57 protein-coding genes, 2 pseudogenes and 1 other annotated feature (1 of these 60 only partly in view) are annotated in these 57,671 nt (G+C 33.5%); of the genes and pseudogenes, 37 read left to right on the top strand and 22 right to left on the bottom strand.

The window, feature by feature from the left end; translation table 11 throughout:
- A protein-coding gene (gene gloB / locus ACKI3H_RS10085) for a hydroxyacylglutathione hydrolase (protein WP_407372114.1) crosses the window boundary here: on the top strand, window positions 1-601 show its 3' portion. It extends 101 nt beyond the left edge of the window; only the last 601 of its 702 coding nucleotides appear in the window; the start codon falls outside the window, past its left edge; the stop codon is at window positions 599-601.
- A 130-nt stretch (window positions 602-731) separates the two neighbouring features.
- Window positions 732-1,604: an alpha/beta fold hydrolase gene (locus ACKI3H_RS10080; protein WP_407372113.1), complete on the top strand. Its 873-nt coding sequence runs from the start codon at window positions 732-734 to the stop codon at window positions 1,602-1,604.
- 118 nt (window positions 1,605-1,722) lie between these two features.
- On the opposite strand, the gene ACKI3H_RS10075 is transcribed toward ACKI3H_RS10080, so the two are convergent.
- Window positions 1,723-2,319, bottom strand: coding sequence for an acetate uptake transporter (locus ACKI3H_RS10075; protein ID WP_407372112.1), 597 nt, complete (start codon window positions 2,317-2,319; stop codon window positions 1,723-1,725).
- A 426-nt stretch (window positions 2,320-2,745) separates the two neighbouring features.
- Between ACKI3H_RS10075 and ACKI3H_RS10070 the strand changes: the two genes are divergently transcribed.
- Complete coding sequence (locus ACKI3H_RS10070; protein ID WP_407372111.1) at window positions 2,746-4,257, top strand: BCCT family transporter; 1,512 nt, start codon at window positions 2,746-2,748, stop codon at window positions 4,255-4,257.
- Between the two features lie 152 nt (window positions 4,258-4,409).
- The gene (locus ACKI3H_RS10065; protein WP_407372110.1) at window positions 4,410-4,967 is read left to right on the top strand and encodes an NUDIX hydrolase; all 558 of its coding nucleotides are present in this window, start codon (window positions 4,410-4,412) and stop codon (window positions 4,965-4,967) included.
- A gap of 78 nt (window positions 4,968-5,045) precedes the next feature.
- On the opposite strand, the gene uraA is transcribed toward ACKI3H_RS10065, so the two are convergent.
- Window positions 5,046-6,320: a uracil permease gene (gene uraA, locus ACKI3H_RS10060; protein ID WP_407372109.1), complete on the bottom strand. Its 1,275-nt coding sequence runs from the start codon at window positions 6,318-6,320 to the stop codon at window positions 5,046-5,048.
- A 400-nt stretch (window positions 6,321-6,720) separates the two neighbouring features.
- Here uraA and ACKI3H_RS10055 point away from each other — a divergent pair, with 400 nt between their 5' ends.
- From ACKI3H_RS10055 to ACKI3H_RS10030, 6 genes are all read left to right on the top strand, one after another.
- Window positions 6,721-7,245, top strand: a complete 525-nt coding sequence (locus tag ACKI3H_RS10055; protein ID WP_407372108.1) for a DUF1456 family protein — start codon at window positions 6,721-6,723, stop codon at window positions 7,243-7,245.
- Window positions 7,246-7,574: 329 nt separating this feature from the next.
- Complete coding sequence (locus ACKI3H_RS10050) at window positions 7,575-9,083, top strand: DUF1846 domain-containing protein (RefSeq protein ID WP_407372107.1); 1,509 nt, start codon at window positions 7,575-7,577, stop codon at window positions 9,081-9,083.
- 154 nt (window positions 9,084-9,237) lie between these two features.
- On the top strand, window positions 9,238-10,068 hold the full coding sequence (locus tag ACKI3H_RS10045) for an MBL fold metallo-hydrolase (RefSeq protein WP_407372106.1): 831 nt from the start codon (window positions 9,238-9,240) through the stop codon (window positions 10,066-10,068).
- 233 nt (window positions 10,069-10,301) lie between these two features.
- Entirely contained in the window at window positions 10,302-11,093 is a 792-nt protein-coding gene (locus tag ACKI3H_RS10040) for a serine hydrolase (protein WP_407372105.1), read from the top strand.
- Window positions 11,094-11,150: 57 nt separating this feature from the next.
- On the top strand, window positions 11,151-12,038 hold the full coding sequence (locus ACKI3H_RS10035) for an NlpC/P60 family protein (protein WP_407372104.1): 888 nt from the start codon (window positions 11,151-11,153) through the stop codon (window positions 12,036-12,038).
- Between the two features lie 34 nt (window positions 12,039-12,072).
- Window positions 12,073-13,746 carry a peptide ABC transporter substrate-binding protein gene (locus ACKI3H_RS10030; RefSeq protein WP_407372103.1) on the top strand — a complete coding sequence of 558 codons (1,674 nt, stop codon included), beginning with the start codon at window positions 12,073-12,075 and terminating at the stop codon, window positions 13,744-13,746.
- A gap of 213 nt (window positions 13,747-13,959) precedes the next feature.
- On the opposite strand, the gene ACKI3H_RS10025 is transcribed toward ACKI3H_RS10030, so the two are convergent.
- From ACKI3H_RS10025 to ACKI3H_RS10015, 3 genes are all read right to left on the bottom strand, one after another.
- A complete protein-coding gene (locus ACKI3H_RS10025) occupies window positions 13,960-14,142 on the bottom strand; it encodes a hypothetical protein (protein WP_407372102.1) in 183 nt (60 codons plus the stop codon).
- 703 nt (window positions 14,143-14,845) lie between these two features.
- Window positions 14,846-15,130 (bottom strand): hypothetical protein, encoded by a 285-nt coding sequence (locus ACKI3H_RS10020; RefSeq protein WP_407372101.1) that lies wholly within the window; start codon window positions 15,128-15,130, stop codon window positions 14,846-14,848.
- Window positions 15,131-15,290: 160 nt separating this feature from the next.
- Complete coding sequence (locus ACKI3H_RS10015) at window positions 15,291-15,506, bottom strand: hypothetical protein (protein ID WP_407372100.1); 216 nt, start codon at window positions 15,504-15,506, stop codon at window positions 15,291-15,293.
- Window positions 15,507-15,871: 365 nt separating this feature from the next.
- Here ACKI3H_RS10015 and ACKI3H_RS10010 point away from each other — a divergent pair, with 365 nt between their 5' ends.
- Entirely contained in the window at window positions 15,872-16,348 is a 477-nt protein-coding gene (locus ACKI3H_RS10010) for a DUF5626 family protein (protein WP_407372099.1), read from the top strand.
- Between the two features lie 3 nt (window positions 16,349-16,351).
- Here the strand turns inward: ACKI3H_RS10010 and ACKI3H_RS10005 are convergent, their stop codons facing one another.
- From ACKI3H_RS10005 to ACKI3H_RS09990, 4 genes are all read right to left on the bottom strand, one after another.
- Window positions 16,352-16,870: a helix-turn-helix domain-containing protein gene (locus tag ACKI3H_RS10005; RefSeq protein ID WP_407372098.1), complete on the bottom strand. Its 519-nt coding sequence runs from the start codon at window positions 16,868-16,870 to the stop codon at window positions 16,352-16,354.
- A 108-nt stretch (window positions 16,871-16,978) separates the two neighbouring features.
- Complete coding sequence (locus ACKI3H_RS10000; protein ID WP_407372097.1) at window positions 16,979-17,260, bottom strand: hypothetical protein; 282 nt, start codon at window positions 17,258-17,260, stop codon at window positions 16,979-16,981.
- A gap of 29 nt (window positions 17,261-17,289) precedes the next feature.
- Window positions 17,290-17,442 carry a hypothetical protein gene (locus ACKI3H_RS09995; protein WP_407372096.1) on the bottom strand — a complete coding sequence of 51 codons (153 nt, stop codon included), beginning with the start codon at window positions 17,440-17,442 and terminating at the stop codon, window positions 17,290-17,292.
- 60 nt (window positions 17,443-17,502) lie between these two features.
- The gene (locus ACKI3H_RS09990) at window positions 17,503-17,634 is read right to left on the bottom strand and encodes a hypothetical protein (RefSeq protein ID WP_407372095.1); all 132 of its coding nucleotides are present in this window, start codon (window positions 17,632-17,634) and stop codon (window positions 17,503-17,505) included.
- Window positions 17,635-17,770: 136 nt separating this feature from the next.
- Here ACKI3H_RS09990 and ACKI3H_RS09985 point away from each other — a divergent pair, with 136 nt between their 5' ends.
- Entirely contained in the window at window positions 17,771-18,799 is a 1,029-nt protein-coding gene (locus tag ACKI3H_RS09985) for a dihydrodipicolinate reductase (RefSeq protein ID WP_407372094.1), read from the top strand.
- Window positions 18,800-18,863: 64 nt separating this feature from the next.
- Window positions 18,864-19,217: pseudogene (locus ACKI3H_RS09980) on the top strand (heavy metal translocating P-type ATPase); the annotation flags it as partial.
- Between the two features lie 185 nt (window positions 19,218-19,402).
- On the opposite strand, the gene ACKI3H_RS09975 reads toward ACKI3H_RS09980, so the two are convergent.
- Window positions 19,403-19,495 carry a hypothetical protein gene (locus tag ACKI3H_RS09975; RefSeq protein WP_407372177.1) on the bottom strand — a complete coding sequence of 31 codons (93 nt, stop codon included), beginning with the start codon at window positions 19,493-19,495 and terminating at the stop codon, window positions 19,403-19,405.
- 358 nt (window positions 19,496-19,853) lie between these two features.
- On the opposite strand from ACKI3H_RS09975, the gene glpK (ACKI3H_RS09970) reads away from it, so the two are divergent.
- The 3 genes from glpK (ACKI3H_RS09970) (at window position 19,854) to ACKI3H_RS09960 (ending at window position 24,766) form a co-directional block, all read left to right on the top strand.
- Window positions 19,854-21,371, top strand: coding sequence for a glycerol kinase GlpK (gene glpK, locus ACKI3H_RS09970; RefSeq protein WP_407372093.1), 1,518 nt, complete (start codon window positions 19,854-19,856; stop codon window positions 21,369-21,371).
- A 172-nt stretch (window positions 21,372-21,543) separates the two neighbouring features.
- The gene (glpK, locus tag ACKI3H_RS09965) at window positions 21,544-23,058 is read left to right on the top strand and encodes a glycerol kinase GlpK (protein ID WP_407372092.1); all 1,515 of its coding nucleotides are present in this window, start codon (window positions 21,544-21,546) and stop codon (window positions 23,056-23,058) included.
- A 43-nt stretch (window positions 23,059-23,101) separates the two neighbouring features.
- Window positions 23,102-24,766, top strand: a complete 1,665-nt coding sequence (locus tag ACKI3H_RS09960) for a glycerol-3-phosphate dehydrogenase/oxidase (RefSeq protein WP_407372091.1) — start codon at window positions 23,102-23,104, stop codon at window positions 24,764-24,766.
- 276 nt (window positions 24,767-25,042) lie between these two features.
- Here ACKI3H_RS09960 and ACKI3H_RS09955 read toward each other — a convergent pair whose 3' ends face one another.
- From ACKI3H_RS09955 to dhaK, 4 genes are all read right to left on the bottom strand, one after another.
- Window positions 25,043-25,501 carry a DUF2798 domain-containing protein gene (locus ACKI3H_RS09955; RefSeq protein WP_407372090.1) on the bottom strand — a complete coding sequence of 153 codons (459 nt, stop codon included), beginning with the start codon at window positions 25,499-25,501 and terminating at the stop codon, window positions 25,043-25,045.
- 199 nt (window positions 25,502-25,700) lie between these two features.
- Entirely contained in the window at window positions 25,701-26,075 is a 375-nt protein-coding gene (gene dhaM / locus ACKI3H_RS09950) for a dihydroxyacetone kinase phosphoryl donor subunit DhaM (protein WP_407372089.1), read from the bottom strand.
- Window positions 26,068-26,655: a dihydroxyacetone kinase subunit DhaL gene (gene dhaL, locus ACKI3H_RS09945; protein ID WP_407372088.1), complete on the bottom strand. Its 588-nt coding sequence runs from the start codon at window positions 26,653-26,655 to the stop codon at window positions 26,068-26,070. Before dhaL ends, dhaM begins: the two co-directional genes overlap by 8 nt.
- A 19-nt stretch (window positions 26,656-26,674) precedes the next feature.
- On the bottom strand, window positions 26,675-27,664 hold the full coding sequence (dhaK, locus tag ACKI3H_RS09940) for a dihydroxyacetone kinase subunit DhaK (protein ID WP_407372087.1): 990 nt from the start codon (window positions 27,662-27,664) through the stop codon (window positions 26,675-26,677).
- A 90-nt stretch (window positions 27,665-27,754) separates the two neighbouring features.
- Between dhaK and ACKI3H_RS09935 the strand changes: the two genes are divergently transcribed.
- The 3 genes from ACKI3H_RS09935 to ACKI3H_RS09925 are packed head-to-tail and all read left to right on the top strand — an operon-like array spanning window position 27,755 to window position 28,886.
- Entirely contained in the window at window positions 27,755-27,955 is a 201-nt protein-coding gene (locus ACKI3H_RS09935; protein WP_407372086.1) for a hypothetical protein, read from the top strand.
- A gap of 30 nt (window positions 27,956-27,985) precedes the next feature.
- The gene (locus ACKI3H_RS09930; protein ID WP_407372085.1) at window positions 27,986-28,678 is read left to right on the top strand and encodes an NAD(P)H-dependent oxidoreductase; all 693 of its coding nucleotides are present in this window, start codon (window positions 27,986-27,988) and stop codon (window positions 28,676-28,678) included.
- A 25-nt stretch (window positions 28,679-28,703) separates the two neighbouring features.
- Window positions 28,704-28,886: a hypothetical protein gene (locus ACKI3H_RS09925; RefSeq protein ID WP_407372084.1), complete on the top strand. Its 183-nt coding sequence runs from the start codon at window positions 28,704-28,706 to the stop codon at window positions 28,884-28,886.
- A 163-nt stretch (window positions 28,887-29,049) separates the two neighbouring features.
- On the opposite strand, the gene abc-f is transcribed toward ACKI3H_RS09925, so the two are convergent.
- Window positions 29,050-30,669 (bottom strand): ribosomal protection-like ABC-F family protein, encoded by a 1,620-nt coding sequence (gene abc-f / locus ACKI3H_RS09920; protein WP_407372083.1) that lies wholly within the window; start codon window positions 30,667-30,669, stop codon window positions 29,050-29,052.
- Window positions 30,670-31,145: 476 nt separating this feature from the next.
- On the opposite strand from abc-f, the gene ACKI3H_RS09915 reads away from it, so the two are divergent.
- From ACKI3H_RS09915 to ACKI3H_RS09900, 4 genes are all read left to right on the top strand, one after another.
- On the top strand, window positions 31,146-33,494 hold the full coding sequence (locus ACKI3H_RS09915) for a helix-turn-helix domain-containing protein (RefSeq protein WP_407372082.1): 2,349 nt from the start codon (window positions 31,146-31,148) through the stop codon (window positions 33,492-33,494).
- A 65-nt stretch (window positions 33,495-33,559) separates the two neighbouring features.
- Entirely contained in the window at window positions 33,560-33,817 is a 258-nt protein-coding gene (yidD, locus tag ACKI3H_RS09910) for a membrane protein insertion efficiency factor YidD (RefSeq protein WP_350451363.1), read from the top strand.
- Between the two features lie 264 nt (window positions 33,818-34,081).
- Window positions 34,082-35,056: a GMP reductase gene (guaC, locus tag ACKI3H_RS09905; protein ID WP_089977555.1), complete on the top strand. Its 975-nt coding sequence runs from the start codon at window positions 34,082-34,084 to the stop codon at window positions 35,054-35,056.
- Window positions 35,057-35,172: 116 nt separating this feature from the next.
- On the top strand, window positions 35,173-35,820 hold the full coding sequence (locus ACKI3H_RS09900) for an SDR family oxidoreductase (protein ID WP_407372081.1): 648 nt from the start codon (window positions 35,173-35,175) through the stop codon (window positions 35,818-35,820).
- A gap of 309 nt (window positions 35,821-36,129) precedes the next feature.
- Here the strand turns inward: ACKI3H_RS09900 and ACKI3H_RS09895 are convergent, their stop codons facing one another.
- The gene (locus ACKI3H_RS09895; RefSeq protein ID WP_407372080.1) at window positions 36,130-37,278 is read right to left on the bottom strand and encodes a zinc-dependent alcohol dehydrogenase; all 1,149 of its coding nucleotides are present in this window, start codon (window positions 37,276-37,278) and stop codon (window positions 36,130-36,132) included.
- Window positions 37,279-37,425: 147 nt separating this feature from the next.
- Window positions 37,426-38,691 (bottom strand): tyrosine--tRNA ligase, encoded by a 1,266-nt coding sequence (tyrS, locus tag ACKI3H_RS09890; protein WP_407372079.1) that lies wholly within the window; start codon window positions 38,689-38,691, stop codon window positions 37,426-37,428.
- Between the two features lie 67 nt (window positions 38,692-38,758).
- Window positions 38,759-38,974, bottom strand: a binding site (T-box leader).
- 695 nt (window positions 38,975-39,669) lie between these two features.
- Between tyrS and ACKI3H_RS09885 the strand changes: the two genes are divergently transcribed.
- The gene (locus ACKI3H_RS09885; RefSeq protein ID WP_407372078.1) at window positions 39,670-39,882 is read left to right on the top strand and encodes a hypothetical protein; all 213 of its coding nucleotides are present in this window, start codon (window positions 39,670-39,672) and stop codon (window positions 39,880-39,882) included.
- 41 nt (window positions 39,883-39,923) lie between these two features.
- Window positions 39,924-40,100, top strand: a complete 177-nt coding sequence (locus tag ACKI3H_RS09880) for a hypothetical protein (protein WP_407372077.1) — start codon at window positions 39,924-39,926, stop codon at window positions 40,098-40,100.
- A gap of 142 nt (window positions 40,101-40,242) precedes the next feature.
- Here the strand turns inward: ACKI3H_RS09880 and map are convergent, their stop codons facing one another.
- A complete protein-coding gene (map, locus tag ACKI3H_RS09875) occupies window positions 40,243-40,998 on the bottom strand; it encodes a type I methionyl aminopeptidase (protein ID WP_407372076.1) in 756 nt (251 codons plus the stop codon).
- Window positions 40,999-41,388: 390 nt separating this feature from the next.
- On the opposite strand from map, the gene ACKI3H_RS09870 reads away from it, so the two are divergent.
- From ACKI3H_RS09870 to ACKI3H_RS09860, 3 genes are all read left to right on the top strand, one after another.
- The gene (locus ACKI3H_RS09870; RefSeq protein ID WP_407372075.1) at window positions 41,389-43,254 is read left to right on the top strand and encodes a beta-glucoside-specific PTS transporter subunit IIABC; all 1,866 of its coding nucleotides are present in this window, start codon (window positions 41,389-41,391) and stop codon (window positions 43,252-43,254) included.
- A 12-nt stretch (window positions 43,255-43,266) separates the two neighbouring features.
- Window positions 43,267-44,676, top strand: coding sequence for a glycoside hydrolase family 1 protein (locus ACKI3H_RS09865; protein ID WP_407372074.1), 1,410 nt, complete (start codon window positions 43,267-43,269; stop codon window positions 44,674-44,676).
- Window positions 44,677-44,877: 201 nt separating this feature from the next.
- On the top strand, window positions 44,878-45,744 hold the full coding sequence (locus ACKI3H_RS09860) for a MurR/RpiR family transcriptional regulator (protein ID WP_407372176.1): 867 nt from the start codon (window positions 44,878-44,880) through the stop codon (window positions 45,742-45,744).
- A 3-nt stretch (window positions 45,745-45,747) separates the two neighbouring features.
- On the opposite strand, the gene ACKI3H_RS09855 is transcribed toward ACKI3H_RS09860, so the two are convergent.
- Window positions 45,748-46,725, bottom strand: a complete 978-nt coding sequence (locus tag ACKI3H_RS09855) for a Gfo/Idh/MocA family protein (protein WP_407372073.1) — start codon at window positions 46,723-46,725, stop codon at window positions 45,748-45,750.
- Window positions 46,726-46,776: 51 nt separating this feature from the next.
- The gene (locus tag ACKI3H_RS09850; protein ID WP_407372072.1) at window positions 46,777-47,793 is read right to left on the bottom strand and encodes a Gfo/Idh/MocA family oxidoreductase; all 1,017 of its coding nucleotides are present in this window, start codon (window positions 47,791-47,793) and stop codon (window positions 46,777-46,779) included.
- A gap of 373 nt (window positions 47,794-48,166) precedes the next feature.
- Between ACKI3H_RS09850 and ACKI3H_RS09845 the strand changes: the two genes are divergently transcribed.
- The 9 genes and pseudogenes from ACKI3H_RS09845 to ACKI3H_RS09805 all read left to right on the top strand — a co-directional run bounded on the left by ACKI3H_RS09845 (window position 48,167) and on the right by ACKI3H_RS09805 (window position 56,389).
- On the top strand, window positions 48,167-48,670 hold the full coding sequence (locus ACKI3H_RS09845) for a cell division protein (protein ID WP_407372071.1): 504 nt from the start codon (window positions 48,167-48,169) through the stop codon (window positions 48,668-48,670).
- A gap of 1 nt (window position 48,671) precedes the next feature.
- Complete coding sequence (locus ACKI3H_RS09840; protein ID WP_407372070.1) at window positions 48,672-49,988, top strand: glycosyltransferase; 1,317 nt, start codon at window positions 48,672-48,674, stop codon at window positions 49,986-49,988.
- A 155-nt stretch (window positions 49,989-50,143) separates the two neighbouring features.
- A pseudogene (locus ACKI3H_RS09835) lies at window positions 50,144-50,562 on the top strand (MarR family transcriptional regulator).
- Between the two features lie 3 nt (window positions 50,563-50,565).
- Complete coding sequence (locus ACKI3H_RS09830; protein ID WP_407372069.1) at window positions 50,566-51,204, top strand: nitroreductase family protein; 639 nt, start codon at window positions 50,566-50,568, stop codon at window positions 51,202-51,204.
- Between the two features lie 476 nt (window positions 51,205-51,680).
- Window positions 51,681-52,487, top strand: coding sequence for an undecaprenyl-diphosphate phosphatase (locus ACKI3H_RS09825; protein ID WP_407372068.1), 807 nt, complete (start codon window positions 51,681-51,683; stop codon window positions 52,485-52,487).
- Window positions 52,488-52,775: 288 nt separating this feature from the next.
- Window positions 52,776-53,786, top strand: a complete 1,011-nt coding sequence (locus ACKI3H_RS09820) for an LCP family protein (protein WP_407372067.1) — start codon at window positions 52,776-52,778, stop codon at window positions 53,784-53,786.
- A gap of 115 nt (window positions 53,787-53,901) precedes the next feature.
- A complete protein-coding gene (locus tag ACKI3H_RS09815; protein ID WP_407372066.1) occupies window positions 53,902-55,170 on the top strand; it encodes an HlyC/CorC family transporter in 1,269 nt (422 codons plus the stop codon).
- Between the two features lie 144 nt (window positions 55,171-55,314).
- Window positions 55,315-55,761, top strand: a complete 447-nt coding sequence (locus tag ACKI3H_RS09810) for a hypothetical protein (protein WP_407372065.1) — start codon at window positions 55,315-55,317, stop codon at window positions 55,759-55,761.
- Between the two features lie 352 nt (window positions 55,762-56,113).
- Window positions 56,114-56,389 (top strand): hypothetical protein, encoded by a 276-nt coding sequence (locus tag ACKI3H_RS09805; RefSeq protein ID WP_407372064.1) that lies wholly within the window; start codon window positions 56,114-56,116, stop codon window positions 56,387-56,389.
- A gap of 32 nt (window positions 56,390-56,421) precedes the next feature.
- Here the strand turns inward: ACKI3H_RS09805 and ACKI3H_RS09800 are convergent, their stop codons facing one another.
- Window positions 56,422-56,982, bottom strand: coding sequence for a DUF2441 domain-containing protein (locus tag ACKI3H_RS09800; protein WP_407372063.1), 561 nt, complete (start codon window positions 56,980-56,982; stop codon window positions 56,422-56,424).
- A gap of 320 nt (window positions 56,983-57,302) precedes the next feature.
- Complete coding sequence (locus ACKI3H_RS09795) at window positions 57,303-57,593, bottom strand: helix-turn-helix domain-containing protein (RefSeq protein WP_407372062.1); 291 nt, start codon at window positions 57,591-57,593, stop codon at window positions 57,303-57,305.
- Between the last annotated feature and the right edge of the window lie 78 nt (window positions 57,594-57,671).

The following is a 57,671-nucleotide window of genomic DNA, read 5'->3' as shown; positions in this document are numbered from 1 at the left end:
ATTGGACTACTTAGAGGAAAAACAGCTACAGCTAACCTCCATCCTTTTAACGCATAATCATGATGACCATATTGGAGGAGTTCAGCAAATTTCAGAAAAATACCCAACTGCTGCAATTTATGGGCCGAAAGAAACAGAGAACCTAGCAAACCATATCGTAGTGGACGGAGACTCCTTTAATTTATTAGGTCAAAATGTCCAAGTATTAAAAACGGGCGGACACACCCACGGACATATTAGTTACGTAATGGAGAATGTTCTCTTTTGCGGAGATGCCTTATTCTCAGCAGGCTGTGGTCGAGTTTTTACAAAGGATTATCAAGCTCAATATGATGCCTTACAGAAATTCAAACAATTAGACGATGAGGTACAAGTATATGGCGCTCATGAATATACGCAAACCAATTTACTATTTGCGCATTCTATGCAACCATCGAACAAAGCTATTTCTGATGCGTTAGACCAAGTCAATGAAATGCGTGCCAAAGGAAAACCAACTTTACCCACAACAATTGGTAGAGAGAAAAAAATCAATTTATTTCTGCAAGCAGAGAAAATGGAGGACTTTAAAGAGTTGCGTAATGCTCGTGATGAGTTTTAGGTTATTTATTCGATTCCTGATATTAAGTTTTCACTAAATTAAGTAAGGAAACAATGGAAGTAGGTAAAGTACAAGCTAATCGTAGATGTGCAAGGTCTTAAAAATAACTTCACATAGGAGGTTTAGAGCTATGGAGATAAAAGAGCATAAGTATATTGAAACGAATGGGATTAAGCTGCATGTTGTTCAACAAGGACCTGGAAATGGTCAGTTAGTGATCTTACTACATGGATTTCCCGAATTTTGGTATGGTTGGAGTAATCAGATGTCTGAATTGGCAAACAAAGGGTTTAGAGTATGGGCTCCAGATCAAAGAGGCTATAATCTTAGCGATAAACCTAAAAAAATAAGTGATTACCGAATGGATCATTTAGCTGCAGATGTTGCTGGTTTAATTAAAGCTTCCGGTAAAGAAAAAGTAATTTTAGTAGGTCATGACTGGGGTGGAATCGTGGCTTGGAGAGTAGCGAGAGAATATCCTGAGTTACTGCAGAAGTTGATTATTCTTAACGCTCCACACGAATTGGCTATGAGTAGCCAACTTTTAACACACCCGTTCCAAATTCTGAAAAGTTCATATATTGCTTTCTTCCAATTGCGCAAAATACCGGAAAAATTATTTGGACTATCCAATTGGAGAATTGCAGAAAAAGCCTTAATCAGCAGCAGCCGAGAAGGTACGTTTAGTGAAGAGGATTTGCAAAAATATCGTGCTGCTTGGTCTCAACCAGGTGCTATGCGTTCAATGATCAATTGGTACCGTGCTTTAGTATCCAACTATACTAGTTCAGATATTCCATCTCGAGTGATTGTACCAACTTTCTTGATTTGGGGAGCTAAAGATCAATTTTTAGGCCCTGAATTGGCCAACAAAAGTCTTGAATTCTGTGAAAATGGCCGAGGAGTATTGCTTGGGGAAGCTACTCACTGGGTACACCACGAAGAACCGGAACGTGTCAATAAGCTGATTCTTGATTTTATTAGTGAAGAGCCCCCTTTGTAGTTCTTTTTGTTTTACCTGATCGTATTTAACTGCAACTAATGGTAACCTGAATAAGAAACTCATATAAAAAGGCACAACATCCATTTATTACTAGATGTTGTGCCTTTTCTAATTTTTATTATTTTACTTCGCCAAGTGGCATGATTGTTTTTCCATAAAGTTCATTTAAAATTTGTGCCATTGCAGCATAAATTGCTGAAAATCCACAAATGATTCCTTCATAACCAGCAATAGTTAAAATAAGTGCAGATCCTGTAAAATGACCTAAAGATAATAAAAGGAATAAAAGTGCCAAAGACCCAAAAACAACTTGTAGTGCTTTGCTGATTCTAAGTGTTCCAATAAACATAGCAAACGTAAAAATAGCCCACATGAATAAGTAAGCTGCCATAGATTGACTAGAAGGAGTTTCACCTAAACCCATCATAGGTAAAATATTTATTGCAATCAATGATAGCCAAAAGAATCCATATGATGTAAATGCTGTAGCACCAAAAGTGTTATCCTTTTTCCATTCCATAATTCCTGCAATAACTTGTGCAAATCCGCCATAAAAAATACCCATTGCAAAAATCATTGAATCCATTGGGAAAAATCCAGCGTTATGAAGATTTAACAATACAGTAGTCATTCCGAAACCCAAAAGTCCAAGTGGAGCAGGGTTTGAAGTTATTTCCTTGAAGGTAACTGTTTTACCTAATTTATCTTTATCCATTTTGTGAATCTCCTCTAAATATAATAGTCGCAAAAAATTCGCGCGATTCTTATTATACAGAAGGCGGTCTATACAAGTCAAACAAAATTCCGGATTAAATATTCAGAAGCTATTAATCGTATTTTTATGCACAAAATGTAAAAAGTGAACAGAAATATACAAAATAATAGTCCAATGTAATTCAAAAAAGAATAGTATGTGGTAAAAATTATCAATAATGGCTTTAGAATTGAAGTCTTTAATAAATGATAAATGGGTTCATAGTAGTTAACTTATAGGACTACAAGGTATTCTATAAAAAGAGAAGAGCTTATTACTCTATATTTCTCAATATCTAAAAAATATAAAGTCAATTAATTTGGGTTATCACTTTTCTCTTCGTATAATATATGGTAAGAATAGGATTATACGAAATGGGGAAAGAATATGAATCAAGGGAAAAGGAATTACACACCTTATATATCATCTGTCATTATCTGTGTACTCTTTACCATATGGGGAGCCATACCTAGTAGCTTACTTGGGCAGTACTCTATGAAACGTGTTGCAGAAGTATTGCAAAACGTTATTTCGAAAGAGTTTGGGTGGCTATATGTTCTGTTAATGGTAGTGATTCTGGTAGCTGTTATATATTTGCTATTTTCTAAATATGGCGAAATCAAGCTTGGTCGCAAAGATGATGAACCGGAATTTAGTTATTTTTCTTGGGTAGCGATGCTGTTTAGTGCGGGAATGGGAATTGGATTGATATTCTGGGGAGTAGCAGAACCCGTCATGCATTTGTATGATCCAGCACTTCCTTCTTCTGATATGTTAGAAAATGCTAGGGAAGCTATGACGTATACTTTTTTTCATTGGGGATTGCAGCCTTGGGCTTTATACGCATTTATTGGACTTATTATTGCCTATACAACTTTCAGAAAAGACAAACCTGCTGTCATTAGTGAGAGTGTCACACCGTTGTTTGCAAAAAAGTATAGAGGGACTGTCAGTACAATCGTGGATACGATTGCTATTATTGCAACCGTATTTGGAGTGGCAACTTCGCTAGGCTTAGGAGCTCAGCAAATTACAGGAGGACTCAGTTTTTCAATCAGCTGGATACCGAATACATTTATTACTCAGTTGGTTGTTATAATAATGGTAACAGTTCTTTACTTGATTAGTGCTACTACCGGTTTAGATAAAGGGGTAAAAATTTTAAGTAATATAAACATTTTATTAGCAGTCCTATTGATGTTTGCAGTTCTATTTATTGGACCTACAGCTTATCTTTTAGATTTATTCGTGCAAAGTATTGGTAACTATTTTCAAAAACTTCCTGAAATGAGTTTCCGCTTGGGAGCCTTTAGTTCAGAAAATAGGGAATGGATCGATGAATGGACAATCTTTTACTGGTCCTGGTGGATTTCATGGGCACCTTATGTGTCATCTTTTATTGCTCGAATTTCAAAAGGAAGAACGATTCGCGAGTTTGTCGGAGGAGTGCTCATCGTTCCAACAGCCTTTACGTTTCTCTGGTTTTCTGTATTTGGCGGGAGTGGTATTTGGCAAGAATTGTTTAGTAACAACAACCTCATACAAACTATTACAGAAAAAGGAACAGAAACAGGACTGTTTGCGTTGCTGGAGAGTTATGGAGGTATTGGAAAAGTAATAACTGGAATTGCAATTTTACTAATTTCAACTTTTTTTATTACTTCTGCCGACTCTGCTACTTATGTATTGGCTATGTTCAGTACAAATGGTAACCTAACTCCGCATGTACGCGTTAAATTTATCTGGGGAATAATCATGTCAAGTATAGCTGCGATCCTGCTTTATGCAGGTGGATTAGAATCTTTGCAGGCTGTTGCTGTACTCGGTTCATTTCCATTTTTATTCGTTATCATTCTAATGGGAATCAATTTTTTTAAGTCACTAAGAGCAGAAAAATAGTAAAAATTGCACATCAAAAAGAAGACTATTATTTTTACAGTTAGATTGAGAAACATTCTTTTGGTTTGGTGTAATAACTTAATTAGATGGGATGTTTCTATGTTGTAGCCTGTTAATGATACGCTGTATAAAATTTCAAAGGGGAATAGTAAATGAATTTAAAAGAACAAATCAGCCATTATGTACCTTATAATATTCAAGAAGCTAAAGAACAAGAAGTAATATTGAAATACATGAGTACATTTGAAAACTTGCTAACACGTGAAAATGAATTTGCTCATTTTACAGCTTCAGCTTGGATCGTTAATCCTAAGCGCACAAAAGTCCTAATGGCCTATCACAACATCTATCAATCATGGTCTTGGATCGGTGGCCATGCAGATGGCTATGCAAATTTATTAGAAGTGGCTTTGAAAGAGACAACAGAAGAAACAGGTTTGATGAACATCCGCCCATTAGCAAATACAATCTATTCGTTAGAAATTTTAGGTGTTCCGAGTCATGTGAAAAAAGGCATTCCTATCGCAACACATCTGCATTTAAATATAACCTACTTGATTGAAGCGAGTGAAACGGAACGAACAAAGATAAAAGAGGACGAAAATAGTGCAATAAAATGGATGAAACTCGAAGAAGCTGTTGAAGCCTGTACTGAGCCAGAGATGAAAGTTGTTTACGAAAAATTGAATGACAAATTAAAAAAACTATAAATAAAAAAACTGAGTTACAATTTCTTCTATGATTATTAATAATAGAGAGAAACGTTACTCAGCTTTTTTTAGTTGTATTTAATCTTCGTCTGATTCGTTCATTATGCCGACTTTTTCAAATAAATAAAAGGCTACACTTAGAATGATTCCAACTACACTTGCAAGAATCATCCCTTTTAATTCGATTCCCGCAAAATTAACCGTTAATCCGCTTAAACCAGCAACAAGAACGATAGAAGTTAAAATCAAATTTTTTGATTTGTTATAATCTACTTTAGATTCCACTAATAAGCGCAATCCACTTGTTCCAATCATTCCGTAAAGTAAAAAGGTTACTCCACCAATGACATTTCCTGGAATCGTCGAGATAAATGCTGCTAAAGGTCCAATGAAAGCCATGCAGATTGAGAAAATCGCTGCCCCAGCAATTACCCGAACACTGTAAACACGTGTGATAGCCATGACGCCAATATTTTCTCCATAAGTTGTTGTTGGAACTCCACCAATAAGACCAGATAAAGCAGTACCCAAATTGTCAGCGAATAAAGAGCGATGTAAGCCAGGATTTTTTATCAAATCATGGCCGATAACATTTGAAGTGACGACTTGATGCCCGATGTGTTCAGAAGTTAAGACTAGAAGAACAGGTAGCATCGTTAGTATGGCATTCATATCGAATTTTGCCCATTGAAAATGAGGCAAGGTAAACAGTGAGGTTTCCATTAAAGGTGTAAAGTCGACCATTCCAAAAGCTGCAGCAGAGATATATCCGACAACGATTGAGATTAAAATTGGGATAGTGGATAAAAATCCTTTAAATAATACTGAACCTAAAATCGCTACACTTAAAGTAATTAGAAAGACAATAAAGTCTTGCGGCGAGGCAGTATCGGTCATCAAGTTTGCACCGATTGAACCGCCTCGAACGGTGTTACCAGCTAATTCCAAACCAATCAAAGCAACGACTGCGCCCATTGCTGCTGGTGGAAGAACGATGTTGATCCATGCGGTACCTACTCGTCGGATGAATAAGGCTAAAAGACAACCAATGATTCCTAAGACGACAAAACCACCTTGAGCATAAGCAAAACCTTGATTTGCAATAATAATACTTGCAGGTCCAATGAAGGCAAAACTTGAACCAAGATAAGCAGGAGCTTTTCCTTTGGTGATAAGAATAAATAATAATGTAGAAATTCCGTTCATTAACAAGACAATACTCGGGTTAATACCAAAGATGATGGGCACTAATACCGAAGCTCCGAACATAGCAAATGTATGTTGCAAGCTTAACGGAATGAGTAATTTTACAGGGACCTTTTCATCTACTTGAATAATTTTCTTACTTGACATATACGATTCCTCCTATTTTTGGGCACAAAAAATGCCCTTTTTGAATGGTGTATTCGCAAAAGGACCTCAGGTATCATATCATAAATTGACTTGTTACCCTTTTTAATCTCTCTGGATTAATTTAAAAGGATTCTGCTTTGATTTATTTTAGCAGTAAATAATAGGAATTACAATAAGCTATTGGTTATTTAGATAGAAGAATGAAATTTTTGAGTAAACCCGTTAATAAAGTATAGCGTAAGAGTGTTTTGATGTAGCTTTCTCAAAAAGAAGAGCATGATTAGATTTCAACGGAAGATTAGAATATATCTTATCTTCTGACAAAAGATGCAATACAGGCAATAAAGCTTTATACTAATGGAAGATAATAATTTGAAAAAGCTTTTGGAGGGTTAATAAGATGAACAATAATGATCGATTAGTAAGATTAAGATATGCTTTAGATATCAAAGATACAGAGATGGTAGAGATTTTTAAATTAGGCGGATTAGAAATAACAAAAGAAGATATAAAGAAACTGTTGGCTAAATCAAAAAATGAAAATTCTGACAATGTAAAAAAAGAGGAATTTCAAAAAAATGATTACGTAAAAGACTGTTCTAACCAAACCTTGGAATCTTTTTTAAATGGCTTAATTATTTTTAAAAGAGGTAGACAAGAGCCTGTTTTAAACGAACCAGAAAAACCAGTTCCAATGGTGATAAATGATAAAAATGTGAATAATATGTTGCTTAAAAAAATTAAAATAGCTCTTTCCCTTTCAAGCGAAGATATGTTAGGTATTTTAGGAAATGCGGGAGTTCAAATATCAAAAAGTGAATTAAGTGCGGTCTTTAGAAAAGAAGGACATCGAAACTACAAAGAATGTGGCGATCGATACGCCCGAAACTTTTTAAAAGGTCTAGCTATAGCTTGGCGAGAATAGTTAGTTGATTGAAAGAACCTACTCTAATTGTACGAAGTAAATAAAAAAATCAGTCTTAATTTCTGTACTCAAAAGCAGAAATTCAGGCGATTTTTTTTATTACGATTATTAAATTCATAGAGAAAATACATTGATTATAAATAATAAACCACTATAATTGAAAAGGATGTAAAAATAGGACATTAGTTTCGAGCAAGTTGTAATTGAACTTATTTATTCTTAATAGTAGTTAAAAAAATAAAAAACGTTAGTACGACAAACATCGTCTAACTTTTTTTTGTTTAAAAAGGCAGCTGCTAAAATCCAGCAATAATACAGGAGGAAAGTATATGAAAAAAACAGGATTTGACCCACAGAAGTATATTGAAGAACAGTCAAAATATATTCTAGAACGTGTAAATGACTATGATAAATTATACCTTGAATTCGGTGGCAAACTGATTGGTGATAAACATGCTAAACGTGTATTACCAGGGTTTGATGAAGATGCTAAGATTAAGTTGTTGCAAAAATTAAAAGATCAAGCTGAAATCATTATCTGTGTCTATGCTGGAGATATCGAACGTAATAAAATTCGCGGCGATTACGGGATTACTTATGATATGGATGTATTAAGATTAATAGACGAGCTAAGAGGATATGGCTTAGAAGTTAACAGTGTAGTTATTACTCGTTATAACGGTCAACCTTCTACAAAACTTTTCATTAATAAGCTAGAAAGAAGAGACATCAAAGTCTTCACACATGCTGCAATTGAAGGGTATCCATCTGATATCGAAAATATCGTAAGCGACGAAGGCTTTGCAAAAAATGACTACATTCCAACAACTAAGCCAATTGTTGTCGTTACTGCTCCTGGTCCAGGAAGTGGAAAGTTAGCAACCTGCTTAAATCAGCTTTATCATGAACGTCACCAAGGGAATACAGCTGGATATTCAAAATTTGAAACATTTCCAGTTTGGAATGTTCCATTAAAACATCCGCTTAACATTGCTTATGAAGCAGCTACAGTAGATTTGAAAGATGTAAATATGATTGATAATTTTCATTTTGAAAAATACAAGCAAGTGGCGGTTAATTATAATCGTGATCTTGAAACGTTCCCTGTTATTAAACGGATTATTGAAAAAATTACTGGTAAAGAATCGGTATACCAATCTCCAACAGATATGGGTGTTAACCGTGTGGGATTTGGTATCATTGATGATGAAGTGGTTCAAGATGCTTCAAAACAAGAAATTATTCGTAGAAGTTTTTCAACAGAATGTGATTTTAAAAAAGGTTTGATTGATGAAGAAATTCTTAATCATATGAAATTGATTATGGAAGAAGTTGAATTGAAAAAAGAAGATAGAGTTCCTGTGGCACCTGCCCGTAAATATGCTGAAAAGATAAGAGAACATTCTGAAGTTACAGATATGCCTGCAGTTATCGCATTTGAATTGCCAGACGGTCAAATTGTGACAGGGAGAACGACTGAGTTAATGGATTCATGCTCTACAGCTATTCTAAATTCGATTAAAGTTTTGGCTAAGATCTCAGATGAAATCCATTTGTTATCTCCAAATATTTTAGAAACGATTCAAAAATTAAAAGTAAATGATCTTCATAGTAAAATGACGGCATTGAATGCCAATGAAGTTCTGATTGCTCTTGCAATTAGTGCAGTAACGAATCCAACAGCTCAAATAGCTTACAATAAATTATCTGAGTTGCAAGACGTTCAAGCACATTCAACGGTAATGTTGAATAAAGATGATGAGCAAACACTTCGTAAATTAGGATTGGATATCACTTGTGATCCATTCTATCCATCAGAAAATTTGTATTATATTTAACTATATAAAGGAGGTGAGACAAAAGTCTTACCTCCTTTATTTGTTCTCTAAAAATAGTAGTTCAATTAAATGGACAAATAAAGTATGCATTATAAAATAAAGAAATAAAGAGAAACTATCATTAAGTATAAAAGTTAAGAAAGAAGGTATAAAAATGAAATATGGTGATGACTATAAACGAATCCCGGCGACCTCAAAACAAAATGGTAAAGGCATTGAAGTGTTACCAGATCTCTATATGTTTACTGTTCAAATCGTTAATTTATTTTTTATTGGGTATCCAAAAACAACTAAATTCGTAATAATCGATGCAGGTACACCCAGTAAATCAGAAGAAATCATAGAAGCTGCTACAAAACGATTTGGTTCAAATGCCAAGCCTGAAGCTATTATACTAACGCATGGTCATTTTGACCATGTAGGATCAATAATTGAGTTGGTTCAACACTGGAATGTACCTGTTTATGCTCATGAATTAGAAATGCCTTATCTGACTGGGGAAAAAAGTTACCCTAAACCAGATTTTACAGTACAAGGAGGTATGGTAGCTAAAATGTCTCCTTTATTTCCTATTGCACCTATAGAAATAGAGACTCAGGTAATGGCTTTACCAGCTAATGGAGAGGTACCCTATCTTTCAGAGTTTAAATGGATACATGTACCGGGACATTCTCCTGGACAGATTGCTCTTTTTAGAGAAAATGATCGAACATTGATCGCTGCTGATACATTTGTTACAGTCAAACAAGAAAACCTGTATAAAGTGATGACTCAAAAACAAGAAATTAGTGGTCCTCCACGCTACTTAACCACTGATTGGAAAGCTGCCAAACGTTCTGTTCAAATTCTTGAAAAACTTAAACCAATTTGTGCGGTCACAGGACATGGTTTACCTATGGGAGGAGAGCTACTAAGAGAAAACCTTGGAAAATTAGTCAGAGAATTTGATGATATTGCTTTGCCCACACATGGCAAGTATATATAGTTTCTCAATTCAGCATTGTAAAAAAGTAGCCGATAATCAGTTGTTTTGAGTATTGGTTACTTTTTTCTCTGCATTTTTAGGTATTAAAAATAAAAGCAATTAACACACCTGACATGAAAGCGTTATATTTATGTTGTGGTAAATAAAGGAATTCTATATAATTAAATTTAAGTAATAAATATATGAATTTTTGATGTGAGTTAGTTTAATTTTTAAAAGAAATGAGGGTGAAGATGGACTGGGATAAGGAAATACAAGACTTAAAAACTGATTTTGTACCCTATATGGAAAGTGGAGTTTACATCCATGATGGAATGAAACTATTATTCAGTAAAAACAAAGAAGAGTTATTTCCTTCAGCAAGCATTATTAAGCTTCCCATTTACCTCTACTATTATGAACAAGCAATTCAAGGCAAACTCAACTTAATGGATAGAGTGAATGTATCAGACAAAGGGCGTGCTAATGGATCTGGAGTAATGCACATTTTGACATCTATTGAAGACTGGAGTATTGAACAACTCTTACAATTAATGATTGCCGTTTCAGACAATGAAGCAACAAATCAGCTGATCTCTTATGCGGGGTTAGAGAACTTGCAAGTATGGATAAAAGAAAAAACATGGAATGAAGGAATAGTTTTAAGACGATACTTGATGGATTATGAGTCTGGTTTAGTCAATGAAGTGACACCACAAGGAGCTGTATCAGTTTTAAAAGAAATCATGGGACTTGGAAGTCAGCATCCATTATGGAAAAATCAGATAGAAAAACCATTTATATTGCAGCAGTTTCGAACAGGCCTTCCAGGTTATTTAGATGAGAGAGAGATTCCAGTTCTAGAGATGCTAAATAAAACTGGCGAAGACAATGAGATTCGCCACGATGTTGCTTTATTTCGGTACAACGATCGAGTAGTGTACATCGCTGCTTTAAATAAAAACGTAAAAGAAGAAGCAAAGGCAATTGAATGGATGCAAGAATTAGGGAAATTAGCGTTTAAATTTTTAACGAATGCCCACTAATCATCATCCTTCTTGCTGATAGAATTGAAAAATTGGCAGTAAGGAGTGAACAACTAAATGAAAAAACTGGTTAATGTTGCGACAACTTTTTTATGGTCAAAAAATAATGGTCATCCGGTTCAGGAAAAAATAAAAAAACAACAGACAAAAAAACAGTTTTATACATTATCAGATGAGGAGGTTTTAAGCCTTTATAAGGATCGTTTGGTAGATTCAGAATTGCTTTATGGGGATGTTGTTGAAGTCTCTGAAATTGTAGGAGAATACGCAAAAGTAACCGTTCCAAGACAAGCATTTAAAAATGAACCTAAAGGATATCCCGGCTGGGTGATAGCTAAAGACCTTGTTCCTGTGCCACAAGAATGGTCAGAAGACTTAGAACAAATTGCTGTCAATCAACCTACAGCAAAAATCCTATTTACCGAGGATAAACAAATTTTTCAATTTGTTTCGATAGGGACGATTTTATCTTTAATGGAAGAAACACCTAGTCAATACAAAGTTATTACACCAGATGGGATTGGATTTGTAGCAAAAGAAGATGCTCATTTAGTTGAAAACTCTTCAATCCATGCTGTTGAACAACTCATTGGTCTCGCAAAATCATTTTTAGATTTGAGATATGTTTGGGCGGGAACAAGTGCTGCTGGATTTGATTGCTCCGGATTTGTTTATACCTTGTTTCGAACGTTTAATGTTTGGTTAAGCAGAGATGCTCAAGAACAAGTTTTTGAAGGAGAAGTTCGTTCATATGAAGAAGCAATACCTGGAGATTTGTTGTTTTTTGCTTACCAAGAAGGCAATGGAGAAGTTCATCATGTAGGCATTTATTTAGGAGAGGATCAAATGATTCATTCACAAACTCCCGGATCAAAAGTAATCATAACGAAGCTTGAAGGGACTAAGTACCAAAAAGAATTATGTGCAGTCAGGCGTTTTTTTTAAAATTATAAAAAAGAAGAGGAAAGGGTGAAAATCAATGAACTATCAAATAAAAGGTTTGGGAATACTTAGTTTAGCCGTTTTATTAACTGCATGCGGAGGTACAGAAACAAATGGGTCATCAACAGAAAGCAATTCAGCTGATGGAGAAAAAAACTTAGCAGACACTCAAGAACTGCGTTTAACTGCAGCTTCAGAAATTCCATCTATGGATACAGCTTTAGCAACTGATTTAACTAGTTTTACTGTTATGAATAATGTGTTTGAAGGACTATATGTTTTAGGACCAGATGCTGAGCCTGTCTTAGGTGTTGCAGCTGAAGAACCTACCATCAGTGAAGATGGAAAAACGTACACTTTTCAGCTACGAGAAGATGCTGTTTGGTCTAATGGAGAACCTGTAACAGCGGATGACTTTGTCTATGCCTGGCAAAAAGTTGTGGCTCCTGAAACAGCCAGTGGTTATGCATATATGTTTGATGGATTAATTCAAAATGCTACTGAAATTATCAATGATGAAATGGATTCCACTGAGTTAGGGATTAAAGCGCTGAGCGATAATGAGTTAGAAATCACATTAATGCAGCCTACCTCTTATTTTGATCAATTATTGACGTTGCCGTTTTTCTTTCCCCAAAATAAAGCATTTGCTCAAGAACAAGGGGATGAATATGGTAGTACAAATGAAACTCTCGTTTACAATGGACCTTTTGTATTAGAAGGATGGGATCAAGCAAGCAGTGTGGGATGGACGTTTGAAAAAAATGATGATTATTGGGATGCTGACTCAGTTGTTTTAGACACAGTAACAGTTGATGTAATCAAAGAAGTGACAACTGAGCTGAACCTATTTGAAAATGGCAGTACAGATATAGCCTTTTTATCAGGAAGCTTTGTGTCGCAATACAGTGAAGATCCTAATTTTCATTCTTCGTTAAATGCGACAACATTCTATATTGAAATGAATCACTTAAATAGTGAAGAAGAAACAGAATTAAGCAATGCAAATATTCGTTTAGCGATTGCCTCTGCAATTGATAAAGATGGGTATGTTGATAACGTATTACAAGACGGATCAGCGTCTATCGATGGATTTGTTCCGGCTGGTTTAGCAAGTAATCCAACAACAAAATCAGATTTCCGTAAAGATGCTGGAAATTTATTGCCTTATGACTTAGAAAAAGCTACAGAAGCTTGGGATGCGGGGTTATCTGAATTAGGAACAGATAGTATTGAATTAGAGTTGATTACCTCAGATACAGAAGATTCAAAACGTTTGGCTGAATATTTACAGGATCAATTGCAAAAGAATTTACCCGGACTGACGGTTATATTGAGAAGTATGCCTTTCAGTATGAAATTAGAAACAGTACGTGAAGGAAACTATGATATGGCTGTCAACTCATGGATCGCGGACTTTGCAGATCCAATCAATTATGTAGAACGCTTTGATACAGACATCAATCGAATGAATTATTCGAACCCAGATGTAGATGCTTTAGTAGATACAGCAAAGGCGACATTTGATGACGACGAAGCACGTTGGGAAACATTAGTAGAGATCGAGAAGGTTTCTTTAGGTGAAGATGCAGCTCTGGCACCGTTATACCAATCAGCTGATTCTTACTTATTGAATCCAAAAGTTAAAGATTACTATAAACGCGTTTTCGGTCCAGATAGTTACAAATGGACATGGATAGAAGCAGAATAAGCAAAAATACTAAAAAGAAGTCGCTTTGTTTTAAGTAAGGTGTTAATCACTAGAAATTAAAGTTTTTAATATATAGTTGATTGACTGGTTTGATTTCGGTATTCGACCGGACTTAAGTCAGTCATTTTTCTTTTGATCAAACGTGAATAGACTATTTAATATCCTCGAATGCGATAAATTCATTTTCTTGATTATGCTGATGAATTACATTAGCTACTCCATAAGAATGAAACTACAAGGTTTCTTGAATAGAGCATTCCGATCCTTTTTACTAACCATAACCGTTTCACTTCCTTTATTGTTACTTAGTATGCGAACGGGCTCATTGATTTGGTTGACGTTTTTCAATAATTGGTAAAAGACTTTTCTAGCTTGACTAGGATTTACAATCGACATAAGCTAGCCCTTCTTTTAATTTCTTTTAAGGCTGAGACAATCCCTCAAAAAAATACACTCTCAAAACTACGAACTGATTTGTTCAGTAGAGGGAGTGTATTTTTCTATATATTTAGTAAACCTAACGAAAGTAGGACTACTTTTTTCACAAAAAATATTTTTCCTAGCCTTGTTGTAAGCACATGAAATTGATTAAAGCTTAGTATACCTGAAGACTAAGAATTAGTATTGATTGTAAAAAATGAATGACCTTTCTATAAAAAAACTTGTTATAACTGAATGTACAAGAGTGAAACGGCAGTATATAAAAAAGAGATTATTACTGATATGTAAATTATCGATATTAGTTCCAACAATTCATTTTTTCTATTCCTTAAAGATATTTAATGTGTGAAAGACTAGTGTTAAAAAACATACTTAAACTATCTGTTGCTGCATAATTTATGGTGGTCTCTTTAATAAGTCTTGTGACGTTTCAAAATTCAAGATATCTCATTATTCTTAATATTAAATAAAATCAAAGTCAAATACACGAAAGTAGATAAATTCATGTATGTAAAACCTTATTAAAAAGAGGGCGATATACATGAATTTTAATTTGATAAATTTAAACGACACTTATAATGGACAGCGAAAAATCAATCAGATTAATACTTGGTAAAAATATATCCTGGTTAAACTCTTATTAGATAGTTGATTAGTTTTAATTGTTTTTTTTTAGCTCTAAAAGCATCGGAATTATATTTAGTAAGATTGATACAATCGTTAAAACCCATAGGACTGTTGTCATAGTAGGTACTACATCTAATAAAGCAACCCAATCTTTTACCTTTACCCAATCGGATATCAAGCTGTGACCTGCAACAATAGTCAATGCTGTGAATGACAACCCCATAGCCATTGCTAATTTATAATCTTTACCTACTTTATATAGATAAAGATTTAAAAAAGTTGCTACTATAGCGATAATTCCTAATAGTAGAAACATAAATATTCCTCCAATTTTTTTGATTTGTATTGATAAGTCATAAGTATCTTATTTTAAGTATTAATTGTGAAGTGGGTTCTTTATTTAAAAAGTTATGGTACCTAGTTACTAGTGTTTAAGATATAAATATAAAAGTTGCTATTACCTAACCTTGGTAATCCTAAGACTCGCTTAAAGATGCTTTAATATCCTTATATAGTTCTTTTGCTTCTTCCTGTTGTTCAAGTATCGATCGTTCTTTCTTATAAGTGTCAAAATAGATACAGTCAATTTCGTTTAATAAATTTTCAAGTAAGGTATTTTTTTTGTTGGGGCTTAATTTTTTGGAAAAAATAATTGAATTATAATTAGAACGAAAATCTTCAATTGTCCGCACTCTAATCTCCCTCTTTCTAATAACTTACTCCTTTAAGACTATCAATAATAGTGCTTGTTTCATAGCAACCAGTGGTTGCTTTTTAGCACCTATTGATTTACATCAGGATAAGAACAATCAAAAGAAAATTTCAGGTAATAAGCTGCTACTGTAAAGTGCAAAGCATAAGAATAATGGTAGCATTTGTTCACAAAAAGAAATAAGTAAGTATGCTCCTATTGAGTTTTCGAATTATTATTTTTCAATTACTAATTTTTTGTGACAACAATAATTAATAATTGCTCATTTAAATAAAATAAGTCGCCATTTATACAGGCTAAACTGTTATATTTCAGGTATTATTAAAAAAATATGGAGGGATTTATTTGAAAAAAACAGTTTTTATTTTAGGTTGTTTCACTTTTTTTAGTTTTATCTCTACTATAAAGGTTCACGCTGAAGAAATTTTTTCATCAGAAGAGAATAGTGTAGCTTATGACATGAAACAAGGTGGAATACAGAAATTTGAAGATGAAATAGGAGAGACTTACACCATTACCATTGAAGAAGAGCCCCGATGTTTCATTATGGCAACTAGTGTCAAGAATGGTACCTATAAAATTACAAAAGAAAAAGCTTTTCAGTGGAAAGCAAGTTATAAGATAGACGTAAGTAACCATAAAATTATAAGTGCTCATTCTGCTTCAGCAACAGCCTTCATAGGGAGGTTTAAGAGTTTAATATTGAAAGTAGATAACCCTACACAAGCTACATATTACTTAAAACGAAAGTTATTAATTGGCAAAGCATCGACAAACTTAAGAGCAAAATTATCTGGCAATACTATTTCTATAACCTATTAAGGGCTACTCACCAAGATATTCAACAGTGGTTGTTCCTCCCCATCCAAAAGTATCTGTTACAAGACTATAAATAACGAATAAATTAACGAGCAAACAACAAGCACACGCGAAGTAAACAATCTTATGTAGTGTGTTTGTTTTTTTGTTTCGTTTGATTACAATGGGCGCTACAAAGAAGCCATATGGAGCAATTAAACAACCCATACAAGTAAGAATTAATAATATTAGACCTTCATCTTTATCCGTATTTCCATGAATTAAATCTAGTTTGTTAACATTTTTTTCAATTTTCGCTTTATCTTCTTCTATTTCTTTTTTGAGGTTCTGATCTTCTTTTAATAAGTCGTCAACCGAAACGTCGTAATAGGTACTTAACTTTGCTAGATTATCTAAATCAGGGTAACTATTGCCATTTTCCCATTTTGAAATGGATTGTCTTGAAATATGTAAATGGTTAGCTACATCCCCTTGAGAATACCCTTTATTGACCCTGCTTTCCTTCAGTCGTTCTCCTAATATCACTTATCTTCCTCCCTATTCATTACTTTTATATATCATACCTAAAGTAGTAATCATTGACTATACACTATTGTGTTCTTATATTTTAACTGTATTATAAACAATTTTTGTTTAAATAAAGTTTGTTAATTTTAGACAAGCTCCTGCAATTAATAAACCTATAATTAGAGGCAATGTACTAAATAAACTTTCATTTTTAAAGTACATGGTCTTCTTATTCATATATTCCGAAATATTTATTCCTCCTATAACAACTATTATAATAGTTAATAATGAAGTATAAAAGTTGAATTTATCTTCTACAGTAATTGTATTCCTTATATTGATACCTACAAAACATAAAATAAATCCTAATATAATATTAAAAATTATGTTTAATAATTTCAATTTCATTTTTCAACATCCACCTCTTTAACTTAATCTTATAATGCAAGAGTCATAACTAACGTAGCTGCTGCGACAGCCCAGCAAGTATTCATTCCAATACTCTTGAATCCTTTGATTAATTCACTTTCTATGGTTCCTTTTATGTCTGTAACAATATTAAAGACTTTTAAAACTGTATCATATTTCATCTATTTAGCAATAGCTGCTGAAGCTTTAGCTACTAATTTATTCCATTTTTCTTTACTAAACTACTTTACAGGTTTTATCATACCTTTTACAGCTACTTTAGTAGCAACTGTTTTAACACCCATAGTTTGCATTTGTCCCAAATTAGCTTGTTCTGACATTTGACCATATTTTGATTCTTCAAATATAGACACTAGGTATTTTTGACATAGAAGGATGTTCTTTGTTATCTATTGCAACCGGTTTCAATCTTTATTCTTGACACTATTGAACTATAACTATTACACTATGGCTGTCAATAAAAATACAATTGAAATAGGAGGGAACTTAATGTTTACAGAAAAAGTTCGTGTCGTACAATTCGGTTGTGGAAAGATGGCAAAGGTAATCATTAAAAATTTAGTCAGTCATGGTGCAGAAATCGTCGGAGCAATTGATACTAATCCAGTGGTTATCGGCCAAGACATTGGAGATTTTGCGGAATTAGGTTATCGAACAGGTATCAAAATTTCTAATAATGCTCAGGAAGTTTTTGAAAATTGTGATGCAGATGTAGCAATTGTGACTGTATTTAGTTATATGCCTGAGATGGAGAAAATATTTGAAACGTGTCTGGTTAATAATGTAAATGTTATTACTACTTGTGAAGAAGCTATTTATCCATGGAACACATCTCCAGCAGTAGCAAATCGCTTGGATCGTATCGCTAAAGATCACGGAGTAACAATTACTGGTAGTGGAATGCAAGATATTTATTGGATTAATATGCCAACTCTCATGATGGCGGGAATGAATAAAATCAAGAAAATTAAGGGTGCAGTAAGTTATAACGTTGAAGATTATGGTTTAGCATTAGCTGAAGCTCATGGTGTAGGTTATGAAATAACTAAATTCGAAAAAGAAATTTCTCAAGCTCAAAGTTTACCTTCTTATATGTGGAACGCAGCAGAAGGGATTTGTTCGAAAATGAATTGGACAATTCAATCAGTCAGCCAAAAAAGCGTGCCTTTTGTACTTGAAGAAATGGTGTACTCTGAAACATTAGGACGGAATATTCCTGCTGGTGAAGCAATTGGGATGTCTGCTGTGACAACGTTTGAAACTCATCAAGGAATTGAAATCGAAGTTGAGTGTATTGGAAAAGTTTACCGAGAAACAGATGGCGATATGTGTGATTGGGAGATCACTGGAGAACCTGATATGGTCTTTTCACTAGAAAAACCCGATACCGTTGCGCATACTTGTGCTACTATAGTTAATAGAATTCCATCTCTTATAGAGGCACCTGCAGGATTGGTGACAGCTGATCAACTAGCTGAATTAAGCTACTTAACTTATCCAATTAATCTGTACGTCTAACTAAAAAGTATAGGGTGATAAGATGCAAGGACTGAAACGTATGTATCCTTTTAGTCTTTGTGACATTTTAAAAAGCCAGCAAGATAAAAAAGTAGTTGGAATGGTTGGTGACGGAATCAAGGATGCACCAGCATTAGTGAATGCTGATATTAGTAATACTATGGGTAGCAGCTTCTCGGTGACAATAGAATCAGCTGATATTGAAATCGTAAAAAATGATTCAGCTAAATTACTGTATAGTTATCACTTAAGTAGGCGATTAAACCGTATTATTAAGCAAATTATTATCTTTTCAATCAGTGTCATTGTCATTTTGATTTTCTTAAGTCTTTTAGAGTATTTAGATTTACCATTAGGTGTTTTTTTCCCTGAAAGTTCAACAATATTAGTTATCTTGAAAGTACTACATTTATTGTAAATGGAGAAAAAACTGCAGTCTCAATGTAATTAGATAAAAGACAAGTTAATACTAAGACAGAGTTAGAAAATGGAGCGGCCTAGTCAAAATAAAAAAGCAGAACTCCGATTTGATGGCGTACTGCTTTTTGTGTTTCTTGTCAGTTTATTTTCATTGGTCCTGCCCACCAAAAGTTAGAGTTTTTATTATATAGTTGATTGGTTGGTTTGAGTTCGGTATTCGACCGGACTTAAGTCAGCCAATTTTAATTTTGGTCGAATGTGAATATGCCAGTCAATGTATTCTTAGGTATTTTAAAAATTGAGTTCTCGACTATATTTTGCCATAAAAATAAAATGAAAAAAAAGTCAATCTTGGGAAAATTAGCAACTAAAAAAGTGGAATTGAATAATATTTTCACATAAATAAGAAAGCAAAGTCTATCCCTATAATCCAATTGAAATTTAAAGTATAAATAAAAGGATTTTGTTTAAAAATAAATTCTATCACCTGATTGTGAAAAAAATACGTAAAATAGAAAAAATCGGTTACATTATTGGAGAAAATGCTGAGGTGAAACGCTTTACAAGTGTTTTTTTTAACGGTACATTATGGGTGAAACGCTTGAAAGCGTATTATATTATTGGAGGGAATAAAATGACAAAAGAATATATTATGTCGATTGATCAAGGTACTACCAGTACTAGAGCAATCCTATTTGATAAAGCAGGAAACCCCAAGTGGAGTTCTCAAAAAGAATTTACTCAACATTTTCCTCAACCAGGTTGGGTAGAGCATGATGCGAATGAAATTTGGATTTCAGTTTTATCAGTCATTGCAGGTGTGTTGATTGAATCTGGATTAAAACCATCTGATATTGATAGTATTGGAATTACCAATCAACGTGAAACAACTGTTGTTTGGGATAAAGCAACCGGTAGACCAATTTATCGTGCTATTGTCTGGCAATCAAAACAAACAAATGACATTGCCGATCAATTAAAACAAGATGGACATACAAAATTAATTAAAGATAAAACGGGATTAGTAATCGATTCTTACTTCTCAGCAACTAAAATCAAATGGATTTTGGATCATGTTGAAGGATCAAGAGAACGTGCTAAAAAAGGTGAACTGTTATTTGGAACCATTGATTCTTGGCTGGTTTGGAAATTAACAGGCGGAAAAGCTCATGTTACCGATTATTCAAATGCTAGTCGTACGATGCTATTTAATATTTATGACCTGAAATGGGATGAAGATATTTTAGCATTATTAGATATTCCAAAAGAAATGCTGCCAGAAGTAAAATCCTCTTCAGAAGTGTATGGCAAAACAATTCCAGAACATTTTTATGGTGGACAAATTCCTATTGCCGGTATGGCTGGTGACCAACAAGCTGCTTTATTCGGTCAAGTAGGATATGAAAAAGGAATGGTTAAAAATACTTATGGTACAGGTGCTTTTATTATTATGAACACCGGAAAAGAACCGATTAAATCTGACAATGGATTGCTGACATCGATTGCTTACGGTTTAAACGGTGAAATCACTTATGCCTTAGAAGGTAGTATTTTTGTTGCTGGATCAGCACTTCAATGGTTAAGAGACGGAATGAGAATGTTTAGAACAGCTCCAGAATCAGAAGAGTATGCTAAAAAAGTAGAGTCAACAGAAAATGTATATGTCGTACCAGCATTTACAGGATTGGGAGCTCCTTATTGGGATCAAGATGCTCGTGGGGCTGTTTTTGGTTTAACTCGTGGTACAACGAAAGAACACTTCATCAGAGCAACACTTGAATCGTTGGCTTACCAAACAAAAGATGTTGTCGATACCATGAATAAAGAATCAGGCATTCCAATTAAAACATTGCGTGTGGATGGTGGAGCATCGAAAAATGACTTTTTAATGCAATTCCAAGCAGATATTTTAGATACTAAAATTGAACGTTCTAAAATTAGTGAAACAACAGCTTTAGGTGCTGCTTATCTTGCAGGGCTGGCAACTGGATTTTGGAAAGATCAAGATGAGATCAAAAAATATTGGGAAAAAGATGCGACATTTGAACCAAATATGGAAGAAGAAGAACGTGAAGATCTGTATACCGGTTGGCAATCAGCTGTAGAAGCTACACGAGTATTCAAACATAAATCTAAAAGAAAAGATAAATAAAAGCTAGCCAAAATAAATCGTTATTTTTGAGTAATTTAACATTTAAGGATAGAATGAAAAAGCACATCTTTTTATTTGGGATGTTCTTTTTCATTCTATTTAAACTGTTTAAAAGGAAAATGAAAGTATCAAGATAGTCGATAAATCAAGCTTATTGTTTAGGAGGCAGCATATGAGTAAAAAATATATCATGTCAATCAGTCAAGGAACGGATATGACGAAAGCCATTTTGTTTGATGAAAAAGGCAATCAAAAATGGAGTTCTCAAAAAGAAATCACACAAAATTTTCCTGCCCCAGGTTGGGTAGAACAAAATGCAAATGAGATATGGTTGTCTGTATTGTCGGTTATTGCAGGAGTATTAATTGAATCGGGAGTAAAACCAGCCGACATCAATAGTGTAGGCATTACCAATCAACGTGAGACAACTGTTGTTTGGGACAAAACAACGGGTAGACCTATTTATCAAGCTATCGGATGGCAATCTAAGCAAACCAATGAAATCGCAAAACAACTAAAAGAAGATGGTCATAAAGATTCTATTCATAGTAAAACAGGGTTAGTAGTTGATTCTTATTTCTCAGCGACTAAAATCAAATGGATCTTGGATCATGTTAAAGGATCAAGAGAACGTGCTCAAAAAGGCGAATTGTTATTCGGAACGATCGATTCTTGGTTGGTCTGGAAATTAACAGGCGGAAAAGCGCATGTTACCGATTACTCGAACGCCAGCCGTACCATGCTGTTTAATATCTATGACCTAAAATGGGATGAAGATATTTTAGCTTTACTAGATATTCCAAAAGAAATGCTGCCAGAAGTAAAATCATCTTCTGAAGTTTATGGAACTACCGTACCCTCACATTTTTATGGTGGAGAAGTCCCAATTGCGGGTATGGCAATTGACCAACAAGCGGCTTTATTGGGGCATGAAGGACATGAAAAAGGGATGGTTAATGCAACCTATGGCACAGGTGCCTTTATTATTATGAACACCGGTGCTAAACCAATTAAATCAGACAATGGATTATTGACTTCTATTGCCTATGGAATTAATGGGGAGATTACTTACACGTTAGAAGGAAGTATCTTTGTGGCTGGATCTGCATTGCAGTGGTTAAGAGATGGACTTAGAATGGTCAAAACAACCCCTGATACTGAGTCATATGCTGAAAAAGTAGCATCAACAGACAATGTCTATGTAGTGCCTTCATTTACAGGTTTAGCCGCACCATATTGGGATCAAGATGCTCAAGGATCAATCTTAGGTTTGACTCGTGGAACAACGAAAGAGCACTTTATTCGTGCGACATTAGAGTCTCTTGCATACCAAATAAAAACAGTTGTAGATACAATGAATGAAGAATCAGGTATTCCAATTGAAGTGTTACGCGTGAATGGCGGAGCAGCTCAAAATAACTTTTTAATGCAATTTCAAGCCGACATGTTAAACAAACGAGTTGAACGCCAAAAAGAAACCGAAACAGCAAATATAGGAGCTGCTTATTTGGCAGGTTTGGCAACTGGTTTTTGGAAAGATGGTAATGAAGTCAAAAAAAATTGGGAGAAAGATGCTGCATATGATCCTAACATGGAAGAATCTGTACGAGAAGATTTATATGCCGGTTGGCAATCAGCTGTCGAAGCAACCAAGGCATACAAACACAAACCCTTAAGAAAAAAATAAACTTCAGTTAGATGTGTTTAAAATAGTTAGAGGAGGAAATAATATGGCATTTTCAGCAAAAACTAGAAAAGAAAATATCGAAAAATTAAAATCCACTCAACTGGATCTACTTATTATAGGAGGGGGTATTACTGGGGCAGGGATCACGGTAGAAGCTGGTGCTAAAGGATTAATAAATGGCTTAATTGAGATGGGCGATTTTGCATCTGGAACAAGCAGTCGTTCAACAAAATTAATTCATGGTGGATTACGTTACTTGAAACAATTTGATGTGGAAAATGTTGCTGAAGTTTCTAGAGAACGTGAAATCATCTATAACAATGCTGCACATATTGTTCATCCCACACCTATGATATTGCCAATCTATGATGAGCAAGATGCTTCATTTTCTTCATTTTCTGCAGAAGTAGCCTTGAAATTATATGATGAATTATCGGATGTCCAAGAAGAATACAAGAATTACTTCTTAGATAAAGAGTCCACTTTAGAGCGTGAACCAGCGCTTAAAAAAGAAGATTTATTACAAGCGGGAGTTTATCTAGACTATACTTCTGATGATGCCAGAATCACAACAGAGTTAATGAAAAAAGCGAATGATTTTGGTTCCATCATTGCGAATTATGTTAAAGCTGTTGATTTTATATTTGATGATCAACAAAAAGTAGCTGGTGTAAAAGCCCAAGATGTAATAACTGGGGAACAATTTGACATCAATGCTGATATTATCATGAATGCTACAGGCCCGTGGTCAGATGAAACAAGAGAAAAAAGTGAAGCAGACTCTGAACAAAGAATGCGCCCAACAAAAGGGGTTCATTTAGTGGTTCCTGAAGAGCGTTTACATGTGAATGGCCCTATTTATACGGATTCTAGTTTTTCTGATAATCGTATGCTTTTTATTATTCCACGTAATGGAAAAACGTACTTTGGAACAACGGATACGGACTATACTGGAGATATCAATCATCCAACAGTTTCCCAAGAAGATATCGAGTACTTGTTAAAAGCGGTAAACTATCGATTCCCAGAAGCTAAGCTGACCGTAACAGATATTGAAGCAAGTTGGGCTGGATTGAGACCTTTGATTGCAGAAAGCGGCGGAAAAAATCCATCAGCAGTATCTAGAGGAAGCTCATTAACAGAATCTGAAAATGGGTTGATCACAATTGCGGGAGGGAAATTAACTGATTACCGCAAGATGGCTGAGGGATCGTTAAAATTAATTTCTAAACGATTGAAAGAAAAAACGGGTAAAGAATACCCTGAAGTAGATACTAAAGTAGTTAAATTATCAGGCGGAGATGTTCCTTTAGGAAGCAAGTTTGAAGCTTATGTTGAAGAACAAGCTAAAAAAGGAATGGAAAGTGGTCTTTCAAAAGGAGAAGCGGAAAAAATAGTCAGATGGTTTGGCTCAAATGCCAGCGAAATTTTTGATCGAGCTAATTCTTTCACAAAACCCGCTAACCTAGATTTAGGGGATGCGTTATTCCTTATCTACACTTTAGAAAATGAAATGGTTCTAACACCTACAGATTTCTTTGACCGTAGAACAGAAAGTATCTTATTTGATCATCACCATGTTCTAGAGATAAAAGAAGCTGTTGTTGAATTTATGGCTGATTACTACCAATGGGATGCAGCAACAAAAGAAAAAATGGTTGCAGAATTAGAAGAAATGATTGCTGAAGCCAATCTTTCAAATTTATAACAAACTAAGAGAGGGTAAGACAAAAGTCTTATCCTCTTTTTTTATCCTAATACTTATTCTAGGAAATATTTCCAAAAACAGTGTTCCTTTCACGAATAAGTGATATGGAAAATCGGTCTCACTTTTCCATGAAATGACTCTACACGAATGAGCGAGTCACAAAACTATTGCCACTTTCCCATGAAACGGCACTAGATAGAAGAGTGACGCAAAAAAACTTACCTTTCTATGAAAAAGGAAAGGTAAGTTTTTTATGGTCGTTTTAATTATAAAAAGTTAATCAAAATCATAATCTAAATTATTTGACTGACGTTCATGTAATTTTTTCATAACAAATCGTGCAGGTGGTTGAGCAATCAAAAGTTCACAAAACAAAGCAATCGAAAAATTTCTAGGCCAATGTGACAATGATTCAAATGAAGATAAGTTGAAACCTTTACCAATCATAGTGCCAAGTACTGTCATAATCAATGACATCCCAATAACAGTAAAAAAGATGGTAAATAAAATTTTTGCATTAAATCCATCGGTATCATCAGAAAAAGTATGCACTAGTTTTTCTGCAATACGTCCAATAACAAGTACTTCTAATAACATGGCAATGATCAAAATAAGTGGAAAAGATTTGAAAATAATCATAAATACTTCTTTATCAAGTTTTCCAAATTCTAGTCCAATATTTACTGTACTCATAATTAAAACAGTTATTGCGCAAATAATGACACCGTATAACATTCCTTCTTTTCCATTGTGGGGCAATCTGTTTTCTTTAATTTCTTTGATAATGAAAAACTCCTTTTTGTGTATCTATAAGAAGTGTATCAGAAAAAATAACTCTTTCGTAAGTGAAAATTTCATGAAAATTCAAATGCGTTTTTTAACCAAACTAAATAACCGCTCTCCATTACAGAGAGCGGTTATTGGTTAACTAGTATTATTTTATTTTTAAGGTGCTCAACTGTTCTTCAATAGCTTCTAATGGTGCTTCCGCCTGCAATAAAGCAGCTGCAGTATAGGCACTTTCAATTAAAGCAGTGTCATATAAATTGACTGTCTTATCAGAAGTTTCAATCGCTAGTTCTAAATTCATTTTAGCACTGCCTAAATCATAAAAAGCCAGAACTGTTTCTTCTTCAAAAGAAGATAGAGCCTCTTCAATTCGATCAAAGCTGGTTCCAATTCCGCCTTCAGGAGTTCCACCAGCACTCTTAACAGTGACATCTTTAGCAACTTCACTAATTAATTTAGCTAAACCGTCTGCGATTTCGGTTACATGAGAAACTAGCAATACACCATATTCTTTACTCATCGTAAACACCTGCTTCCATCATTGTTTTAAATAAATAACTGCTGGACATAGCACCCGGGTCAATGTGACCGATAGAGCGGTCACCTAAATAAGAGGCACGCCCTTTAGTAGCTTTCATGTCTATTGTTTTTTCAACAGTTTCGTCAATAAAAGCACTTGTCAACGTTTTTGATTTTACAGCTTCAACAATCGGTACCCATTCATCGACCATAGTTTTTTCTCCTGCTACGGCTTTCCCACGTTTTTGGATGCCTTCTAATCCGGCTTCTAAGACGGTTGCTAGATCATCGCTGTCTTGGCTAGCCTTAGCCATGCTAATAAAAGCAGAGCCTAGTAGTGGGCCTGAAGCGCCTCCTACTTTACTAACTAAAGTCATTCCAGTTACTTTAAGAAGATCGGGTAACGTTTCAGGATTTTTAGTTTGCAATGCTTCAGTTAATGCATTAGCTCCGCGAGCAAGGTTGTTTCCGTGGTCACCATCACCAATAGCCGTATCTAGTTCGCTAAGATAATCTTTGTTTTCTAAAATTTGTTCAATAAAAAGATCAATCCACTTTCTTGCTGTATCTTGAGTTAACATAAAATTTGTTCCCCTTTCTTTACCATGCAATTGTTGTTACGGGTTCATTTAAATACTCTAACCAACTAGAATCTTCAAGTTTAACTAAGGTTAGAGAAAGACCTTCCATATCGATAGAAGTCATGTAGTCGCCAACTTTTCTGAAGTCTAACGTTAATCCTTCGTCCTTTAATAACTGTTTTACATCATTCATAAAAATAAATTGTTCCATTAACGGAGTTCCACCCATACCATTTACTAAAACGGCAAAAGTATCTCCTTTTTCCCATTGAAATTCTTTCTTTAATTGATTAACAAGTTCTTTAGCTAGTGCAGCAGAAGGTTGAAGTTTTTCTCTGCGGTAACCAGGTTCGCCATGGATTCCTACGCCGAATTCAATTTCATCAGCTTCTAATTCAAATCCTGGTTTGCCAACTTCTGGTACAGTAGCAGGATTTAAAGCAACACCTAAAGATTTAACATTTGGGATAAGCTTGTCTGCTAATGCTTTGATCTCTGTTAAAGATAACCCTTTTTCAGCAGCAGCACCTAAGATTTTGTGAACTAATACAGTACCCGCAATTCCACGTTTTCCAGCAGTATATGTGCTATCTTCAACAGCAATATCATCATCTACTACGACATAATCAACTTCAATATCATCCATTTCTGCTAACTCTTTAGCCATATCAAAGTTCATAACGTCTCCAGAATAGTTTTTAATAATTAAGAATACGCCTTTTCCTTCATCACTAGCCTTGATACCTTCTAAAATTTGATCAGGAGTTGGAGAGGTGAACACTTCGCCACAAACAGCAGCTGACAACATCCCTTTTCCAACAAAACCGGCGTGAGAAGGTTCATGTCCACTACCACCACCACTCACTAAACCAACTTTTCCTGTATGTTCAACTTTACGATGAATGACAGATGTTTCAGGTAAACGTTCAACCAAGTCTTCGTAGGCAAAGACTAAACCATTAAGCATTTCATCTAAAATATTCGATGGATCATTGATGATTTTTTTCATTTTTTCCAGACCCCCTGAGAGTTTTTTTATTGACTTCACTACCATTGTAACCGTTCTTAATGCAAAGAACAAAACAAACGATTAGTGGAAGTGACTAAACAGGCAATGAAAAAAAAAGAGCTGGTTTCAAGCTGTTTTGGTATACTAGTAATAGATGCAAATCGTTATGTTAAAATTGCAATGTATTTAGAAATGATGTTAACGGCTTTAGATATTGATTTGGTACCAATTCAATATCTGCCTTTATTATCCGTTGTTAAAGAAGACATGTTAGAATATTTTAAAGAGTAATTTTTAATCAATCAAAAATGGAGGCTAATAATGAAAACTCTAGTGATCCTATCTCATCCTGAAATTAAGGAGTCAGGAAGTCAGCAATATTTGTTGAGTTCGATTCCTGAAAATAAGAATATAACTGTTCATCATTTGGAATCTATTTATCCTGATTTCAATATAGACGTAGAAAAGGAACAAGAGCTGTTAAAAGAACACGATCGAATCATTTTCCAGTTTCCTTTTTACTGGTATACGGCTCCTGCATTATTGAAAAAATGGCAAGACGATGTACTGGCAGATGGTTTTGCCTATGGTAAGAAAGGGAAAGTATTAATTGGAAAAGAATTTGGGTTAGTTTTGAGTATTGGTGTAAAAAAAGAAGAATACCAACCTGGAGGACGTGAAGGGTTCAGTATTGATGAGTTGACAAAACCCTTTCAAGCGATGGCATTGAAGACAGGAATGACGTTTCTTAAAACATTACCTATTTTTCAATTTAGTTATTTAACAGAAAATCAAAAAATGAGTCTATTGATTCGCTACCAACAATATTTAACTCGTGAAAAAGATGATAGTTTAGAAGCCCGAGAAAGATGGTTCATCCAAGAATTATCAGAGACGGATGTGACTAAATTAAATCATGGAGATCAATTCGTTCTAGACCAAGCAATAGAATTTATAGAAGAAAATAGAGATACAATAGATGAATTAAAGATTATTTTAGATCAAATGAAATAGCTTATCAAGGAGGTTGGTAAATGAAATGAAACAAAAAGAATGGTTGATTCAAGAGTTGGAACGATTAATCCAAACAAGTCGTGACTACAAGCAAAAAGCTTTATTAAAAGCTGTGGTTGCTTTAATTGATGAGCAAGTTGAACGAATTAGACAAATGGAAGGCGAATTGGATGGAACGTTATGGAGTCCGCGCAATTGGAATGAGTAAGACAAAACAAAAAATAATAAAAAGACAGGCAACCATAAACATGGCGGCCTGTCTTTTTAAAGCAAGAACTGATTTTTACTGTTGGGTCTAATATTAAAATTTTTGTATGAAAAAACCTAGAAAGAAGCGGTTATGAGAAACGATAATAAATAAAGGAACCATTCTATTCTTTCAGTTTTGATCGGACATAAGAATAGTTCCCTAAATATTTTACAAGGTGTCCATTTTGCAAAAGATAGGTTGTATCAAAAAAATTATCTAAAAAATAGCGGTCATGTGAAACAGCAATAATCGTTCCTTTAAACTGATTTAAGGCTTCTTCAATTATTTCTTTAGAATCAATATCCAAATGGTTAGTAGGTTCATCCAAAATAAGAACGTTATGATTTAAATGAACGAGTTGTGCCCATCTTAAACGCATTCTTTCCCCACCAGATAGTTGATTCATTTTTTTAAAGACATCTTGTCCATAAAATAAAAACTTTGCTAAAATATACCTTGCCTCACTTTCTGAAACAGAAATTTTATCACGAAACTCTTCAATAACTGTAAATTGAGTAACCATTTCAAAGGCATGTTGGGAGAGATAGCCAATGGACAGAGAAGACCCTACTTCAACGCTTCCAGTATCCGGTTGGATTTTCCTAAGTAATAGATTTAATAAAGTACTTTTTCCAGTTCCATTTGCCCCCACAATGGCAATGTGATCTTGATAGTGAACATGAAGTTCAAGGTTTTCAAATAATAACTTCTCTCCATAGTATTTACTCACTCCATTTAGTTGAAATAGATTCTTACTAGACCGTTTTTTAGTTGTTAATTGGACCTCCATCTTATGTTGTTCAAGAAGCGGTTTTTTAACTAATTCAATTCTAGCCAAAGCCTTTTCCATGTTTTTTGCACGGCGATGCATAGCATCGCTTGGTGGATTAGAACGGTTTGCCCATTCTTTTAAGCGTTTGATGGCTTCCTTCATTTTTTTTATTTTTTTCTGTTGATCTTGATACCCTTGAAATTCGTTTAGTATTCGTTTTTCTCGTTCCTTAACATAATCAGTATAATTTCCAAAATAATAATGTAATTCTCCTTGGTCGATCTCAACGATTTCTTGTACAATATCATCTAAAAAGTAACGATCATGTGAAACGATGATGATCGCTCCATCATAGTTCTTCACGAACTGAGTCAACCATTCAATAGCTAGAATGTCTAAATGATTTGTGGGTTCATCAAGCAAAAGTAAATCAGGGTGTTCCAGTAAAATTTTCGCTAAACCAACTTTTGTCCGTTCTCCGCCACTCAAGGTTTTCCACTCTTTTTCCAGTAAAGCATCAATGTTTAAGCCGCTTGCTACGCGACGAATGGAGGCATCTACCTCGTATCCGCCTAGTTCTTCAAAATCTTGTTGCAATTGTCCATATTGATTTAAAAGCTTTTCTAAAGGAGCATTAGGGTCTGACATTTTAAAACTGAGTTGTTCCATTTTATTCTCCAAAAGGAAAATATCTGCGAAGCTTTTTTCTAAAAGTTTATATACTAGCAGGTGATCATCTTGTTTTGGAAGTTGAGCAAGCATGCCAACGGTTAAGTTTTTTTGCCAAGAGATCATGCCATTACTAGGTTGCTCAATACCAGCAATGAGTTTGAGTAAGGTTGTTTTTCCTTCACCATTTTGTCCAATCAAACCAATCTTTTTTGAGGTAGTGATATCCAGACTTAAATCACTAAAAATCGTTTCAGCTCCATAAGTTTGTGTTACATTTTTCATACTAAATAGACTCATGTTTAATTCCTCCGTTTACCGGAAACAGCAAAAAAAGAGAGGAAAAAAGACCTCTCTTTTTAGAAACAACGGCGTATAAAAAGACTTCTTAAAGAAGTTCCACGTGTCGTAAAAAGATGCTTTTTCTGGCTTTTCCATTTTAATTTAGTTAAAAAAGGGTATACTTCACCAATTTTGACAAAACAGCGGAAAATTCGGCACGGATAACATACAAAAATGCTGTTTCTTTATTTGTTATCACGTTCCAACCAGTTATTAACATCTTTTCACCTCCTTAAATTCTAATCATTTATTCATTATATTATACTATATAGCTGGCATTAGTAAAAGAAATTGTAAAAATTTAACTTAATAATGATAAAACCAATAGAATACTAGGCTCCTACTTTTTTGCTGCTAGGTAAATCTTTGTGAATTTTGGTATCGATTGTTTGTAAAAAACAGGTATAATAGGAAAAAAAGGAGGAGTAGAGAGAATGAAAAGAGAAAGTACAGCAGACTATGACATAAAAATGGAAAATGTCCGTTATTCTGCTCCTCAACGGTATTATGGAACAAGAATCTTATTTGTTATTAAAGGATCTGCAACCATTTCATTTGGAGGACGTAATTTTGAAATGGAAGAAAATGATATTTTAATTGTTAATCGTACCAATAACTATTCCGTAATGGGAAGTGAAGATAATTGCATTATTTCACTTAGCATTTCTAGTCAGTTTTTTGTGACGCATTATAAGGAATACTTTCATTACAATTTTTTCTGTTTTTCAAAGGAATTGGATCCTGGCAGAGAAGGAATGATTGCACAATTAAGACGATGGTTATCTGAAATCATGATTGCAGATTCTAGGAAAGATGAGAGCAATACGCTGGAGATTCGAAGTAATTTGTATCAGATTATGTTACTGATGACTCGCTTTTTTAAAAAAGAAGCTCCACATTGGAAAGGTGTAGACACAAGTGATGAACGAATCGCACGAATTATTCAGTTAATTGAACAGAGATATGCAGAACCGTTGACGCTCTCTGAGTTAGCCGAACATGAAAACCTATCTTCTTCTTATCTATCGCGTTATTTTAAGCAAATGACGGGTATGGGATTTTTAAATTACCTAAATCAAGTTCGTTTAAAACATAGCCTAGATGATTTATTGTATACTTCGGATAATTTATTTCAAATAGCGATGAAAAATGGTTTTTCGACTGCAAAAAACTACACGGTTGTTTTTAAAACGATTTATAATCAAACACCTGCTCAATATAGAAAAGAGCACCAACATGAACAATTAGAACAACATGAAGCGTTGATCAATAAAGTTGAAGCTCACACTGTTCTTGATTCTCCAGCTATTTTAGATAGACTGGCTAGCTATTTAGATGAAGGAATAGATCAAAGTTACACAATAAATGAAGAACACCTTGAAGAACGTAGAATTGTTCTGAATAGTGAAGGTGAGCAAGAGTTAAACCATGAAAAGCACATCATATTTATTGGTGAATTAAAAGAACTACTAAATGAAAATGTTAAAAGACAGTTGATTTTAACAAAAAAACAAATGCGTGTAGACTTTGTAGGTATTCAAAAACTCTTTGAAGAGACGATACCTTTAACTGATACTGATTTATCTGAAGGGGTTGGTAGTTCAACTAGTTATGCAAATTCTGATATTGTCCTGCAGTTTTTAAAAGAACAAGGAATCTATTTATTCTTAAAGTTAGAGTATAAACAAATTAGTCAGAATGAAGAGTTTTACTTTAAAAAAATTGATCAATTCATTCAGCATGCTCTACAAGGTTTTGGGCGTGATTTTGTAGAAAAATGGCAAATTTTATTTTACAGTAAGGAAGATTCTTCAATAGAATCAACAGAATTAGAACGCATTTATTTAAAGGTTTGGCAAGTGATCAAAAATAAATCTAGCAAAATGAAGGTGGGAGCATTTTTTCCGTTTGATGAACGAAAAGAAAAACTTCCAGAAAATCAACAATGGCAAATTGGACATGCAAATAAAATTGAGTTTATCGGCTATGAAGCAGACCAAAACGACGTTATTAACTTTCACGATATTAATGTGGAAGAATTTTCTAAGAGTCATCGTTATATTATCGATAAAACAAAAAAAATCAAATCATTTATGCAACAAATGCAAATCGATCGGCCAATGTTTCTGACTAATTGGAACATGTTATCTGGAAATACTCGCTATATCAATGGTAATTTCTTTAGAGGAGCGCTAATTTTAAAAAAGATTTTAGAATTAGAAAATGACGTAGAAGGAATCGGTTTCTGGATCAATAGTGAAATTCATGAGCGATTACAAGATTGTTCTAATAATCTAATTGATAGTTTAGATTTGTTTCATTTCTTTAATGAAAAAAGACCGACCTTTTATACTATGCGTTTTAAAGAAAGATTAAGAGGAATGGTCATTGCACGGGGATCAGACTATCTAATGACTGAAAATGAGGACGGATATCAACTGATTATTTTCAATGAGCGACAATTTAGTCCCAGATACTCAATTGATGAATTATTTGTAAAAAATCGAAGCAAAGAATTACACATTCATCTCAAAGGAATTAAGCCAGGAAATTATCAAATCCGTACATTTAAATTCGACCGGGATAACGGAGGATTATACTCTAAGTGGTGGAATCTGAATAGTAAGTACGGTATTGACCATGAAATGATGGATCATATTGTCCAATCTCTTAGTCCAGCACTGGATATCAAAGATGAATATTTAAATGAAGAATGGTCTTTTTATTCTTTGTTGACAACTAATGCAATCCATTTTATTGAGTTTCGTAAGGCCATTGAATAAGTGAATGAGATTACTTTACAAAGTACAACCCAATGGCTATACTGTAATTTGGTAGGAGGTAGACCATGAAAAAAGTAATTATTGCTAGCATTAAAGGCTATCAAAAAGGCATTTCTCCTTTATTTCAACCAAGTTGCCGCTATTATCCAACCTGCTCGCAATATGCAATCGAAGCGATTGAGAAACACGGTGCAATCAAAGGTACAGTAATGGGAACAGCTCGCATTTTAAGGTGTCACCCCTTTATTAAAGGTGGGTATGATCCGGTTCCAAAAAAATTTACGTTAAGAAAAAATAGAGAAATAAAAACAGTGAAAAATTAGCAATAAGCTGACAAATTTAACATTTGTCAGCTTATTTAATGCGTTCAAATCTTTTTTTTATAAAAATAGAAAAGGCAAACTATTTTAAGGCTTTTCATTAAAAAGTACGAATAACTTTGACAAACCTTTTAATATAGTGTAAATTGTCTTAGGGACGAAATATGGGGAAAACAAAAAGAAATAATGTTCGTGTTTTCGGCTCCCTATAAAAATGATGATAAATAGCTTAAAAATTAGAGCCATAACAGAAAGAGGTTAAGGAAAATGAAAGTTTTTGACTATGAAGATGTTCAACTTATTCCTAATAAAAGTATTGTAAGTAGCAGATCAGAATGTGATACAACAATTGAATTTGGCGGTAGAACATTTAATTTACCAGTCGTACCGGCTAATATGCAAACAGTTATTGACGAAACATTAGCTATTTGGTTAGCAGAAAATAACTTTTTCTATGTGATGCACCGTTTTGATGAGGAAGACAGAATTCCTTTTATCCAACGAATGAATGAAAAAGGGTTATATTCTTCGATTAGTGTAGGTGTAAAAGCAGCAGAATACACATTTATTGAAACTTTAGCGAAAGAAAATTTAGTACCAGAATACATTACGATTGATATTGCTCATGGCCACTCTGACTTAGTGATCAATATGATTCACCATATCAAGAAATACTTACCTGGAACATTTTTAATTGCAGGGAATGTTGGGACTCCAGAAGCTGTTCGCGAATTAGAAAATGCTGGGGCTGATGCAACTAAAGTAGGTATCGGACCAGGAAAAGTCTGTATTACAAAACTAAAAACAGGATTTGGTACTGGTGGCTGGCAATTAGCTGCATTGCGTTTATGTGCTAAAGCTGCAAGAAAGCCATTGATTGCTGATGGCGGAGTACGAGATCACGGTGATATTGCTAAGTCTATTCGTTTTGGAGCTTCTATGGTCATGATGGGTTCTTTATTCTCAGGACATGATCAATCTCCAGGAGAAACGATTGAAAAAGATGGCAAAATGTACAAAGAATACTTTGGTAGTGCATCAGAATACCAAAAAGGTGAACATAAAAACGTTGAAGGTAAGAAGATTCTTGTTGAATACAAGGGCGATATCGCTGAAACATTATTGGAAATGAAACAAGATTTACAATCTTCTATCTCATATGCTGGTGGAAATGATGTAGAGTCGATTCGCAAAGTTGACTATGTTATTGTTAAAAATTCAATATTTAACGGAGATCGTTAGATAAAAGAGAAAAGATCCTGTAAAGGATCTTTTTTTGCTGTGATGCAAATGATTTGTATCCTCTGGTTTCTTTGTTACACTTAATGAGTAAATTGAAATGAGAGGGGTTATGAATCATGAAAGTATTAGTAGTAGGTGCAAATGGACAAATTGGTAAAATAATCGTAGATAAATTACAGAATAGCGACAAACATTCAGTACGAGCAATGGTTCGAAAACCAGAACAAGCTAATGCGTTAGACATGAAAGATGTTGAAGCGTGTTTAACCGATTTGGAAGGACCAATTGAAGCGATTCAAAATGCTCTTGAAGGTATGGATGCCGTAGTTTTCTCTGCTGGTTCAGGTGGGAAAACGGGCTACGACAAAACGATGTCCATTGATTTAGATGGAGCTGTGAAAGTTATGGATGCAGCAAAACAAGTTGGTATCGACCGTTTTATTATGGTCAGTGCAATGAACTCAGATGATCGTGCAGCTTGGGATAATGAAGAAATGAAACCGTACAATATTGCTAAGTATTATGCAGATCGTTGCTTGAAAAAAAGTGGATTGACTTACACAATTTTACGCCCAGGATTATTGAAAAATGATCCAGCTACAGGGAAAATCGAAGTAGCTGAAAACTTGCCTGGAGGCGCCATCTCTCGTGGAGACGTGGCAGAAGTTGTAGTTGCAAGTTTAGATAATAAAACAACTTTTAATAAAGCTTTTGATCTTTTAAATGGAGATTCGCCAATTGATGAAGCGTTAAAAAATCTATAAGACTATTAACTAACTAAAAATCTTCAAGGTCTCTTCTATTGAGAGACCTTGAAGATTTTTTTATAGAGTCATTTACTTTTTTTAAAGAATACTGTCCAAAACAGACTCGAAAAATGTTATTTTTCGAGCAATCCTAAAATGAATTAACCTTTCACGGAAGAGTGAAGCAGAAAAGTAGTCCAACTCTTCCGTGAAACGACTCTTCATGGATAAGTTGCGTCCAAAAAGTTGGTCACTTATCCATGAACAGAATAAAATGAGCATTTGCATGAACTAGAATACTTATTTTACGTTTCTCGTTTTACTTTTCTAGACCATTCCTGGTTTTAAGATGACTTTTATATTTTGATCTGCTTTTTTATCAAAAATGTCATAAGCTTGTGCAGCTTGTTCCAGCGGCATCGTATGTGTAATAATATCTGTCGGATCAAAAACGTTTTTCTCAATCATGTCATACAATTTTGGCATAAGGTGAATAACAGGTGCTTGGCCAGTTTTTAAAATAACATTTCGATTGAAAAAGTCGTTTATTGGGAAACTAGCAGAAGGTGTCATATACACTCCAGTAACTTGAACCGTACCAAATTTCTTAACACTTTCTGAAGCTGTTACAAGCGGACTGATTGTTCCACTTTGTACGCTTAAAAGAGTCTTAGCTTTTTCTCTGGTAGGAGTTACTCCGTCCATCCCAACGCAATCAATAACGACATCTGCTCCACCATTAGTGGTGTCATAAAGAAATTTTCCAACTTCTGTAACATCTTTAAAATTAACCGTTTCAACATTATTGGTTTTTTGAGCATGGTCTAAACGGTGTTTTACATTATCAACTGCAATAACTCGTTTAGCGCCTTTCATTTTAGCAAATTTTTGAGCAAAAAGCCCAACTGGACCAGAGCCAAGAATGATAACTGTATCGCCTTCTTTAACACCGCTACTTTCTACACTCCAGTAAGCAGTAGGAACAATATCGGATAAAAAAAGTACTTTTTCATCTGGTAAGTCATTTTCTGGAACAACAAAAGAGGTGAAATCAGCAAAAGGTACACGTAAGAACTCTGCTTGGCCTCCTGGATAGTTTCCATGCATTTTACCAAAACCAAATAGACCACCATTGTCAAAAGCAGGATTTGGATTAGAATTGTCACATTGACTTTCCATCTCGTGTGTACAGAAATGACATTCACCACATCCGATGTTAAATGGAATAACCACACGATCGCCTTTTTTTACTTTTCTAACGCCAGGACCGACTTCTTCAACGATTCCCATTGGTTCGTGACCCACAACATAATCTTCTTCCATTACCGGTTTTCCATTATGATACAAATGTAAATCAGAACCGCAAATAGCCGTTGCTGTAATGCGGACAATCATATCAGTAGGTTCTTGAATCGTTGGATCTGGAACATTTCGAACTTCCATTTTTTCATTTCCTTGCCAGGTTACTGCACGCATAAAATCGCTCCCTTAATTTATATTTTTATAATTCGAATTTTAGCATTGTCAGTAAAAATAGTACAATGATATCGCTTAACTTGTTAACAATAGCATGCAAAAAAACTTTATTTACTATGAAACTAGCAAATAAAGCTCTTCCAATTCTTAAACCAATTTAATTAAAAAGTATTTTTTCTTCCCTTTACGAATAAGGATAAAGCGTTCATCAAAAGAATTTTCTGGTGTTACAATAGCTTCAACATCTGTAATTTTTTCTCCGTTCATAGAGAGAGCACCATTTTTGATATCTTCGCGAGCTTGGCGTCTAGAAGATTCAATACCAACTACATCGACTAACCATTCAACAATATTTCGTTCTTCTTTTGAAGATTCGAAAGTAGGCATATTTTTAAATCCTTCTTCGATTTGATCAGCCGTCAAACTTTTTACATCACCGGAAAAAAGAGCTGCAGTAATCTTTTCAGCATCTTTTAAAGCTTGCTCGCCATGGACAAATAGAGTCATTTCGCTGGCTAACGTTTTTTGTGCTTCCCGTTTATGCGGTTCAGTTGCTATTTTTTCACCTAAAACTTCAATTTCTTCTTTTGTTAAGAATGTAAAGTACTTCAAGTATTTCACGACATCACGGTCATCTTGATTTAACCAGAATTGGTAAAATTCATAAGGAGTTGTTTTTTCTGGATCTAACCAAATAGCACCACCAGCAGTTTTTCCAAATTTAGTTCCGTCCGCTTTTAACATTAATGGAATGGTCAACCCATAGGCTTCAGCCTCAGAACCTTCTTGTTTACGAATGTATTCTAAACCAGCCGTAATATTTCCCCATTGGTCTGCGCCACCAATTTGTAATTGAACATCTTCATGTCGGTACAAGTGTAAGAAATCGATTGATTGCAGAATTTGATAAGTAAATTCAGTAAATGAAATACCGGTTTCCAAACGACTAGCAACGATGTCTTTAGACAACATCGTATTAACGTTAAAACTTTTCCCGATATTGCGTAAGAAATCGAGTAAAGAGATTTCTTTTGTCCAATCCAAATTGTTTACCATACGAATAGATTCTTCATTTTTACCTGCATCAAATAGTTTTACCATTTGACGAGTTAATTTATCAGAATTATTTTGAACTTGTTCACTAGTTTGTAAAACACGTTCTTCTGATTTTCCACTTGGATCGCCGATTGAACCAGTCGCTCCACCAATAACGATGACTGGACGGTGACCAGCTAATTGAAATCTTTTCAAAATCATGAAAGGAATCAAATGACCAATATGCATGCTATCACCAGTTGGATCAACTCCACAGTATAATCCTACCTTTTTTTGGTCAATCAATTTTTTTAAACCTGCTTCATCTGTTTGTTGATTAATGGCATCGCGCCATTCTAGTTCATCAATAATGTTCATGTTTCCAGCTCCTTATATCTGTATTTTTTGCATAAAAAAGCCCGATAAAAAAGATTTATCTCTTTTTTATCGGGACGAAATTTTCCGTGTTACCACCCAAATTGCAGTCTGTTTTTAACGCAAAACACGCTGCCACTCATTTACTGTAACGTAGTAATACGCTTGAGGTTAGTCAAGTTACTCCAGAGTGTACTTCACAAATTGGTTTGTGCCTATTTTCATCATCCACAGGCTTTCTATTGAACAGAGACCAAATGCTACTATGCTCTTTCATTGTAAGTTGTTATAAGATTGTTATCAGTATAGATGAAGTAAAGACAATTTGTCAATCTTGTTTTTGAATTTATTTGCTTAGAAATCTTGAATGATGAAATAGTTGGTATAGCTAGCAGTAATATTAAATTCTTATTTACATATACGAAAACATAATGATATAAGGTACGAACAATAAATAGATATAAGACATGAATAGAAAAATCAATGAATGAAAAGGGCTTCTATTAAATTCTTTTATACAAAAGAAGACTCCAATGATAATTGCAGATAACCAAAAGAACTCAAAAATGTTTCTACCAAAGGATGAATCAAAAAATCCTGTAAAAAAAATAATTAAACCAATCGACAAATAGCTTATACCCAAGGTCGAACGGATAAATGAGTTTCTATCGTAGGTGCTTTTTTCTATCTTCCAATGTTTAAAAACTCTATATACGAAAAAAATGAGCAAAAACAATGCAAAGACATGCATTAATTTTGTAATTGTAAACATTAATTACCATCCTCTTTAGTTATATTTCCTAAGAGGGGATTTTCCTAAAGTTTATTTAAAGGTATGCTAAATAAATAAGAACTCAAATGTAAATTTCAACTAGGATAAAGTGCGTATGTACAAATTTTATATCCAAATACTGGTGATTAAGTTATAGTATGGTTAACGTAATCTTTTGTCTAAAAAACTACTGAAAAGAGGAGAAAAATATGGAAGAAGATGCAGTAAAACTAATTATTTTTATCTTGTTATCTTATATAGTTCCAGTTATAGGAATAGGCTTTTCAATCTATCTGTTGATTAATGCTACAAAGAACCATTACGGTGTGTGGGTAAAAAGATTAGCCGTACTTTCGTTATGCATTCAACTCCTACCTGTCTTGGGTGTTTTAGTAGGCATGATTACATGGATAGCAGCTTAGTATATAAAAACACCTAAATTTGATTAGCTGGAGGCTCATGATTGTCTATAAAGCTTGCAATTCAAACGATATTAAATTTTATGGCTTTGGATTTATTTTTAAATCCGATTGTAAATGCCATCATTCCAATCAGCGGATTAGGAGTTTTCTTAAGTTTCTTATATTGGGGAATCTTGTTTGCTTTTTCCTACAAATTAGCTATCTACTTAAGGAAATAAAAATATACGTATAGAATACATAACATCCCTTGTTGAATCAAGAGGTTCAATCTAAAAAATAAGTTTTCTGACACTAGCATAAGATGTGTTAGAAGACTTATTTCAATTTGCTGTAACAATTTGATTGAGATCAAAAAATCCGTTATTGATCATTTTGAGAAGTTAAGAGACGTGGGCCCTCTTTTGTAATCGCTAATGTGTGTTCAAATTGGCAACTGAGGCCTCCATCTTTTGTTCGAGCAGTCCAACCGTTATCATCCATTTTTGATTTCCATGTTCCAGTATTTACCATTGGTTCAATAGTAATGACCATGCCTTCTTTCAAGCGTAAGCCTTTACCTGCTTGTCCATAGGAAGGAACGTCCGGAGCTTCATGTAAGGTTGGCCCAACCCCGTGTCCTAAGAATTCTCGGACAATGGATAAGTTTTCACTTTCAACGTAAGTTTGAATCGCGTGACCGATATCTCCTATACGGTTTCCAGCTTGTGCCTGTTCAATACCTTTGTACATAGCTTTTAGAGTGATTTCCATCAAACGATCCTTTTCCGGAGTGGATTCTCCAACTACATAACTCCAACAAGAATCTGATAAAGCACCCTTCAAATTAATAACCGTATCAACTTTGATCAAATCTCCATTTTTAAGAGCTTCTTTTCTTGGGAAACCATGACAAATTTCATCATTTATACTGATACATGTGGCATATTCATACCCTTCAAAGCCAATTTGTTCCGGTATGGCACCATTATCCAAGATAAATTTATGAGCGAATTCTTCAATATCCCAACTCGTTATACCAGGTTTAATAAAATCGCGTAAAGCAATATGCATATTTGCTAAAATGGTTCCAGATTCATCCATTGCATCGATTTCGCGTTGTGACTTTAATGTAATCAATTCGTTCCCTCTTTTCTTTAAATCTATACCTAATAGTATAAGTGTTTTCACTGAAAGATAAAAGAATTTATAGGCTTTATTAGTTAATAATGAATAAAACAATGTTGTTATTGATTAAAAGTAAGATAACAGGTTATAATTAGTAAGCATTTCAAAAGCTGATTCGGTATTTGGAAAAAATAAGAAGGGACAAGAAATTTAATTTGTTCCTATAAGTATACCAATGAGATAAGAACAGATAGACTCTGCAACAAAGTAGATGGGTCTGATAAACAACATGAAAATAATTAGTAAATCCAACAGCAACAGTCACCAATAAAAGTTGCTGTTGGTTTTTTAGTGTTACCTTGTACTATTGTCTGATGGAAAAAGAAAAAGGAGTGAATAAGATTGGATTATAAAAAGACTGCTCAACAAATTTTAACATACGTTGGTGGGAAGGAAAATGTTTCTGAGTTAACACATTGTTTTACCCGTTTACGGTTTATATTGAAGAATTCTAAATTGCCTCAAAAAGATAAGCTGCTCAAAATAGGAGGCGTGATTTCGGTTGTAGAAAGCAACGGTCAGTACCAAGTTGTTTTGGGAAACAAGGTAGAAAAAGTTTATGAACAAATAGAACCGATGTTAAGTGATATCCCAGAGTCAAAAAAAGAAAAAAAAAAAATTTCTCTAGGCAATAAACTATTAAATACGATTACAGCTATTTTTACACCAACGATTCCAGCAATCGCTGCATCAGGTATGTTAAAAGGGATTTTAGCTGTTGCATCAATTGTAGCAACTACGTTTTATCAACTAGATATCAAAGAATATGACACGTATGTTATTTTAAATGCTGCTTCAGACGCACTTTTCTATTTTATGCCGATTATTTTAGGCTATGCGGCAGCTAAAGTGTTCAAAGCTAGTGAATATATAGCTATGATTATCGGTGCTACGCTTTGTTACCCTACAATTGTTGCTTTAATGACAGGAGAAACAGCAGTGTCCTTGTTTGGTTTAGGTATTACGAAAGCTAACTATGTCTCATCCGTCATACCTATTATTATTGCTATTTTCATACTATCTTATGTGCAGCGTTTCTTAGAAAAAGTCATTCCAGAAGTTTTGAAAATAATTATGGTTCCTACATTGTCTTTATTAGTTATGATTCCGGCGACTTTGTTGTTATTCGGACCAATTGGAATCTATATCGGACAATTTATAAATTGGATTTATTATTATATTATGAATTTTAGCCCAATTTTATTAGGAGCTTTTATTGGAGGTATTTGGTGTATATTGGTCATCTTTGGTGCTCATCGTGCTATTATCCCTATTGGAATTAATGATGTGGCACAAACAGGACGGCAAAATTTACTGGCGTTTGCCGGTGCAGCCAACTTCTCTCAAGCGGGTGCAGCTCTAGGCGTTTTTTTGAAAACCAAGAATAAAAGCTTAAAAACAGTTGCAGCATCTGCTGCTGTGACAGCTCTATTCGGTATCACTGAACCTGCTATTTATGGAGTGAATTTACGTTTGAAAAAACCAATGATCTATGCTGTTATTAGTGGTGCTGCAGGAGGTGCCTTGATGGGATGGGGTGGTTCTTACGGAATAGCTTTTGCTAATCAAGGTGTATTAACAATTCCAGTTTATGCTGATGCGGGTACGAAAGCTTTTCTAAGCTATCTTATTGGTTGTAGCATAGCATTTTTTGGTGCCTGTGCACTGACAATGATTTTAGGGTTTAAAGATTTGCCAAGCGAAGATCAAGAAGTTGTACAACCCAATTCAGATGAACTGTTCATTTCAGATGATGACATAAAGATTTTATCTCCTATAAAAGGCCAAGTTATTCCGTTGTCAGAAGTAGAGGATGAAGCTTTTTCTTCGGGAGCAATAGGTAAAGGGATTGCAATTTATCCAGAAACGGGAGAAGTTCGTGCACCAATGGATTGTACAGTGTCGGCTCTATACCCAACATTACATGTAATTGAATTAGTATTAGATAATGGTATTGAGATGTTGATTCACATAGGAATCAATACGGTAGAACTAAAAGGAACGTATTTTGAAAGTTTTATAACTGTTGGTGAGCATGTTGAGAAAGGAAGTAAGATTGTTTCCTTTGATAGGGATGCTATTATAGCTGCGGGTTATGATATAACAACTTCTTTGATTATTACGAATTCACCACAGTATCGAGAAATAGATTCAAGCAGCCAACCTCAGGTCACAAATGAAGATAATTTATTATTTATTAAGCTATAGGAGTGTATATCAATGAAAAAATTTAACGATAATTTTTTGTGGGGAGCTTCCTCATCAGCATTTCAAATTGAAGGTGCTTGGGATGAAAATGGTAAAGGCATGTCTGTTGCTGATTACAATTCTTTCCAAAGGTCAGCACTTCAAGCAGACACAAAAGTAGCCAGTGACTTTTATCATCATTTTGAAGAAGATATTAAGTTAATGAAAGAATTAGGCTTGAATGTTTACCGTTTCTCTATATCATGGTCACGCATCATCCCTGATGGAGATGGAGAAGTGAACCAAGCAGGAGTCGATTTTTATAATCGTGTGATCGACTGTTTAGTGGAGCATGATATCCAACCGTTTATTACTTTGTATCATTTTGATTTACCCTTTGCCTTGGTCGAAAAGTACAATGGATGGGAAAATAGGGAATGTGTCAATGCTTTCCAACGGTATGCGCAAGTTTGTTACCAGGCGTTTGGAGATCGTGTTAAAGACTGGCAAGTAAATAACGAACAAAACTTAATGATCAGAGTAAATGAGCGAATGAATATGTATCAAGTGGAACCAAAGGATGCAGAAAAAGTTCGTGCACAAATGGATTACCATATGTTTGTTGCTCATGCTTTAGCAACCACTGACTGCCATAAAATAGTGGAAGGTGGTAAAATTGGTCCTTCTGTGTCTTCAACGATGACCTACCCAAGTTCAACTAAACCAGAAGATGTTTGGGCAGCAAGAATGAATGATAATTTTAAGACCAACTATGCTTTAGAAATGTATTGTTTTGGAACCTATCCTGATTATTATGAAAAATACTTACGAAATCTTGAAATTTATCCTGAAACTTTACCTGAAGATCCAGAAATCTTAAAAAGTGCTAAACCAGATTTTATTGCCGTGAATTATTACCGCACATTAGTGGCAAGTTATCTACCCGCTGATGAAATGCATCCGGTTGGAACAAAAGAGAAAGATATTGATTTTGACTTATATGGATACTTCAAAATTGAACCTAATCAGCACTTAAAAGCCTCACAGTATGGAGCACAGATTGATCCTATGGGTCTACGTTTGGTTCTAAATGATTATTACCGTCAATACCGGTTACCCTTGATTATTACCGAAAATGGTTTGGGAACACCAGACGTCTTAACAGAAGATCAACACGTCCATGACGACTACCGCATCGATTATATTCGTGATCATATTGCTGCTTGTCACGATGCGATTAACGATGGTGTTGAATTATTCGGTTACTGTCCTTGGTCAGCGATCGATTTGCTAAGTTCACATCAAGGATTTAAAAAACGATATGGTTTTATTTACGTTAATCGTGAAGACCATGACCTAAAGGATTTAAGTCGAATCAAAAAAGACAGTTTCTATTGGTATCAAGAGGTTATTCGAAATAATGGTTTAGTAGAAGTAAAGTAAGTTGTTAAGATTTTGAAGTTCCTTAAAATACGTAAACTAAAAAAATTCTACTGCTCTTAAGCGGTAGAATTTTTTTGAGGTTATTTGAGGTTAGATGATGCATGTTATAAAGGAATGTTTTATTGCTTGACCACAATAGAGATTATAGTAAATTAGAGCTAGATAGGATAGAATAATTTTATAAAGGAGTTGTTAACCGTGTTGCAAATAGTGAATAAATTAAAAGATCAACATAACTTTACAAATACGGAAATAAGAATTGCCGATTATATTATTCAAAACATCACTAAGATTCCGACTATCTATATTGAAGATTTAGCAAAATTAACCTATACCTCTCACTCAACAATTATCCGTCTCTGTAAAAAAATCGGATATGATGGCTTTAGAAGTTTTAAACTTGCAATTTCGAGTGTCGTTTATAGTGAATTGCATTTGCCAGGTGAAGTAGATGCAAACTTCCCATTTAAACAAGAAGATTTAACTATGGATATAGCTAAGAATATGGCAGATTTAACTATTGATACGGTAAAAAAGACGTTAGCTCAATTAGATGAAGAACTACTACAATCGGTTGCAGAAATGCTGTACAATTCTGAACGTATTTTTCTGTTTTCTCGTGGTGATTCACAAGTAAGAGCGAGAAGTTTCCAAAGTAAATTAGTAAAAATCAACAAATTTGCTATTATTTCTGAAGAATATGCAGATGTAGCTTGGAATGCATCCAACCTTACCCAAAATGATTGTGCTTTATTTTTATCTTACGGAGGAATTAGTCCGCATAATAATCGTATTCTACAACATTTTTCTAATGAAAAGGTTCCAACAATCTTGATAACAGGAAATTCAAACTCTGACTTGATTCAGTTAGCTACCAAAACGATCGTAGTCGTTCAAGAAGAATATGATTTTGTAAAGATTGGAACGTTTGCCTCACAAGTTGCATTTGAATACATATTGAATACGCTCTATTCCGTTTTATATGCAAAAGAATACAGAGATAATCTAGAAAATTTGAAGAAAAAACAATTTTTAATTGAAAATGGGATTTTGTCTGAAGAGATATAAAAATCAACCTAATGTTATGCCAGCAGATTCTAAACCTTTATCTACAACAGACATAACCAATTCACTATGGTCCAGGTGTTGTGTCATAGCTTCAAAATCAGATTCTCTAATGATTCTTTCAAATTCAATAAATTCTTCATACATCCGATGCGTATGAACGTTAGAATCAATTACTTCGCTCTTATTTTGATGGTCTATTACAGTAAATCGTTCGATAATGCTTGTGGGTCCTTCAATAATGATGGCCCCTTTATCACCTTGAATAATGGTTCGTATCGGAGCCGTAGAATCTTTGGCACCTATACAGACTACTTTTTTATCCCCATAATCAAGACTGAGTATACCAGAAGTATCGATTCCTTTTTCAATATTTGCTAGGTAGCTTACCTCTTTGGGTTCACCTAAAAGCCCCATTACAAAATGGATATTATAGATATTAATATCCATCAAAGCTCCCCCACCCATTTTAGGGTTGAAAGCAGGCAATACCTCTCCATTTTTGAACGCATCATATCTTGAAGAATATTGAGAATAATTACATTCAATTAGTTTAATCGTTCCAATGTCCTTTATTGATTCTTTTATTTTTCTGTAATTGGTTAAATATTGATTGGTTATAGCTTCCAACAACATAACTTTGTTTGTTAGAGCTAATTCTTTAAGTTCTTTCATTTCGTATAAATTTAATGTAAATGGTTTTTCACAAATCACATTTTTTTTATTAAGGATAGCTTGTTTAGCAAAAGAGAAATGCAAATGGTTAGGTAATGCAATATAAACGGTATCTATGTCCGTACTTTCTAAACAATCTTCATAGTTCGTTAGGACTTGATGGATTCCGTATTTCCTTTTTAAACTCTTCATTTTATCCATACTTCTTTCAGTTCCGACAATTGCCTCTAACTGAATTCCAGGAACGTCGCCAATCATCGTTAAAAAATCGTTTACTATCATTCCTGCACCTATAATCGCGAGTTTCATGATAAACCTTCTTTCTTAATGGAGTAATATTTTTTAAGATGCATAGATCAGTTAGTAGCTGATTTTTTTGATGCCTTCTTCAAGTATTTCCAATTGACGGATTGTTTCTTCATCTTTTACTAGTTTATCTTTTCCATTGATAATAGATTCATGTAAACCTTCATAAACATAACTGTAATCCCCAATTTCTGAGACTACTTTTTCTTCATGATAGAGACCATCAGCATCAATATAAGTCACAGTACCATAATGATTTGGAGTATCTATACCAAAATCAGGATTAGTAGGCATATAGAATAATTTTAAATGTTCTTCCTGTCTGTCTTTCTCTTGTTTGATAAACATGCCTTTCTTACCATATAGAACAAAACTTGGTCGTTGTTTTATTCTGAAATAACTCGATTTAACTGAAACTTTTATTTTTGAATAGTAAAAGTCTAAGTCAAAATAATCATTCATTCGACCGGGGCCTAATAATTGTCTCACATCATAATGAATGGAATCGGGATCTCCAAAGTAAGAAAGAACTTGATCAATGGTATGGCAGCCATGCCCATATAAATAACTTGAAGCGGCAGAAAATTCTGTAGCATTTTCTGGAACTTCTGGTCTGAAATAGTCATAATGCATTTCCACTTCTAATAACTCGCCAATCATTCCACTTTCGATGATTTTTTGAGCTGTTAGAAAATCTGAATCGTAGCGTCTGTTTTGATAACATTGAACAAGTAATTTTTTTGATTTTGCTAGCTCAAATAGTTCTTTTGCTTCTTTGGCAGTTTCAGTAAAAGGTTTTTCAACAAGTACGTTTTTTCCCTTTTCTAATGCTAATTTTGCAAATTCAAAATGCAATGAACTGGGTAGACAAATTGCAACTAATTTAATTTCTGGATCATTCCAAATTTCTTCTAAATTCGTAGTGTAGTGGACACCAGGAACCTTATCCCATGAGCTGTTTTCATTACGAGAATAAATCGTTTTTATATGAATATTTTCTGTTTTTTGTGAAAAAGGTAAATGGTAACGATTTGTACTTTTCCCATTTCCAATATATGCCATTGTTAACATAAAAAACCTCCTAATAGTCTGTGTAATTAGATTATATATGAAAATAATCGAAATAGGCTGTTATTCGTTCATTCAGGTTCTGATGTTTTCTTTCTTTTAAACAACGTGATAAAAACTGAACATTATGTTTAGAAAGCACTAAATACAGAAATACAGTTGGATGGGATTTGGGAACAATAATATACCCTGAGGAAACAGAAATTAAAAAATATATGGTTTTTAATAAAAATGACTTGAAGCTTGTGAAAAAATTATTATAATTTTTATTTGAAAAAGAGGGAAAATAAAAAACCTTTAATAGAGAGTGCAATGACAAATTTCCTAATAAAAATTGCTTGTTCAGATGCTAGTAAATAGAAAGGAGATATTTATTATGCAAAACAAAATTTCTAATAAAGAAGTAAAAGATATGTTTGTTTCTGATAAGTTTTTTAGTCACGGATATTTCATTCTTAAATTACGTCAAAGTATCTTAACATTACTAGGTTGGGGAGGGGTTATATTACCTTTCGTTTGGCTTCTTTTCCCGTTTATTTATCCTGAAAAAGCAGAACAACTAAATTTTATTGTTTATTTAGAAGAAGTCGTAGCAGTTAAGTTTTTCTTAATATTTTTATCTATTATCTTTCTTTTTATAACCGTTTCATTCACACTTCTAACTATTTGGAACAATTACAGATATAAAAATGTATTGCAAAAAAGAAAAATTATTGATGAGGATACTATTGAAAAGAATAAAGAGGTATTAGAACTGTTTTATGATAGACGTTTTGGAAAAAAAGATTTTCGAGAAAATGTTCGTTATTATTCAGTTCCAAGTGCAAAAAATATAGAAACGAATGAAATTAATGATCTCTATATCAAAGGAGGAGAATAAGATGTTTCCTTTTATTGATACAGGTGTATCTTTAATGGATTTTTTATTGACCCTTCTATTGTTAATAGTGATGACGTATCCAATTATTGGAGGTTTTACTTGGTTCATTGGTGTTCTTTGTTACACGTATGCATTTAACTATAAACAAAATGAATGGATAGAAATTCCAACTAAACTAGAGCCTATGATTACGATTATGATTCCTGCGCACAATGAAGAAATTAGTATTAATGACACTATCAACTATCTAATGAATAAAATTAATTACTCTAATTATGAAATATTAGTAATTGATGATGGATCTACTGATCGTACGCCAAAAATTTTAAATCGATTAATGGAAAAGTATGACAAGTTACGGGTCATTCGAATTGAGGAGAACAAAGGTAAAGCTCATGCTTTCAATGTCGGACTTGCCTTTGCTAAAGGTGAGTATATGTTGAGTAATGATGCTGATACTGTACCTGAACCAGATGCTTTATGGAAATACATTAATTACTTTATGAGACCAGACTCTGCTAATATTGCTGCAGTTACTGCTAATATGGATGTGAAAAACCGCACAAGCGTATTAGGTAAGTCTCAAACAGTTGAATTTTCAAGTATTGTTGGAATAATTAAAAGAACTCAAGCGGGTGTTTTAGGAAGCTTATATGCCTATAGTGGAGCTAATACAATGTATCGAAAAGAACCACTAATCGATGCTGGGCTATTTCGTCAAGATCGTGCAACAGAAGATATCAGTATTGCTTGGGATCATCAGTGTAAAGGGTGGATTTCTATTTTTGCTCCAGATATCATGTTCTACATGGAAGTTCCAGAAAACTTAAAAATGCTTTATCGGCAACGTAGGCGCTGGGCTAGAGGAGGGACAGAAGTTTGGTTAACAAATTTTAAAAAAGTGTTACTGCACCCTTTTCAACATATTGGGCGGACGGCCATTTTTATTGATCAAACCTTAAGTATTGTGTGGACTTTTGTATTTTGGATCTACTCTTTCATATTTATTGTGATGCTAATAAATTTTTTTATGGAGGGAAATTTTGAACGAGTCTATCATATGCTGACAATGAATTTTATTTTTGTCAGCTTTGAAATGATTGCTGGTGTGATGCAATTAGGTGCCAGCATGCTTATCGATGATAATGGTAGGAAACTTAAATATTTTATTTTTTCTCCATTCTATATGTTACTATTCTGGATGATGAATGCAGTAGCTATCGTCACTACATTCATTCCGGCTGTCAAAACAATACTAGGGCATGGAGAAGGTACTTGGACAAGTCCTGAACGACAAGGTAAAGAAATTAGTGAATAGCCTAATAAAAGCTGCTAGCCTTTTTTATCTACTGGAATAGTTTGGTTTATTTATAGCACAGTCAAATAAAACACCTGTTAAAAGTAAGATTCTTTACAACTACCATTCTTTCCTCTGTTATTGACACGTCAATAATAGAGGAAAGGAAAATAATAATGAACTTGAAGAAAATAAGTCAGTTGTTCTATCAAATTAAAGTATCTAACCAATAGACTACGTCACTTTTTGAGAAAGAAACTGGTTTTAGTTTAACCAGGTTTGAGTTGATGATGTTTCTCAAAGAAAATGGGAAATGCTCTCAATCTCAAATACATCTAGAATTAAAAATAGATAGTGCTGCTATTACTAGACATTTAAAAATATTGGAAGAAAAAATTATGTTATTAGAGAACGTAACCAAGAAAATAATAGAGAAGTTTTTGTTCAGTTAACGGAGAATGCAAAACAGGATTTAGAAAATTGTGAAAAAGAACATAATTCCCTAGGCAATAATTTAAAGATCGCACTGAATAATGAAGAAGCTGAACTATTGTTACACTTATTGAATAAACTAACTAAACAGGAAGAGGCATAAACGATGACTACTAAATTAACAAATAATGATTTTTCGGATATCACATTAGGAAGAAGATCAATACGTATATATGATAAAAATGTTAAAATCTCCCACGAAGAAATGTTAGAAATGATTCAAGAAGCAACAACAGCACCCTCTTCAGTCAATATGCAACCTTGGCGTTTTGTCGTTATCGAAAGCAGTGAAGAAAAGGACAAATTGAAACCTTTAATTCGTTTTAACACTCGTCAAAATGATACATCATCAGCAATGATAGTGATATTTGGCGATATGGAATGCTATAGACTTGGAGAAGAAATCTATAACCAAGCAGTTGAAGAAGGAAAAATGCCTCCAGAAGTAAGAGATCAACAATTAGCTGCAATTATTCCTCACTACAAAAATCTTTCTAAATCAGCCATGAATGATGTCGTGAAAATTGACTCTAGTTTAGCAGCTATGCAATTGATGCTAGTAGCACGTAGTCATGGTTATGATACGAATGCAATTGGTGGATTTGAAGCTGACCAATTAGCAGAGGCATTTGATTTAGAGAAAGAGCGTTATATTCCAGTTATGATTGTATCTATTGGAAAAGCAATGGAAGAAGGCTATGATTCTGTTTGCTTAGATGCAGAGAAAGTCACTACTTTTAAGTGAAAAAAGTGAACTACAAATAAACCATTTAAATTGAATATATTATGCTCGATAAAAAAAAGACTCTATCATTTTTTCAAATGTTAGAATCTTTTTTTTTTTTAGTTAACAGTATCCAATGTAATTCTATACCGTTAACTAAAATACATGCGGCATCAATCGTTTAATACGCTCTTAAATTGCTTGTTCTGGAGTTACTTTAAAAAATTATTTGAGATACTGAACACAATTAAAAGAACGTTTTGATAAACACTAATAGAATAAAAGTATTAAAAATTCTGTGACAGTAATTTTGAAAGTACCAAAAAAACATTGAAAAATAAAATCATGGCTGTTAAACTCGATATCAGAAAAGTTACAATAAAGTTAAGTTTTTCTATTATTGCCGGATTTGCATCATTTTTATTTAGATAATCTTTACTTAATGAATATGTATAATTTTTAAATAAAACAATTGATAAGGAGATGAGATAGAAGACTTGGACATTATATTAATAATAAAAATGATAATTATTGGTCTGGTTCAAGGATTTACAGAACCAATTCCTGTATCCTCTAGTGGACATGTATTGATTGCTAGCGAAATTTTAGGATTAGGCGAACAAGGGTTTACGTTTGCTATATTAACCAATACAGCTTCGTTAGTTGCTATTGTTTATATTTATAGGAAGGATATTTTAAGACTTGCAACAAATTCAATTCGTTATTTGAAAACGAAAAATAATCGCTATAAAAGTGACTTTTTCTTTGTTTTATTTATCATTATTGGAAGTATTCCGGCAGGTGTTCTTGGAATCTTATTAAATGACTACATAGCAGACAATGTAAGTATGACAGTAATAGCTTTAATGTTATTTGCGACAGGTACTGCTTTATGGTTGATCCGAAATATAAAGGGTAGTAAAAATGAGAGTGATATTACCATAAAGGATGCTTTAATAGTAGGATTGGGACAGGCTGTAGCTTTGACACCGGGAATTAGTCGTTCTGGAGCAACCATTATTTCGGCGGTTGCCGTCGGAATGAAACAAGATACTGCATTGCGATTTTCATTTATGCTATACATTCCTATCAGTCTTGGAGGAGTTATCTTAGGTTTTTCTGATTTTTTAAATGAACCGAATAAAACAGACTTAGCTATTCCATATCTAGCTGCATTTATTGCAACACTTGTAATGACCTTTTTTGCTACAAAATGGTTTATGGGAATTATGAAGAAGGGTAAACTAGTTTATTTTTCCTATTATTGTTTTATTGTAGGTATGTTACTCTTAGTTTTCTTTTAACAATTATCAAACTGTATAGTACTTTTATAAAGTTCATTCAATCGAATAGTTGAATGGCTTTTTTTTTATAAATAAAATGATTTAAAATCTATTCTATTGTATTTAATTTTTGTATTTTCACGCTTAAAAAAAAATTAAGAATGTTCTGTTATAGTAATTAGAATAATAGGATATTTGTTAAAGAAAGGAAAAAATTTTATACAGTAAGAGAAGAATTTTTTTAAGATTAACAATTCGGAAATTCTCTTGTCTACAAATCAGTTAGTGAAAAATAACAGGAGGAATTCTATGTCTAAAAAACGTTCAGATAAAAATAAAATCAAGCATCAAGAAATTAAGCGAAATCGCAAATTATTAGTTGTTCTAACCGTAGTTCTCATATTGCTTGTTGCAGGGGGAATACTCGGAGGGAAAGTATACATAGATGTTCGTAACACCTCTGATACTGTTTTTCAGGATATTAAGATGGAAAATAAACGTTCTGAACCTATTGACGTCAAGGTAGAGGATCATCCATTTTCTATGTTGCTTTTAGGAACTGACAGTGGCGATTTGGGTCGAACTGAAAAAGGACGTTCGGATACCGTCATGTTATTAACAGTTAATAAAGAAAAAGAAAAAATGACTATTTTAAGCATCCCTCGTGATACCTATACCGAAATTATCGGACATGGAACAAAAGATAAAATCAATCACGCCTATGCTTTTGGCGGAGTACAAATGTCCATCAATACAGTACAAAACTTATTAGATATTCCAATTGACTATTATGTTGAAATAAATATGAAAGGATTAAAAGAGTTAGCAGATGCACTTGGAGGTATTTCTATTACCCCGCCGTTAACCTTTGTACAAGATGGCCATGAATTCAATAAAGGAGAAACAAGTAAAATGAGTGGTGATAAAACTTTAGCTTATACAAGAATGCGCTACGAAGATCCTAATGGAGATTATGGCAGACAAGCTCGTCAAAGACAGGTTCTCGATGCCTCTATAAAAAAAGCTAGCTCATTTTCCTCTATCTTAAAATACCGTGAATTATTAAAGACACTAGAAAATAATATGAAAACAAATTTAACCTTTGATGATATGGTAAATATTTTTAATGACTATGGTTCAGCTGCGGCTAATATTGATCAAGTACAATTAAGTGGTACTGGAGAGATGATGAATGGTATCTATTATGAAATGTTAACAGATGAAGAAATAAATCGAGTCTCTAATTTACTTCGTGAAGAATTGGAATTAGAAGAGAATAGTTCAGCGTTATCAGAAGTTATAGAGAGCTCTATTGACTAATTTTTGTCCAAAATAGTTGAAGGTAGTTTACGATTCAATTAAACTAAAGTAGATGAAATTTATTATTAAGCATCTATTATATAAATATAGATATCATAAGGGGGAATTCTGTCTAATGGACAGTGATAGTATAATAACGATTGTGATTTTGGTGGGATTGATTTTATTATCAGGCTTTTTTTCTTCATCGGAAACAGCTTTTACATCCGTCAATCAAATTCGGTTACGAAATAGTGCGAAAAATGGAGATAAGCGTGCAGAATGGACACTAAAGCTTACAGAAGATTACAATAATGTTCTTTCTACAATATTAGTGGGAAACAACATTGTTAATATTGCTTCTTCTTCCTTAGCCACAATCCTTTTTATTAGTTACTTTCCTCAATATGGAGTAACTATCGCCACAGTTGTCATGACAATACTCGTTTTAATTTTTGGGGAAGTTACTCCAAAAGCAATTGCGAAAGATCGGCCAGAAAAAGTAACTAAATTTGCTACACCAATTCTAAGTGTTTTAATGAAGATTTTAAAACCTATCAATTGGATTTTTGGAATACTGAACAATATGTTAGCTAACCGTCTACAAACTGAAGAAATAATTATTAGTGGCGAAGAACTTTTATCAATTATAGATGAAGCGGAAATTGGAGGATCACTGGAAGATGATGAACATCAGCTGATTCGATCAGCTATCAAATTTCATGATTTAGAAGTAGACAGTATTCTCAAACCGCGTGTAGATGTGATTGCAGCAGATATACAAGACTCAGATGAAGAGATACAGAAGATATTTGATGATCATGCATACTCACGGATATTGTTATATGAAGACACAATTGACAAAGTACAAGGTGTCTTACATGAGAGAGATTTCAATTATTATATGCGCAGAAAAACTAAAAGTGAACAAGGATTATCGCTCGCTGATTTAATGAAAGAAGTTATTTATATTCCTTCTAAAATGAAATTGTCGCAACTATTAAAAATTATGCAACAGAAAAAGGTACACATGGCTGTAGTTTCAGATGAATATGGCGGTACAATAGGAATTGTAACTATGGAAGATGCTTTGGAAGAATTAGTAGGAGAAATATGGGACGAAACCGATAATATTGAAGAAGAAATCATTTTTATGGCTGAAGATAAGTACCTTGTTAGAGGTGAAGTTAGTATTGTGAAAATTTTTGATTTATTTGACCTTAAAAATAAAGATAAGTTTTTTTCAAATACAATCAGTGGATTTATTTCAGAAATGTTAGGCCATTTTCCTAAAGAAGGCGATCACGTATCCTATGGAAACATGTCACTACGTGTCATGAAAGTAAAAGATGCAAGAGTAATAGAAATAATGGTAGAACTAAACCCATTAGAATATACAGGATAGTGCAATAGATGTAGAGTGTAAAACGCTCCACATCTATTTTTTTGACAAATGTAAACTAATGGTTGCTAGATGTAAACTACTAGTTGCGGTACTTTCCAATTAAAATAAGAGATAATACAAGTTGTAAATGAAGGAGGAAGAGTAGTGAAAAAGTATGATGAACAGCAAAAATTCAGGAGATACAAATATGGTTATTACTCTTTTAATAGTTTAATCGTCTTAATTGTCTTTAATTATCTTATAGGGTTATTTTTTAATTTCCATTGGGCTACAACTAAAGAGTTAGAGGTAATCATTTTACTAATTATGATAGCATTAATTTTTATAAATGCCTGTGTCTATCATAATGCTTATTTTTATAAGGATGATGATAAAAAAAGTTATTCTTGGTTATTTTTTATTATAGGATCAGTTAGCTTATATACAAATTGCCAGACTTTTTTAATATCTCCTGAAAAAATAATTTTAAATGGAAAAGTAGGTAGTGGTGCTATTCCATTATTTTCAGGACTTATGTTTTTATCTATTTCAATCACTTATTTCATAAGGAATAGAATAGATAAAAAAAGAAAACAAAAAAACTATTACTAAAATGGCCAATACTGCTATTTGAAGTTATATTTTTAATTGGAGGAATACTCCTTATAATTAGTGGAATTAAAATGCGAAACCAAAGTAGAGTGACAGCTTTAGTTAGCTTCTTTATAGGAATCATACTTACAAAAGTTTCCTTATATAGTTTAATGATAACAATCATATTTGGATATAATTTTTGAAAGTTAAAAGTAAATAGATGTTTAGTTTATGGAGGTGCTGAGATGAAAAAAAATAAAACAATTCTAGTAGTCTTATTAATAATATTGGCGTTACTTATGTTTACACCAGTAATTTTATACTTAGTTTATAGTTAAGATGATAAAATATAAGAAAGGAATAAAAAACAGTGAAATTTAATGTAAATAAAATTATACTTGTGTGCTTAATCCTATCTACAGTAACGATAATTATTGGTTATTTTTTATGGGCAATACTTATTCCTATTCAAGATTTTGATCTGATAGATAGTAAGCAACTATTAAGAACGCAAAAAGAGTTAGCGTTGAATTATACATTAGGTAAAAATTTACTACATATTGGTTTTGTTGGATTTATTTCCTCGTTAATTCTTCTGGTATTAAACAAAATTAAGGCAATTAAAAATAAATTTATTAAAGATTAGTTGTATTTAAAAAAGGCTGAAAATTTCATTTTCTAAGCTTCTTCAATAATTTCTGTAACTATAATTTCACCACCAATCAGTACTTCAGTAAGATAATTTTCAGCCGGAGAGTTCCAATAATTTTTTGATTGTTCGATTTTTTCTAAAAAAGAAGAGTTTTCTAAGGATGGAAGTAAATCAGCATTTCCTTTGAAAATGGGTCCGGTAGTTTCTATTTTGACAATTTGAATGATATCTCTATTATAAGATTCAAATAATTTTTTCCATTCAAGCATACCTTTTAGATTGTCAGATCCATACAAGCATTCGAACCTTGAAGGAAGTGTGGGAAAGTATTCTAATCGGATCATTTCAGTAATGACTTCTCTAACTGCTCTCGAAGTATGAGATAGAGAATCTTTTAAAAATGATAGGTCTTCATTTTCAATTGTTGAATCTAAATGATTTATTATCTGATTTAAAGACTTATTGGAGTTACTTTTAAAATTATTATCTAAGAAAAAGTAATATAGTCTATTCTTATGTGTTTTGTCGAAACTAATTTTTTGCCCAACATACATCGGTTTTCTTGTAACTAGATGGTAGTATTGCAACTTTTTATACCTCCTTACATTCTTCCTGACAGCTCAATAGATAACGAATTTTATTTTTTAATATTTTTCTCATTATATAGTGAAAGGAAAAATAGTAAAGTTTTTTATTTAATCAATTAATTTATTTGAAAATTGTTAGTAGAGCAAAATAAGTTATTTGTAGGATGATTTTTAAGATTACTCTTTGTTAAGTAACATGACACTAGACAAAAGCATGTTTAGCTAATGCAAAAAAACAGCAAATCAATAGTTAGATTTGCTGTTTTTTTGCATTAACATTTCTATTCGTTTTGAAAATAGAAAACGATAGTCTAAATTTTTTAAATCAAGCCTGTTAAAAAAGCCAATAGTTCATATTGTTTTTCTTCCGGTAATTGCTTGATTTGGAAAATAAGTTTTTGTTCCACAGGACTGATTTCTGGATTAAAAAATTCAGAAAGATTTACACCTAAAGCGTCACAAATATGTGTGAGTGTTTTTAGGGACAGTTTCGTTGAATTGTTTTCGATTGCTGAAATAAAAGGAGGAGAAACGTTAATACGTTCTGATAATTCCTTTGCTGTCATATTATTTAATTTTCTTAGCTCCTGAATTCTGTTTCCAATTTCCATCCTATCATCCTTAACTATAAATTTTCACTTCTGCTTAATTATCTTAACATATTTTATTTATCTTTATACTGGTAAAAT

Origin of the sequence: Carnobacterium sp. (genome assembly GCF_045617425.1) — a bacterium.
Lineage (GTDB): Bacteria > Bacillota > Bacilli > Lactobacillales > Carnobacteriaceae > Carnobacterium_B.
Note: the sequence above shows the minus strand (reverse complement) of the source record. Positions and strands in the feature narration are given on the sequence as shown.

What these genes read in the sequence shown, in the direction of transcription:
- guaC (WP_089977555.1), top strand. Translation starts at nt 34,082, where the DNA reads ATGAAAGTTTTTGACTATGAAGATGTTCAACTTATTCCTAATAAAAGT.
- ACKI3H_RS10075 (WP_407372112.1), bottom strand. Translation starts at nt 2,319, where the DNA reads ATGGATAAAGATAAATTAGGTAAAACAGTTACCTTCAAGGAAATAACT.
- ACKI3H_RS09960 (WP_407372091.1), top strand. Translation starts at nt 23,102, where the DNA reads ATGGCATTTTCAGCAAAAACTAGAAAAGAAAATATCGAAAAATTAAAA.
- ACKI3H_RS10040 (WP_407372105.1), top strand. Translation starts at nt 10,302, where the DNA reads ATGGACTGGGATAAGGAAATACAAGACTTAAAAACTGATTTTGTACCC.
- ACKI3H_RS09815 (WP_407372066.1), top strand. Translation starts at nt 53,902, where the DNA reads ATGGACAGTGATAGTATAATAACGATTGTGATTTTGGTGGGATTGATT.
- tyrS (WP_407372079.1), bottom strand. Translation starts at nt 38,691, where the DNA reads ATGAACATTATTGATGAACTAGAATGGCGCGATGCCATTAATCAACAA.
- ACKI3H_RS09915 (WP_407372082.1), top strand. Translation starts at nt 31,146, where the DNA reads ATGAAAAGAGAAAGTACAGCAGACTATGACATAAAAATGGAAAATGTC.
- ACKI3H_RS09955 (WP_407372090.1), bottom strand. Translation starts at nt 25,501, where the DNA reads ATGTTATACGGTGTCATTATTTGCGCAATAACTGTTTTAATTATGAGT.
- ACKI3H_RS10070 (WP_407372111.1), top strand. Translation starts at nt 2,746, where the DNA reads ATGAATCAAGGGAAAAGGAATTACACACCTTATATATCATCTGTCATT.
- ACKI3H_RS10020 (WP_407372101.1), bottom strand. Translation starts at nt 15,130, where the DNA reads ATGTTTCTACTATTAGGAATTATCGCTATAGTAGCAACTTTTTTAAAT.
- ACKI3H_RS10055 (WP_407372108.1), top strand. Translation starts at nt 6,721, where the DNA reads ATGAACAATAATGATCGATTAGTAAGATTAAGATATGCTTTAGATATC.
- ACKI3H_RS09925 (WP_407372084.1), top strand. Translation starts at nt 28,704, where the DNA reads ATGAAACAAAAAGAATGGTTGATTCAAGAGTTGGAACGATTAATCCAA.
- abc-f (WP_407372083.1), bottom strand. Translation starts at nt 30,669, where the DNA reads ATGAGTCTATTTAGTATGAAAAATGTAACACAAACTTATGGAGCTGAA.
- dhaK (WP_407372087.1), bottom strand. Translation starts at nt 27,664, where the DNA reads ATGAAAAAAATCATCAATGATCCATCGAATATTTTAGATGAAATGCTT.
- ACKI3H_RS10050 (WP_407372107.1), top strand. Translation starts at nt 7,575, where the DNA reads ATGAAAAAAACAGGATTTGACCCACAGAAGTATATTGAAGAACAGTCA.
- ACKI3H_RS09865 (WP_407372074.1), top strand. Translation starts at nt 43,267, where the DNA reads ATGAAAAAATTTAACGATAATTTTTTGTGGGGAGCTTCCTCATCAGCA.
- ACKI3H_RS09900 (WP_407372081.1), top strand. Translation starts at nt 35,173, where the DNA reads ATGAAAGTATTAGTAGTAGGTGCAAATGGACAAATTGGTAAAATAATC.
- glpK (WP_407372093.1), top strand. Translation starts at nt 19,854, where the DNA reads ATGACAAAAGAATATATTATGTCGATTGATCAAGGTACTACCAGTACT.
- ACKI3H_RS09885 (WP_407372078.1), top strand. Translation starts at nt 39,670, where the DNA reads ATGGAAGAAGATGCAGTAAAACTAATTATTTTTATCTTGTTATCTTAT.
- ACKI3H_RS10035 (WP_407372104.1), top strand. Translation starts at nt 11,151, where the DNA reads ATGAAAAAACTGGTTAATGTTGCGACAACTTTTTTATGGTCAAAAAAT.
- ACKI3H_RS09845 (WP_407372071.1), top strand. Translation starts at nt 48,167, where the DNA reads ATGCAAAACAAAATTTCTAATAAAGAAGTAAAAGATATGTTTGTTTCT.
- ACKI3H_RS09795 (WP_407372062.1), bottom strand. Translation starts at nt 57,593, where the DNA reads ATGGAAATTGGAAACAGAATTCAGGAGCTAAGAAAATTAAATAATATG.
- ACKI3H_RS09995 (WP_407372096.1), bottom strand. Translation starts at nt 17,442, where the DNA reads ATGAAATATGATACAGTTTTAAAAGTCTTTAATATTGTTACAGACATA.
- uraA (WP_407372109.1), bottom strand. Translation starts at nt 6,320, where the DNA reads ATGTCAAGTAAGAAAATTATTCAAGTAGATGAAAAGGTCCCTGTAAAA.
- glpK (WP_407372092.1), top strand. Translation starts at nt 21,544, where the DNA reads ATGAGTAAAAAATATATCATGTCAATCAGTCAAGGAACGGATATGACG.
- ACKI3H_RS09930 (WP_407372085.1), top strand. Translation starts at nt 27,986, where the DNA reads ATGAAAACTCTAGTGATCCTATCTCATCCTGAAATTAAGGAGTCAGGA.
- ACKI3H_RS10030 (WP_407372103.1), top strand. Translation starts at nt 12,073, where the DNA reads ATGAACTATCAAATAAAAGGTTTGGGAATACTTAGTTTAGCCGTTTTA.
- ACKI3H_RS09840 (WP_407372070.1), top strand. Translation starts at nt 48,672, where the DNA reads ATGTTTCCTTTTATTGATACAGGTGTATCTTTAATGGATTTTTTATTG.
- ACKI3H_RS10025 (WP_407372102.1), bottom strand. Translation starts at nt 14,142, where the DNA reads ATGTCGATTGTAAATCCTAGTCAAGCTAGAAAAGTCTTTTACCAATTA.
- ACKI3H_RS09820 (WP_407372067.1), top strand. Translation starts at nt 52,776, where the DNA reads ATGTCTAAAAAACGTTCAGATAAAAATAAAATCAAGCATCAAGAAATT.
- dhaM (WP_407372089.1), bottom strand. Translation starts at nt 26,075, where the DNA reads ATGAGTAAAGAATATGGTGTATTGCTAGTTTCTCATGTAACCGAAATC.
- ACKI3H_RS10080 (WP_407372113.1), top strand. Translation starts at nt 732, where the DNA reads ATGGAGATAAAAGAGCATAAGTATATTGAAACGAATGGGATTAAGCTG.
- yidD (WP_350451363.1), top strand. Translation starts at nt 33,560, where the DNA reads ATGAAAAAAGTAATTATTGCTAGCATTAAAGGCTATCAAAAAGGCATT.
- ACKI3H_RS10045 (WP_407372106.1), top strand. Translation starts at nt 9,238, where the DNA reads ATGAAATATGGTGATGACTATAAACGAATCCCGGCGACCTCAAAACAA.
- ACKI3H_RS09830 (WP_407372069.1), top strand. Translation starts at nt 50,566, where the DNA reads ATGACTACTAAATTAACAAATAATGATTTTTCGGATATCACATTAGGA.
- ACKI3H_RS09895 (WP_407372080.1), bottom strand. Translation starts at nt 37,278, where the DNA reads ATGCGTGCAGTAACCTGGCAAGGAAATGAAAAAATGGAAGTTCGAAAT.
- ACKI3H_RS10065 (WP_407372110.1), top strand. Translation starts at nt 4,410, where the DNA reads ATGAATTTAAAAGAACAAATCAGCCATTATGTACCTTATAATATTCAA.
- ACKI3H_RS09850 (WP_407372072.1), bottom strand. Translation starts at nt 47,793, where the DNA reads ATGTTAACAATGGCATATATTGGAAATGGGAAAAGTACAAATCGTTAC.
- dhaL (WP_407372088.1), bottom strand. Translation starts at nt 26,655, where the DNA reads ATGTTAACTCAAGATACAGCAAGAAAGTGGATTGATCTTTTTATTGAA.
- ACKI3H_RS09985 (WP_407372094.1), top strand. Translation starts at nt 17,771, where the DNA reads ATGTTTACAGAAAAAGTTCGTGTCGTACAATTCGGTTGTGGAAAGATG.
- ACKI3H_RS09855 (WP_407372073.1), bottom strand. Translation starts at nt 46,725, where the DNA reads ATGAAACTCGCGATTATAGGTGCAGGAATGATAGTAAACGATTTTTTA.
- ACKI3H_RS10000 (WP_407372097.1), bottom strand. Translation starts at nt 17,260, where the DNA reads ATGAAATTGAAATTATTAAACATAATTTTTAATATTATATTAGGATTT.